This window comes from Rothia sp. HMSC067H10, assembly GCF_001810635.1.
Lineage (GTDB): Bacteria > Actinomycetota > Actinomycetes > Actinomycetales > Micrococcaceae > Rothia > Rothia dentocariosa.
Map to the genome: position 1 here is coordinate 1 of NZ_KV802290.1, position 57671 is coordinate 57671.

52 protein-coding genes, 1 tRNA gene and 1 pseudogene (1 of these 54 running past the window's edge) are annotated in these 57671 nt (G+C 56.1%); 39 read left to right on the plus strand and 15 right to left on the minus strand.

Features of this window, described 5'->3' with window-relative positions; translation table 11 throughout:
- The 3 genes and pseudogenes from HMPREF2756_RS03430 to dacB form a co-directional block, all read right to left on the minus strand.
- Positions 1–232, minus strand: a pseudogene (locus HMPREF2756_RS03430) (recombinase RecJ); the annotation flags it as partial.
- A gap of 160 nt (positions 233–392) precedes the next feature.
- Entirely contained in the window at positions 393–3146 is a 2754-nt protein-coding gene (locus tag HMPREF2756_RS03435; RefSeq protein ID WP_070618337.1) for a DEAD/DEAH box helicase, read from the minus strand.
- Between the two features lie 133 nt (positions 3147–3279).
- Positions 3280–4911, minus strand: coding sequence for a D-alanyl-D-alanine carboxypeptidase/D-alanyl-D-alanine endopeptidase (dacB, locus tag HMPREF2756_RS03440; protein WP_246825822.1), 1632 nt, complete (start codon positions 4909–4911; stop codon positions 3280–3282).
- A gap of 236 nt (positions 4912–5147) precedes the next feature.
- Here dacB and ppa point away from each other — a divergent pair, with 236 nt between their 5' ends.
- The 14 genes from ppa (at position 5148) to HMPREF2756_RS03510 (ending at position 17800) form a co-directional block, all read left to right on the plus strand.
- On the plus strand, positions 5148–5633 hold the full coding sequence (ppa, locus tag HMPREF2756_RS03445; protein ID WP_048753300.1) for an inorganic diphosphatase: 486 nt from the start codon (positions 5148–5150) through the stop codon (positions 5631–5633).
- A gap of 454 nt (positions 5634–6087) precedes the next feature.
- Positions 6088–7164: a hypothetical protein gene (locus tag HMPREF2756_RS03450; protein ID WP_246825823.1), complete on the plus strand. Its 1077-nt coding sequence runs from the start codon at positions 6088–6090 to the stop codon at positions 7162–7164.
- Positions 7165–7205: 41 nt separating this feature from the next.
- A complete protein-coding gene (locus HMPREF2756_RS03455) occupies positions 7206–7832 on the plus strand; it encodes a hypothetical protein (protein ID WP_070618342.1) in 627 nt (208 codons plus the stop codon).
- 263 nt (positions 7833–8095) lie between these two features.
- Positions 8096–8323, plus strand: coding sequence for a helix-turn-helix transcriptional regulator (locus HMPREF2756_RS03460; protein WP_004005772.1), 228 nt, complete (start codon positions 8096–8098; stop codon positions 8321–8323).
- A gap of 83 nt (positions 8324–8406) precedes the next feature.
- Complete coding sequence (locus HMPREF2756_RS03465; protein WP_070618345.1) at positions 8407–9534, plus strand: zinc-dependent metalloprotease; 1128 nt, start codon at positions 8407–8409, stop codon at positions 9532–9534.
- Positions 9535–9895: 361 nt separating this feature from the next.
- Positions 9896–11092, plus strand: coding sequence for a tRNA lysidine(34) synthetase TilS (gene tilS, locus HMPREF2756_RS03470; RefSeq protein ID WP_070618348.1), 1197 nt, complete (start codon positions 9896–9898; stop codon positions 11090–11092).
- A gap of 141 nt (positions 11093–11233) precedes the next feature.
- On the plus strand, positions 11234–11470 hold the full coding sequence (locus HMPREF2756_RS03475) for a hypothetical protein (protein WP_070618351.1): 237 nt from the start codon (positions 11234–11236) through the stop codon (positions 11468–11470).
- 177 nt (positions 11471–11647) lie between these two features.
- Positions 11648–12199, plus strand: coding sequence for a hypoxanthine phosphoribosyltransferase (gene hpt / locus HMPREF2756_RS03480; protein ID WP_004005768.1), 552 nt, complete (start codon positions 11648–11650; stop codon positions 12197–12199).
- Between the two features lie 177 nt (positions 12200–12376).
- Positions 12377–12583 carry a type II toxin-antitoxin system HicB family antitoxin gene (locus tag HMPREF2756_RS03485; RefSeq protein WP_070618354.1) on the plus strand — a complete coding sequence of 69 codons (207 nt, stop codon included), beginning with the start codon at positions 12377–12379 and terminating at the stop codon, positions 12581–12583.
- A gap of 181 nt (positions 12584–12764) precedes the next feature.
- Positions 12765–15032 (plus strand): ATP-dependent zinc metalloprotease FtsH, encoded by a 2268-nt coding sequence (gene ftsH, locus HMPREF2756_RS03490; protein WP_070618358.1) that lies wholly within the window; start codon positions 12765–12767, stop codon positions 15030–15032.
- A complete protein-coding gene (folE, locus tag HMPREF2756_RS03495) occupies positions 15019–15606 on the plus strand; it encodes a GTP cyclohydrolase I FolE (RefSeq protein WP_048778824.1) in 588 nt (195 codons plus the stop codon). The genes ftsH and folE overlap by 14 nt, the downstream gene beginning before the upstream one ends.
- Positions 15607–15754: 148 nt before the next feature.
- A complete protein-coding gene (locus tag HMPREF2756_RS03500) occupies positions 15755–15958 on the plus strand; it encodes a hypothetical protein (protein ID WP_070618361.1) in 204 nt (67 codons plus the stop codon).
- Complete coding sequence (locus tag HMPREF2756_RS03505; protein WP_070618365.1) at positions 15955–16605, plus strand: Fic/DOC family protein; 651 nt, start codon at positions 15955–15957, stop codon at positions 16603–16605. Before HMPREF2756_RS03500 ends, HMPREF2756_RS03505 begins: the two co-directional genes overlap by 4 nt.
- A gap of 58 nt (positions 16606–16663) precedes the next feature.
- Positions 16664–17800, plus strand: coding sequence for a hypothetical protein (locus tag HMPREF2756_RS03510; protein WP_141747813.1), 1137 nt, complete (start codon positions 16664–16666; stop codon positions 17798–17800).
- A 251-nt stretch (positions 17801–18051) separates the two neighbouring features.
- On the opposite strand, the gene HMPREF2756_RS03515 is transcribed toward HMPREF2756_RS03510, so the two are convergent.
- Both HMPREF2756_RS03515 and HMPREF2756_RS03520 read right to left on the minus strand, forming a co-directional pair.
- Positions 18052–18648, minus strand: coding sequence for a GNAT family N-acetyltransferase (locus HMPREF2756_RS03515; RefSeq protein WP_070618371.1), 597 nt, complete (start codon positions 18646–18648; stop codon positions 18052–18054).
- A gap of 38 nt (positions 18649–18686) precedes the next feature.
- Positions 18687–18890 (minus strand): hypothetical protein, encoded by a 204-nt coding sequence (locus HMPREF2756_RS03520; RefSeq protein WP_048778830.1) that lies wholly within the window; start codon positions 18888–18890, stop codon positions 18687–18689.
- Positions 18891–19151: 261 nt separating this feature from the next.
- Between HMPREF2756_RS03520 and folP the strand changes: the two genes are divergently transcribed.
- From folP to HMPREF2756_RS03585, 13 genes are all read left to right on the plus strand, one after another.
- Positions 19152–20102, plus strand: coding sequence for a dihydropteroate synthase (gene folP, locus HMPREF2756_RS03525; protein WP_070618374.1), 951 nt, complete (start codon positions 19152–19154; stop codon positions 20100–20102).
- Positions 20103–20139: 37 nt separating this feature from the next.
- Entirely contained in the window at positions 20140–20574 is a 435-nt protein-coding gene (folB, locus tag HMPREF2756_RS03530; protein WP_070618377.1) for a dihydroneopterin aldolase, read from the plus strand.
- Between the two features lie 37 nt (positions 20575–20611).
- Positions 20612–21214 carry a 2-amino-4-hydroxy-6-hydroxymethyldihydropteridine diphosphokinase gene (folK, locus tag HMPREF2756_RS03535; protein ID WP_070618466.1) on the plus strand — a complete coding sequence of 201 codons (603 nt, stop codon included), beginning with the start codon at positions 20612–20614 and terminating at the stop codon, positions 21212–21214.
- A complete protein-coding gene (locus HMPREF2756_RS03540) occupies positions 21211–21744 on the plus strand; it encodes a DUF3180 domain-containing protein (protein WP_070618379.1) in 534 nt (177 codons plus the stop codon). The genes folK and HMPREF2756_RS03540 overlap by 4 nt, the downstream gene beginning before the upstream one ends.
- A gap of 9 nt (positions 21745–21753) precedes the next feature.
- Positions 21754–22329: a PH domain-containing protein gene (locus HMPREF2756_RS03545; RefSeq protein ID WP_070618382.1), complete on the plus strand. Its 576-nt coding sequence runs from the start codon at positions 21754–21756 to the stop codon at positions 22327–22329.
- Positions 22329–24029 carry a PH domain-containing protein gene (locus HMPREF2756_RS03550; protein WP_070618385.1) on the plus strand — a complete coding sequence of 567 codons (1701 nt, stop codon included), beginning with the start codon at positions 22329–22331 and terminating at the stop codon, positions 24027–24029. Before HMPREF2756_RS03545 ends, HMPREF2756_RS03550 begins: the two co-directional genes overlap by 1 nt.
- A gap of 89 nt (positions 24030–24118) precedes the next feature.
- Positions 24119–25075: a Rossmann-like and DUF2520 domain-containing protein gene (locus tag HMPREF2756_RS03555; protein ID WP_070618468.1), complete on the plus strand. Its 957-nt coding sequence runs from the start codon at positions 24119–24121 to the stop codon at positions 25073–25075.
- A complete protein-coding gene (gene panC / locus HMPREF2756_RS03560; RefSeq protein WP_013397973.1) occupies positions 25072–26019 on the plus strand; it encodes a pantoate--beta-alanine ligase in 948 nt (315 codons plus the stop codon). The genes HMPREF2756_RS03555 and panC overlap by 4 nt, the downstream gene beginning before the upstream one ends.
- A 95-nt stretch (positions 26020–26114) precedes the next feature.
- A complete protein-coding gene (gene lysS / locus HMPREF2756_RS03565) occupies positions 26115–27647 on the plus strand; it encodes a lysine--tRNA ligase (protein WP_246825826.1) in 1533 nt (510 codons plus the stop codon).
- A gap of 148 nt (positions 27648–27795) precedes the next feature.
- The gene (locus HMPREF2756_RS03570) at positions 27796–28011 is read left to right on the plus strand and encodes a hypothetical protein (RefSeq protein ID WP_004005752.1); all 216 of its coding nucleotides are present in this window, start codon (positions 27796–27798) and stop codon (positions 28009–28011) included.
- A gap of 173 nt (positions 28012–28184) precedes the next feature.
- Positions 28185–28544, plus strand: a complete 360-nt coding sequence (locus HMPREF2756_RS03575; RefSeq protein WP_004005751.1) for a histone-like nucleoid-structuring protein Lsr2 — start codon at positions 28185–28187, stop codon at positions 28542–28544.
- Between the two features lie 548 nt (positions 28545–29092).
- On the plus strand, positions 29093–31645 hold the full coding sequence (locus HMPREF2756_RS03580; RefSeq protein ID WP_070618388.1) for an ATP-dependent Clp protease ATP-binding subunit: 2553 nt from the start codon (positions 29093–29095) through the stop codon (positions 31643–31645).
- A gap of 223 nt (positions 31646–31868) precedes the next feature.
- Positions 31869–32378, plus strand: coding sequence for a MarR family winged helix-turn-helix transcriptional regulator (locus HMPREF2756_RS03585; RefSeq protein WP_070450579.1), 510 nt, complete (start codon positions 31869–31871; stop codon positions 32376–32378).
- Positions 32379–32454: 76 nt separating this feature from the next.
- On the opposite strand, the gene HMPREF2756_RS03590 is transcribed toward HMPREF2756_RS03585, so the two are convergent.
- Together HMPREF2756_RS03590 and HMPREF2756_RS03595 are read right to left on the minus strand one after the other, a co-directional pair.
- The gene (locus tag HMPREF2756_RS03590) at positions 32455–33222 is read right to left on the minus strand and encodes an SDR family oxidoreductase (RefSeq protein ID WP_070618391.1); all 768 of its coding nucleotides are present in this window, start codon (positions 33220–33222) and stop codon (positions 32455–32457) included.
- Between the two features lie 128 nt (positions 33223–33350).
- Positions 33351–34286 (minus strand): HhH-GPD family protein, encoded by a 936-nt coding sequence (locus HMPREF2756_RS03595; protein ID WP_070618394.1) that lies wholly within the window; start codon positions 34284–34286, stop codon positions 33351–33353.
- A gap of 134 nt (positions 34287–34420) precedes the next feature.
- Between HMPREF2756_RS03595 and HMPREF2756_RS03600 the strand changes: the two genes are divergently transcribed.
- The gene (locus HMPREF2756_RS03600) at positions 34421–35200 is read left to right on the plus strand and encodes a hypothetical protein (protein ID WP_070618396.1); all 780 of its coding nucleotides are present in this window, start codon (positions 34421–34423) and stop codon (positions 35198–35200) included.
- A 143-nt stretch (positions 35201–35343) separates the two neighbouring features.
- On the opposite strand, the gene disA is transcribed toward HMPREF2756_RS03600, so the two are convergent.
- Positions 35344–36408, minus strand: coding sequence for a DNA integrity scanning diadenylate cyclase DisA (disA, locus tag HMPREF2756_RS03605; protein WP_070618399.1), 1065 nt, complete (start codon positions 36406–36408; stop codon positions 35344–35346).
- Positions 36409–36533: 125 nt separating this feature from the next.
- Between disA and radA the strand changes: the two genes are divergently transcribed.
- A complete protein-coding gene (gene radA / locus HMPREF2756_RS03610; protein WP_048778845.1) occupies positions 36534–37961 on the plus strand; it encodes a DNA repair protein RadA in 1428 nt (475 codons plus the stop codon).
- Between the two features lie 104 nt (positions 37962–38065).
- Here the strand turns inward: radA and HMPREF2756_RS03615 are convergent, their stop codons facing one another.
- Positions 38066–39478, minus strand: coding sequence for a DHA2 family efflux MFS transporter permease subunit (locus HMPREF2756_RS03615; protein ID WP_048778846.1), 1413 nt, complete (start codon positions 39476–39478; stop codon positions 38066–38068).
- Between the two features lie 77 nt (positions 39479–39555).
- Between HMPREF2756_RS03615 and HMPREF2756_RS03620 the strand changes: the two genes are divergently transcribed.
- Positions 39556–40203, plus strand: a complete 648-nt coding sequence (locus HMPREF2756_RS03620) for a TetR/AcrR family transcriptional regulator (protein WP_070618403.1) — start codon at positions 39556–39558, stop codon at positions 40201–40203.
- 167 nt (positions 40204–40370) lie between these two features.
- Here the strand turns inward: HMPREF2756_RS03620 and HMPREF2756_RS03625 are convergent, their stop codons facing one another.
- From HMPREF2756_RS03625 to HMPREF2756_RS03650, 6 genes are all read right to left on the minus strand, one after another.
- Entirely contained in the window at positions 40371–41633 is a 1263-nt protein-coding gene (locus tag HMPREF2756_RS03625) for an FUSC family protein (protein WP_070618406.1), read from the minus strand.
- 149 nt (positions 41634–41782) lie between these two features.
- On the minus strand, positions 41783–43321 hold the full coding sequence (locus HMPREF2756_RS03630) for a polysaccharide pyruvyl transferase family protein (protein WP_070618409.1): 1539 nt from the start codon (positions 43319–43321) through the stop codon (positions 41783–41785).
- 8 nt (positions 43322–43329) lie between these two features.
- Positions 43330–44298 (minus strand): glycosyltransferase family 2 protein, encoded by a 969-nt coding sequence (locus HMPREF2756_RS03635; protein WP_246825176.1) that lies wholly within the window; start codon positions 44296–44298, stop codon positions 43330–43332.
- A gap of 128 nt (positions 44299–44426) precedes the next feature.
- Positions 44427–45428 (minus strand): inorganic phosphate transporter, encoded by a 1002-nt coding sequence (locus HMPREF2756_RS03640; protein WP_070618415.1) that lies wholly within the window; start codon positions 45426–45428, stop codon positions 44427–44429.
- On the minus strand, positions 45428–46045 hold the full coding sequence (locus tag HMPREF2756_RS03645) for a DUF47 domain-containing protein (protein WP_070618418.1): 618 nt from the start codon (positions 46043–46045) through the stop codon (positions 45428–45430). Before HMPREF2756_RS03645 ends, HMPREF2756_RS03640 begins: the two co-directional genes overlap by 1 nt.
- 333 nt (positions 46046–46378) lie before the next feature.
- Complete coding sequence (locus HMPREF2756_RS03650) at positions 46379–47074, minus strand: hypothetical protein (RefSeq protein WP_048778856.1); 696 nt, start codon at positions 47072–47074, stop codon at positions 46379–46381.
- A gap of 133 nt (positions 47075–47207) precedes the next feature.
- On the opposite strand from HMPREF2756_RS03650, the gene HMPREF2756_RS03655 reads away from it, so the two are divergent.
- The 9 genes from HMPREF2756_RS03655 to HMPREF2756_RS03695 form a co-directional block, all read left to right on the plus strand.
- A tRNA-Lys gene (locus HMPREF2756_RS03655) sits at positions 47208–47280 on the plus strand.
- A gap of 689 nt (positions 47281–47969) precedes the next feature.
- Entirely contained in the window at positions 47970–48119 is a 150-nt protein-coding gene (locus tag HMPREF2756_RS11245) for a hypothetical protein (protein ID WP_168163743.1), read from the plus strand.
- Between the two features lie 1626 nt (positions 48120–49745).
- On the plus strand, positions 49746–52418 hold the full coding sequence (uvrA, locus tag HMPREF2756_RS03665) for an excinuclease ABC subunit UvrA (RefSeq protein WP_070618425.1): 2673 nt from the start codon (positions 49746–49748) through the stop codon (positions 52416–52418).
- Positions 52419–52862: 444 nt separating this feature from the next.
- Positions 52863–53369: an asparaginase domain-containing protein gene (locus tag HMPREF2756_RS03670; protein ID WP_048753148.1), complete on the plus strand. Its 507-nt coding sequence runs from the start codon at positions 52863–52865 to the stop codon at positions 53367–53369.
- A gap of 163 nt (positions 53370–53532) precedes the next feature.
- A complete protein-coding gene (locus HMPREF2756_RS03675) occupies positions 53533–54099 on the plus strand; it encodes a peptidase (protein WP_246825177.1) in 567 nt (188 codons plus the stop codon).
- 151 nt (positions 54100–54250) lie between these two features.
- Complete coding sequence (locus HMPREF2756_RS03680) at positions 54251–55201, plus strand: hypothetical protein (RefSeq protein WP_070618430.1); 951 nt, start codon at positions 54251–54253, stop codon at positions 55199–55201.
- A 58-nt stretch (positions 55202–55259) separates the two neighbouring features.
- The gene (locus tag HMPREF2756_RS03685; RefSeq protein WP_070618433.1) at positions 55260–56006 is read left to right on the plus strand and encodes a hypothetical protein; all 747 of its coding nucleotides are present in this window, start codon (positions 55260–55262) and stop codon (positions 56004–56006) included.
- A 104-nt stretch (positions 56007–56110) separates the two neighbouring features.
- The gene (locus HMPREF2756_RS03690; RefSeq protein ID WP_246825824.1) at positions 56111–57079 is read left to right on the plus strand and encodes a skin secretory protein xP2 (protein APEG); all 969 of its coding nucleotides are present in this window, start codon (positions 56111–56113) and stop codon (positions 57077–57079) included.
- Between the two features lie 238 nt (positions 57080–57317).
- On the plus strand, positions 57318–57671 hold the 5' portion of the coding sequence (locus tag HMPREF2756_RS03695; RefSeq protein ID WP_246825179.1) for a hypothetical protein. 150 nt of this gene lie beyond the right edge of the window; 354 of the gene's 504 nt are visible here — the first part of the coding sequence; it begins with the start codon at positions 57318–57320; the stop codon falls past the right edge of the window.

Genomic DNA, 57671 nt, shown 5'->3' on the forward strand with positions numbered 1-57671 from the left:
GTGCCCCGGCGAATCGGGGAATGCGCAGCTCGCCAATTCCGATGCCAACCCAGAATCCCTGCTCACGCGAAGCATACAGGGCCGCCTGCAGGGCGTCTGCGGAGCTCTCGAAAGCACCCTGAATTTCGTCCGGATAGGTTTGTGCGAATTCAACTCGGGGGTTGAGCTTGGAGAGCTTGTCGAGGAGCGCAGGCAATGAAACCTGTGGGGAACGTTGAATGAAGGTTAACACGAACACCCCTCCATTATGCCTGAGCGCCTCGGGTTTTGATAGGGTTTCGCGGTACGGGTTGGCAGGGGCAAGCACACCCGGGCGATGCTGTTTCTCACAATCGTGCCGGGTTTGGTGCTGATGAGTGTGCGCGCTGCATAGAACTGTCTAATATGCCTTGTCAGCACTCGAATGTGGGCGAGCCCCAGGGGGTGGCGGAGCGTACCAAACCCAGGTATCCGCCTAGCGCCAAGAGTTCGGGGATGCTCTGCGGTACGAACCGGTGCAGGCTGTCGGATGCGACCAGTACGGAACACCACTGCCCGCGTGAGAGCGCCACGTTCAGACGGTTAGGGGAGAGCAGAAACTCTGCGCCTCGCCCCGATGCCCCGGCATTTGAGGAGGCCATTGACACAATCGTCACCGGTGCCTGCTGACCCTGAAACTTATCAACGGTTCCCACGCGCACGCCGTGACCGTCCGCATCCAGAAGACCGGCGCGGCGCAGATGCTCCGCAATCGTATCGACCTGCGCGTTATAGGCGGCAACCACCACAATATCCTCGCCGGTGAGCTCGCGTGCGGGCTGATTCGCCCCGGGAGTCCAGGAAGCACCCACGAACTCGCCCGCTAGGCGCGCGACGGCTGCCGCTTCTACTTCGGAACGTACGGTGCAGTGCTCGTGATGAACGCCGTACATATACAGCCCAGGATCGGCGGGCAGAACGGATTCTTCACGCTCAGGAACCTTGAGGATGCGCTCGCTCGCCGCCGCTGCCGAGTGCAGCTTCCCGCCGTAGGATAGTGTGGAAACCGGCGCGCACAGCTGCGGATGCATACGCCAGGTGACTTGCAGAAAATAACCGAATGCAGCGGGCAGTACCGATTGCCCGCCGGACAGCCAACCCAGCGCCGAGGTATCCAGCGGGTACGGATGCTCACCCACCGCCACCTGCGGCAGCTGCTGCGGATCACCCAGCAGAAGCAGGTTCCGTGCGGCTCTTCCAACCGCCAGGGTGTTGGCGAGCGAAAACTGCCCGGCTTCGTCAATAACGAGCAGGTCGAGCGATCCCTCAGGAATTCGGTTCGGGTTCGCAAAATCCCAGGCGGTCCCGCCAAAAAGAATGCCGGGCGAAGTTCCGGTGCCGGGTTTTTCGCCGTCAGACCCACCGGAATTGTCTAATAAAGTGGTCAGATCTTTATCGCTGGCCTCAACCCAGGGGTAATCGGGGAGCTGAGATTTGCCCTTGGCGCGCATCACCCGGTCGGCGGGAAACAGGTTACGTTCCAGGCACGCGGTCAGCATATTCTCCACGACGGCGTGAGACTGCGCCACCACACCCACTTTCGCGCCCGCCGCAACCAACCTGGCGATCACCTGCGATCCCAAGAAAGTCTTACCTGACCCGGGCGGACCTTGAACCGCCACATAGGAACGGTCAAGGTCACGAACCGCCGCGAGTACCGCCTCAACAGTGGGCAGCTCGGCGTGAGAAAACTCCGTCTCTTGGGGCAGGCTCTCGCGGGTTTTGAGCCGCGGCGGGCGGCGTTCGATAAGGTCAAGCGTCCCGGTCGCGGCAACGTTGGGGATCGAGTCTTCAGCCTCGACCGCTACGCGCATAAGCGCCGCCTCTAGCTGTTTCGTCGTCACGGGTGCGCCCGGGGTGAGCCCCAGCGGGAAGGCCGCATGTTCTTCATCGTTCACGCGGATACGCTCGGCAACTACCATCACAACACGCTGCCCGCCACCTGTCGCCAAAGTAGCGTCCTCTGGGGGTTCGCCCGGTTCCTCATACGGTTCGAGAGACATAATTTTTGCCCCGAAAAAACCGAGTCTATGCAGTGTGTCTGGTACGCGAGCCTGCGGGTTGGTCGCGCGAAACGCCTCCACCTGGGAATCGATGCTTTCGTATGCCTTCGCGGGCGCATCGTCGGCACTATAAAGCAGATAATGCCCGGTATCGTCGGCCTTGAGAGTGTGCGAATCTGCCAGGGTAGCGACCGCGCGCAGAGTACGCATTTTCGCCCCGCGCACGCGCTCCCAATCGGTTGCGGTCTCAACATTCTCGAAAATCACGCAATTGCGCGTATTCGCCCAATTCTCGTAGGGTTCGTGCAGGCGGCGCAGATGATCCCGCCAAAACGGTGCCTTTTCGCGGCGATAGAAATCGACACCGGAGAGGAGCATCGCCAACCGGGTATTTTCGGCAGATAGCCCCCGATTCTTCTGATTCTGCTCTTCAAGCTTGGCAAGGCGTTCCCGCAGGCGCTCAAGCTGAGCGTATTCTTCATTATCGTCGGCGGGGGCGGCAGGACGCACCCGGTACGGATGCTGTGCCTTCGCGAGAATGCCCTCAAACGCCGATTCCGCCGCGGAGTCACCGGAATCCGCCCAGGATTCTTCGTCTGAATCATCGCTGCTATGAGGGACGAGCTCGGGTTCGTCAAGCGTTTCGGATGCGCCAGCTTCGGCCTCCACACGTGCCGCGCACGCTGGGCAGTCACCGCAGCTCAGCAGATCGGGAATATCGGTGAGTGCTACACCCGCCCGCCATGATGTGCGCAAAAATTCGTAGCGTTCCGTGAGGGTTTCCAGCACCGGGATCAGCCGCGCGAGCGGGTAGCGTTCCGTGCCCTGCGCGGTGCGTATTTCCACCTCGTCAGCCGCCGAATTCCCCGTACCCGCGCCGCATGAAGCCTGTGCCGCCTCCAGGAGTGCCACGACTTCTGGGTTTAACTGGGGCGCGCCGCTATCACTACGCACGACATGAGAGGGACCGCTCGCAGTAGTGTCGTGTTCGTTCTCCCGGGTGCCTGCCGTATGCCGCGAAAAATCGGCGTAGAGCGCCGTCTCGCAGTGGTGAACACTCAAAAGCTCCGTAACGGCGACTCTCGGCAGATCGTCGGGCACGGATGCGGCAGAGGGTGAAGACACGAAACTATCCTTCGGAACGGGGTGAGTGAATATGCGCGGATAACCGCAAAAGTGCTTGTGATGCGTGGCTGCTGTATGCCCTCGGATATACTCGGCAGTCAGATAAATATACAATACTTTGCATATTTGTGCTCTACTGCGAGCTGGGAACCTCGGCGGGGTTTTGTTCCGCCGCCTGGGAGGGCGCATCCTCCTGCGGCACGCTGCCACCAGCGGGCGAAGCGGAAGACGAACCATCCGGGGCCTGCGAGGAATTCGGGGCGGAACCCGAATCTGTAGCATCGGGAGCCGAGGATGAGCCCGGTACCTGTGAGCCCGAAGGTGCGGGCGTTCCCGTGGGGTTCGCGGGCGGTTCGGTACGTGCCGCCACGATCGCCGCGGCGCTATCGACCGTATCCTTCGCGCCGGGCAGAGCCTCCGCACCGCCGACGTCGTTGAGCAGGCTCACGAAAATCAGGCGTGTGCCGTCTGGGCGGGTCGCATACCCTGATAACGAAATGGCCGTGAACAGCGTGCCGGTCTTTGCCGCCACATGCCCGCGCGCATACTTATTCGCTTCTCCGCTAAAACGATCCTTGAGCGTACCCGAAACACCCGCAACCGGGAATCTGCGCTCAAGCTCGTCGTGCTTCGGATGCGCCGCCAACGCCCCCAAGGTCTGCGCCAGGGTGCGTGCCGTCACCCGGTTCTGCAGGGACATACCGCTCACATCCGCCTGCACCAGCCCGGTAACCGAAATCTTCGCCTCCTGCAGTTTCTCGCGCACAAGTTTCTGCGCCTCGGATGCGCTGCCCTCACGACCGGCGGCAATCGCCATATTACGCCCCAGCACCTCGGCGAGTACATTATCGGACTCTAACATCATCACAAAGGCCTGATCGAGCGCGGACGCCGACTGAATCTGGGCAATCTGCTCGGCATCGGCCTCACGGGGGCGGCGGTCGGCAACCGTAAACACGTACCCTGATTTGACCTCCGCATGCTCTTCACTCGCCTTATTGAGCACCTTCACGAACGCCTCCAGGGCGGCGATTCCGGCGTCTTGCGGGCGCGCCGGTTTATCGGGGGTGGACTGCCCGGGTACGGTGTGCGAGGCCAGCGCGATCGGGTTAATCGGGGTGATCTGCCCGGATTCGAGGTCGCCGGGCTCCCAGCCGGGGTTAGTCGCGGAACCCGTGTAGATCGTGGTGTCGAGGTAGACGGGGAAGGTGCCGTGCGCGACCTTGCGTTCGTTCATCTGCTGCACGGTATCCGCAGCGAGCGTGCTCAGCCCGGCGCGCATCGTCGGTGAACCCGCGGTGGCCGGTTCCGTAGCCCCTTCCACGAGCAGAGTATCGCCGCCTGCCACCAGAAACAGCCCATTTTTACCCTGCGCCACCGAGGTTGTGAAAGTGCGTTCCGGCGCGGTCTGCACGAGCGCAAAATAGGTTAGAATCTTCATGTTCGATGCGGGCAGGCGCGGGGTATCCGGGGCATCCGCATAGAGCTCACGTGTGCCGTCGAGGGCGGTCACAAGCATGGAATGGGCGGGGTAGGGGCGCTCCTGAAAGAGCTTATCGAGCTGGGTTTTCAGGTCTTGAAGCTGCTGAGTATTCAGTACCGGAGTGGGGGTTGGCGTGGGTGTGACCGACGGGGTTACGGATACGGTGCCGCTCTGCGACTGCCCGCCGCTTGGGTTTGAGCATGCGGCAAGGAATAGCGCGGGTGCTGCACCGAGCAGGGCGCGGCGAGTGAACGGGGTGTTTATCGGTTGGGGTGAACGCATCTTAAGAGCATAACGAATTCCGCCGCGAAACACCGAGCCGGTTACGCGCATCGCGAGGACTACAGGCTACCAGCTCGCCTGGAGATAGCGTGATGATGTTCGCGGCAACGTATTCGAAAGCACGATTTTTGTGGCATTGAATGGGTGTTGTGCACGCGTTCAGGGGGTACAATGGGGGAGTTGTTCGCCGCCTTGATGCGCGGTGCAGAGGCTTACATTCATAGAAAGAGGTTCCCATGGAACTCGACGTCACGATTGAAATCCCCCGCGGCTCCCGGGTGAAGTACGAGATAGACCACGAAACCGGTCGTTTGCATCTAGATCGCGTGCTGTTCACCTCAATGCAGTACCCCACCGCATACGGCTACTTTGAGAACACACTCGGCGAGGACGGCGATCCGCTGGACGCCATGTTGGTTCTAGACGTTGATATTGTTCCCGGTGTGATCGTGGAGGCTCGCCCGGTTGCTGTATTTAACATGACTGACGAGGCTGGTGGCGATGCGAAGGTACTGTGTGTGCCCACCGATAAGCGCTACGATCACATCAAGTCGCTGGCGGACGTGCCCGAGCAGCTCAAGGCTGAGATTCAGCACTTCTTCGAGCGCTACAAGGACCTGGAACCCGGCAAATGGGTGAAGGGCGAAGGCTGGGACGACATCGCCGCGGCAGAGAAGATGGTTCAGGAGGCGATCGACCGCTTCGCCGCTGAAGGTCACTAGGCCTTACTCGCGTTCCTGTTAACATCGGGAGCGGTTTCTTCATGCGGGAGCAAATAAAGTGCTCCCGCATGAAGAAACCGCTCCCGTTTGTATTAGGGGTGCAAGAGCGGTTCTCGCGGTTGCTATTATGGAGCCGCAGTTTTCCCGAGGAGCTTTATTAAAAATTAATTTTATTGTCGTTGCACTGCGCTACGTGAACGTATAGTGTGGGAAATAATACGCTGTTCATTAAATCTTCTATACATACAGAGACGGATAATTAGCCCATAATCTGGGTATCTGTACGCGATATAGCACTATGTATTTCTTAATTAAGAGTTTGTTGTGCACCAGGAAATTTGCAGCATATGACGTCCTTGAAATGGATATGTCGTGGTGAGGAGTATAAATGAAAGGCTTGATATGTGAATGTCGAAATGCCATTCGTTTAACTGCCACGGCAGGGGTTTCTGCGATGTTTTCGGGTGATGGTACTGCCTCGCGGGCTACTGCCCCGAACGTAATGCGCAAGGTTCTTGGTACTGAAAATGTAGATAATACGTCGCACGGTATTACCGGCAAAACTAAGTCCGTTGTCGCCCTGCGAACGCGCGTGTCAGCTCTGGCCGAGACAATAACGGAATATAGTAAAGCTATTGGGCGGAGCCGAAAAACGAAACAGCTTTGGAATAGTGTCTCTGGTCTGGGGAGCGCTGTCCGTCAGAGGACCTTGTCAATGAGGTTGGTGAAGGCGCCGCAAATCCTTGGGAAGCAATACTCACCCTTGAAGGAGTTACCTCAGCCTGTCTTCCAGAGGCTATCTTCGCAAATTTATGTGGCATCGCTCGTCTGGGGCAGCGTCTCTATGTTGCGTGGAGGGCGCACGAAGGAGCGTCAGTATACGCCGGATCATCCAGAGTATGTAGTGCTGACGAGTGCACTGAAGGGCGGCTATTTCATTGGTTTTTTCGAATCGTTCTGTGTCTTTCTCGTGATTCTCAGTGCTCGGGTCGTTGTGCCAGGTTCAAAGCTTTCTGCGCTGTCTCTTCCGCGGCTGCAGATAGCTGGTATCGTATGGATTTCCTACCTCATCTTTCCGCTAGTACTCGTATTGGTGCAGCGTCCGTTGGTGGTGCGTGCACAGCATCCCTCTCCGGGAGGACTGCTATTCGCTGCATGCGATATCTTAGTGCCGCCGCTGGTGTATCTGGTGGTAACACTAGGGATGTTTCAGGATGTAGGCAAGGCGGCAACAGTAGGTTCCTGTGCCTTAGTGTTCCATGTGGTCTATGCGGCATGGCTTAAACCCTGGAAGCCTGGTTTAACCCGTACCCAAGTGCGTCACAAAATTCAAGAGACTAAACGGATGACCCGCGAACTGGTGGGCGATATCGCGCAGGAATACGCCGGGATGATGCAGGAGCGTGCTGAGATTATGCAGAAATACGCTGATGTTGATGATCCGGCGATTAAGGATCTGTTCCTGCCGGGTAATCGCTACCGTATACCTCTCAAATATGAAAAACGAGGAGAACTTCCGCGTAAGCGGTGAAAACACTTCAACACGTGGATAATGCGGGAAGGAATACGTACATGAAGAGTAGTCAGTATACACCGGATCACCCAGAGTATGTACCGCTGGGCGCTGCGTTGATGGGCGGTTATTTCATCGGTTTTTTCGAATCGTTCTGTGTCTTTTTTGTGATTCTCGCTGCTGGGGCTGTTGTGTCCGCTTTGGGGTTCTCTGCTCTGTCTCTTTTTCAAGCGGTTAGGATCGTGCTGGTTTCTTATCTTATCTTCCCGCTACTACTCGCGTTAGCTCAGCGTCCGTTGGTGGTGCGTGCACAGCGCCCCTCTCCGGGAGGGGTGCTGTTTGCTACATACGAATTCTTAATTCCTCCACTGGTGTACTTAGTGGTCGCACTGGTAGTAACTCAAGATACAGATAAGACCGCGATAGTGGGGATCTGTGCCTTGGTCTTTTACCTAGCTTACGCGGCATGGCTTAAACCCTGGAAGCCTGGTTTCACCCGGGCGGAGATACGCAGCAAGATTGAGCAGACCAAGCAGATGACTCGTGAGATGTTTGGTGAGGCTGCGCAGGAGCGTGCTGAGACGATGCAGAAGAATGCTGAGGTTGATGACCCTGCGGTCAAGGATTTGTTCTTGCAGGGTAATCGTTATCGTATGCCTCTCGATCATGACGAGAGGCGTTCCTAGCTCGCTTCTTTCTTGTGCTGCACCTGTAAGTGTCTGCGTGTTCCGGGAGCGGTTTCTTTATTTGGGAGCACTTAAAGTGCTCCCAAATAAAGAAACCGCTCCCACTTGTGTATGTGTGTCTTCTCATCTAGAGAACCTTAAAATTTTTCCGAAAAATAGTTCGTATTTACTGTATTTTTAGTCTCCCTGCGGTGTAAAATTCTTAAAAACCGAACTATTATTCGTATTTTTAAGGGGGATGCGGCCATCATGCCGCACACACGATGGCTTTTCATGCAGAAGAGTTTGCTCAGAACTTCGGGCAGCGAGTGCGGCGCATCCGTAAGGAAGAACGGCTCACCCAGCTGGAACTTTCCTATATGGTGGGTGTAAGCGATAAAACGATTCGTGATATTGAACGTGGTAAGCCGGGACCATCTTTTGGGTCTGTGCTCAAAACCGCTGAAGTGCTGGGTATATACCTCGTTGTAGAAGGTGCAGATCATGCCTAATCCAGGACTCCTCAGGGCAGACATCTATAAAGCGGGACATCTAGCCGCGCGGCTCACACAGCACAGTTCGATACACTGTGCATATGAGCCATAACAACACACAGAACCTGCTAAATGTTGAGCGCATCGCCAAAATCGTGGGCAGCCTGGCGCCCGCCGGGCCGCGCATGAAGCCCCAGGAGATGGCTGGCGTGGTCGCATCCTTGCGCAAAGCGGCGGAAGAATCCGTAGACCATGTGCACCGCATTACCGGGCTTGATGCGGCACAAGACCTGCGCGACTCCGAGGTTTTGGTGGTTGATCGAAGTACCTGGGCGAAGGCGAACGCACAGGCGTTCTCTATCATGCTCGTGCCCTTCGTCAAGCCCGCATTCGAGAAGATCCAGCAGAAAAAACCGCATGCTGACCTGGACAAACTTAAAGAAGGGTTGGCCTTCGAGGTCGGTGCCGTGCTCTCGTTCCTCTCCACCAAAGTGCTTGGGCAATATGAACCCTATGCGGCGCTGGCCGGGTACGGGCAGCCGGGTGGGCGTCTGATGCTGCTCGCCCCGAACGTGGTCTCCGTCGAGCGTGAACTCAACGTTGAACCCGAAGATTTTCGCTTGTGGGTGTGCCTGCACGAGCAGACGCACCGGGTGCAGTTTGCCGCCGCGCCGTGGCTGCGCGACTATTTTCTCGCCAAGATTACGGAGCTGGGCGATAGCGCCGCCAGCACTTTCGACCTCAAAGATGCGTTCCGTGCCGCAGCCCAGGCCCGCGCCGAAGAACCCGGGCAGGGGCGGGCGCATCCTGTGAAAGAAGCCACCGCGAAGGCACGCAAAATCGCGAGCGAGCTGACAGCCATTATGAGCCTGCTTGAGGGGCACGCAAACGTGGTGATGGATGCCGTGGACGCCCAGATTGTGCCGACCGTCAAGACGATTCGCCGCAGGTTCAACCGCCGCAGCTCAACCCAAAAGTTCCTCACAAAGCTCATTTACCGGCTGCTGGGCATGAACAAAAAGATGGCGCAGTACCGCGACGGGCAGAAGTTCGTGCAGCATATTGTGGATGCGGTCGGCATGGAACGCTTCAACGTCGTGTGGGAGCGGCCCGAGAACCTGCCGACCGAGCGGGAGATTCACAACCCCGACGCCTGGATCAAGCGTGTGCTGGACGAGGACGCCAAGGTGGTCGTAGCTGGTGGTGGGGACGAAGAGAATACCGCGTAATCCCAGAACGGGTTATATGACAAAACCGCGCGTTTCGTGACAATTTTTGTCACATAAAATGTCACGAAACATGGGGTGTTTATATGGTATATATGCACGTAAATCCCCGGTATAAAGCGGGACTAATTGCCGTGAGTCTTATATTTATGTGACAAAATTACGCGACAAAACTCTAGATTTACATGACACTTTGTCACGTAAAACCCTTTTACATGACACTTTATGTGACAAAACCGAGCATTATTTCAATACGCCAGCGTACTTGATAATGCGTAATTCGCTGCTGCGTCTGCCGCGAGGATCAAAAGGATTTGCGAATAGATTTTGTCGTAGCGGCATATACAACAGAGAAGGACAACACATGCAACATGGACGGCAGGGGCGGCTGCATCCGGCGGTGGGGAAGGCTCGCCGGGAACTGGCTCGCGCGCTGACGAACCTGCTGGGTGAAGGCGCCATCAAGGGGACCGGGCGTGCGCGGCGAGGCTCGACCGTATCGCAGCAGGGCGCAGAAACCGAGAAGCCCCTCGTGCTGGTTGCGTGCAGCGGCGGGCCAGATTCACTCGCGCTTGCCTGTATTGCCGCGCACTTTGCGCGTCGTTCCGATGTGCGTGTGGGCGCCGTCGTGGTCGATCACGGACTGCAAGCCGACTCCGCCGAGGTTGCCGCATCCACCGCAGAAACCCTCACGAACCTGGGGCTGCACCCTGTACTCACGGAGCGCGTGCAGGTTCCGCAGGGCAGCATGGGCCCCGAAATGGCGGCGCGAACCGCCCGGTACGGCGCCTTTGAACGTGCGGTGCAACAGACCGGCGCACGGGCTGTTCTGCTGGGGCATACCCTTGACGACCAGGCGGAAACCGTGCTCCTGGGGCTTGGGCGCGGTTCGGGCACACGCTCCCTCGCAGGAATGCCGCCCGTGCGCATCGAAAACGGAGTCACCTACCTGCGGCCCTTCCTCGCGCTGCGCCGCGCCGACATGCTGAATATTTGCGAAGCCGAAGGGGTCGCCCCCTGGAACGACCCCACCAACACTGACCAGACGCTCATGCGCGCGCGCATTCGGCACACTATCCTACCGTTCCTGCAAGAGCATCTTGGCGGGGATGTGGCACTCTCCCTGGCGCGAACCGCCGCAGTCGCCGGGCCTGATGCCGAATATTTGGATGCGCTCGCCGCCGCTGAATACGCCCGCCTGAAGCTGCCCGCCGGGGTTCATCTACCGGACATCCCCGGGGCTGATACGGTGCCCGGCAACCACTCCACGGATGCTGTCCCCGAAGAACCCGCCCCCGTCATTATTGCCCTGAACCGCGCGGAAACGGCGGTACTGCACCCTGCCCTTCGGATGCGCGTGCTCGCCCTGGCGACCCGCGCCGCGCAGGGGGAGAATCCCGGGTTTGAGCGGCTACAGGCGCTTGACGAGTTCGTCGCCGAGTACGCCACCGCCGGGCCGGTACAGCTGCCCGGGCATGTGAGTGTCTACCGCCGCCGCAAGGTGCACGACCCCCGCACCGATACCCGCGTGGATGCGCTGGTACTTATTTCCCAGCGGTAAGAGAAGCCTTCGACTTCATAAGCCAGTTATTGTGTTGCATCTCTCAAAGTGGCTATAGTGCCGTGTTAAGATAGCAAGGTACTGAAAATCCTTGAATCTCGATATATCACAAGGATTCGGTGGTATACGGAAGGAAAAAGCATGGGACTTTTTGGCAGCGATAAGAACCCGAGGACGGAACTTGCCGTTCTCTTCGCGAAGGAAGACGAACCGATGGAAGCCGCCATCGATTGGGCTCGTTCCGTAGCGGATAAGGCGGGTCTTGACCCTGCGAAAGATGAGGTTCAGCTGATTCGCGAGCTGCGCCGCACAGAGCTGAATCTTGATCTGAAAACCGCAACTTACCTGGCTGAGCAGACGGCGAAGGCGGCGCGGTAGCGGTTTATTCGTGTTTTCGGGGTCATTCTTCCACAGCACCTCAGCAGACACCCGTGAAACGTAAGCCGCGCATCAGAATTTAAGTCATACTTAAAACGGACCAAGAAAATATACCCGACCCGATAAAATATTCGGGCGGGTTCGGCGTGAAGACGCCCCGGCAAGAAAGAAGAATCCGTGCAGGCTCAAGACGTGCAGGACGATCTGAAGAACGTACTCTTCACCAAGGAAGAGATCAATGCGAAAGTTGCCGAGCTGGCGGCGCGCATCGACGAAGATTACGAAGGCAAAGACGTGCTCCTCGTGGGGGTTCTCAAGGGCGCCATTATGGTGATGGCAGACCTGTCCCGCGCGCTCAAGGGGCATTACACGATGGACTGGATGGCGGTTTCTTCGTATGGATCCGGCACGAAATCCTCGGGTGTGGTTCGTATTCTCAAAGACCTTGATACCGATCTGACCGGTCGTAATGTGCTGATTGTTGAAGACATTATTGATTCCGGGCTGACTCTTGCGTGGCTGCAGCAGAACCTTAAATCGCGCGGCGCGGAATCTGTGGAAATCTGCACCCTGCTGCGTAAGCCGAAGGTCGTCAAGACCGACGTTCAGGTCAAATACGTGGGCTGGGATATCGAACCTGAGTTCGTGGTTGGTTACGGGCTCGATTTCGCTGAGAAGTACCGCAACCTCGACTGTGTGGCGACTCTGCACCCGCACGTATACTCCTAAAACCCGGTCGTGCGCAGCGTGCGCACAAGATTTTTGGTGCCCGCGCATCCTGAGAAAATTCTAGATGCGCGGGCACGCTTATGCCTGCGCGCAGAGTTTCTCGAAACCGTGCGTCACCGCTTAGCTAATCCGCAGCCAGGGGTAAAGGTTTCCCTTGACGAGCTGTAGAGTGAAACCATGAACAATGTGATGATGATCGATGGTCATAAGGCTGTCATTCAATACGATCCAGAGACAGAGATGCTGCGTGGCGAATTCATTGGTTTGAATGGTGGCGCAGATTTTTATGCAGATAACGTTGCTGACATGCACCGGGAAGGCACAGCAAGCCTGCAAACCTTTTTAGAGGTATGCAGGGAACAGAGTTGGGGATCGACCGCTTAGACATGCTTTTGCATGCCCGCACTGACTCCTTTTAGCCTTGAGGTGAAATGCCGCCGATGCAGGCGTAATCCGGCGGGGTTAGGGTACATTTAAAGTTGCATCTTTCTATCGTCACGGAGTGCTCCGGCACGCTGCGGCGCGTACCCGGCGTGTAGCCGTCGTAAACGTAAGGAATTAAGCATTGGCGCAAAAATCCAATAACTCGCCGAACGGCCCCGATAACTTTTTAGGCAGGCTGATCAATGGTCGCTGGCTGTGGGCTATCGTTATTGCAATTGTTGTCGTGGCGTTCTCGCTGAGCTCGCTTTTTGCGCAGGGCGCACGCCAGGTAGATACCAACGTTGGTTTGCAGCTGCTCAACGACCATCAGGTGAAGAGCGCGAAAATCTATGATGGCGACCAGCGTGTTGAGCTGCAGCTGAAGGAAGACTATAAGCAGGGCAGCAACAACTACGGTTCCTCTGTGAAGTTCTACTATGTGCAGCCGCGTGCCGAAGAAGTCGTGCGGACCATGAACGGCGCCCAGCTGGAGAGCTACACCGATCAGCCGGTGGAAAACAGCTTCTTGGGTTCGCTGATTTCTCTGTTGCTGCCGGTGCTTCTTTTTGGTGCAATTTTCTGGCTGCTCATGGGTCGCATGGGCGGTAACTCTTCGGTCATGAGCTTCGCGAAGTCGCGCGCGAAGAAGTTCAACAAAGATAACCCGACCGTGCGTTTCTCCGATGTCGCCGGTGTTGATGAGGCACTGGCTGAGCTTGAAGAGGTGCGCGAGTTCCTTGCGGAGCCCGAAAAGTTCACCCGACTAGGCGCTAAGATTCCTAAGGGTGTGCTGCTGTACGGCCCTCCCGGTACCGGTAAGACCCTGCTCGCGAAAGCTGTTGCGGGTGAGGCTGGCGCGCCTTTCTATTCGATTTCCGGTTCCGACTTTGTTGAGATGTTCGTGGGTGTGGGCGCATCCCGCGTGCGCGATCTGTTCAAGGAAGCAAAATCTAACCCCGCCGCAATCGTCTTCGTGGACGAGATCGATGCGGTCGGTCGCCGCCGCGGCGTCGGCATGGGCGGCGGTAACGATGAGCGCGAGCAGACCCTTAACCAGCTGCTTGTCGAAATGGACGGTTTCGACGGCAACTCCAACGTGATCGTGATTGCTGCGACCAACCGCCCGGATGTGCTCGACCCCGCCCTGCTGCGCCCGGGTCGTTTCGACCGCCAGATCGGTGTGGATGCGCCCGATATGAAGGGCCGCCAGCGCATCCTTGAGGTGCACGCCGCCGGTAAGCCGATCGACCGTCGCGTCGATTTGGGGCAGGTCGCTAAGCGTACCCCCGGTTTCACGGGTGCAGACCTGGCGAACGTGATGAACGAGGCAGCCTTGCTGACCGCCCGCGATAACGGCAACGTGATTGATGACCGCGCTATCGATGAGGCTATCGACCGTGTAATGGCGGGCCCGCAGCGTGCTTCGCGCATCATGAGTGAGCATGAGCGTAAGGTGACCGCGTACCATGAGGGCGGTCACGCTCTCGTGGCTGCCGCCCTGCGCAACTCTGCGCCGGTTACCAAGATTACGATTCTGCCGCGTGGCCGTGCACTGGGTTACACGATGGTCATGCCGCAGGACGATAAGTACTCGACCACGCGCCACGAGCTACTGGATCAGATGGCCTATGCGATGGGTGGCCGCGCAGCTGAGGAAATCGTATTCCACGATCCTTCCACGGGGGCTGCGAACGATATTCAGAAGGCGAGCGATACCGCACGCAAAATGGTAGCCGACTACGGTATGAGCGCCCTGCTGGGTTCGGTAAAACTTGGCAGCGACGACACCGAACCGTTCATGGGCGGCGATCCTTCGGCGGCACGTAACTACTCTGACAAGACCGCCTACAAGATCGATATCGAGGTGCGTAAACTTCTGGAAGAAGCTCATGATGAGGCTTTCCAGATTCTCGTGGAGAACCGCGATGTGCTTGACCGCCTGGCGTTCGCTCTGCTGGAGAAAGAGACTCTGCTGGAGAATGAGATCGCTGAGATCTTCAAGGATGTGCGTAAGCGCCCCGAACGCGAGCACTGGTATTCCAAGGAAGGCCGCGAACGCACCGATATTCCGCCGGTGAAGGCTCCGAGCGAACTTGCTGCAGAGAAGAATGGTCTGGAGGGCGATTCCGATCCAACCGTGGCGATGAAGGCTCCTACGACTGCGTCCATGCCGACTGCGCCCGAGCACACGGCGCCGGGTCAGAACCTGCCCGATCAGGGCGGTCAGCCTCAGCAGATGCCGCATCCAGGCACGCAGGATATTGAGGATACCGATCCGACCGTGGCGATGCCTCCGCAGCAATACCCTGAGCAGCTGTATCCGGGTCAGCAGAATGAGCAGCAGCAGAACCCGTACCCGTATAACAACCCGAACCAGAACCCCTATGGAGGGTCGGATGAGCGAGGATAACGGCTCGGGGGTAGATAAGCCGCGCATTGAGGCGGCGGTGCGGGAAATCCTGCTGGCAATCGGTGAAGACCCTGACCGTGACGGTTTACAGAACACCCCGGCGAGAGTGGCTCGCGCCTACGAGGAGTTTTTCTCAGGCTTGCACGCCGACCCCGCCGATGTGCTGGGCACGACCTTCGATATTGCCCATTCCGAGATGGTGCTGGTGAAGGATATCCCGTTCTATTCCACGTGCGAGCATCACCTGGTGCCTTTCCACGGGGTGGCACATGTTGGATACATTCCTGGGGCTGACGGCAAGGTGACAGGGCTGAGCAAGCTGGCGCGGGTGCTTGAGGTGTATGCGCGCCGCCCCCAGGTGCAGGAGCGGCTGACCACGCAGGTGGTGGAGGCACTGGAGGAGCATCTAAACCCGCGCGGCGCGATCGTTGTGATTGAGGCCGAGCATATGTGCATGTCGATGCGCGGCGTGCGCAAACCCGGCGCGAAAACCGTCACGAGTGCGGTGCGCGGGCAGCTCAAAAACGCGGCAACTCGCGCCGAGGCGATGAGCCTGATCTTCTCGAAGCAGTAGTTTCTTATTCCGTGAGCAGGTGGTTTTTGGCCCGAACAGGTAGGAAAATACTACCTTTTCGGCCAAAAACCACCTGCTCGCATTGAAGACAGAAGAGTCCCTTGGCGTTGAACCATTCTCACGTACAATAAAGGCTGTAGGGGGAAACATGACTCATATACTCTCTGGTACTCGCATTACCGCATCCGAGGCTGAGGAGAATCAGGCTTTTGCAGATACAGCTTTGGCATTAGCTGGTCATCATGTCACTGATCCTGTGCTGAAAGATATTGTGGATCAGGCAGCTCATCATGCCATCACTGCCGATGAGGCTATTGCAGAGATCCGCCGCCATGTGCAAAGGGCATCGTGAGAGACCACGTTATCTTTCACACCTGGGATGATTACTATATTCCTGGCACTAGGGTGCTGCGAAATAAATTCACCACGCCAAACAAGCCCTTTGGTGAGACTGACCCAGAAAAATTGCGGGTTATGGAAGAAGCAATTACCAGCCTGAGGATCCGGGAACTTCGTGAGAACCTTGTGCTAGGTAAATTTGACTATGAACATATGAAAGCAATCCATTACGCCATTTTCCATGATATATACGAGTGGGCAGGGCAGGAACGGGTTGCGCCAGTGGGGCAGTTTATGTCTAAAAACGGACATGCTTACTATGGGGCTGGCCCGCATCTGAGAGCAGCTGCAGAAGCCGAGTACGCAAAGCTTGCCCAGAAGAATTTTCTGCGAGATTTAGACCAAGATACTTTTGCAGCTGAGCTCGCTAAAAGCTGGGGCGAGATTAATGTAATCCATAGTTTTCGTGAGGGTAACACTCGTAGCCAGTTTGTGTTTTTCTCATACCTTACCGAATACGCAGGATACAGCATTGATACCAGCGCGTTCGCCCCCGATAGTCCCTTGTGTGAGGAATTCGTACAGGCGCGTTTTTATAGTCAGGATACCGGACGAAACGACAGGTTGGCTGCTGTTCTCAGGCAAGTAATCACGTTCTGAGGACAAGAGCGAGACTTAATAAAACTAAAAGCCCTATAACAGTCTTACAAGGATGTATATGAGACCCCCTAGAATCCTGCCCGAATTCCTTGCGTGGGCAGATGAGATTGATGATGCGGGCAGAATTTCCGATCAAAACCATCTAGAGGCCGCACTAGGCTCGCCGTGGTTACCCGGGAGGAGCGGGTACCGGAAGATCGAAGAGTTTTGTGCCGCAATGGGTGCGGGGGAGAAGCCGTGCGCAGCAGAGGAAGGTTTTGCGTGGGTGAGGCCTGAACGGCTGATACGACTTGTACAGTCGCTAGCCTACGCTATCCCGCAGCATGTGCATGGTCGTTGGGTGAACGCCCGGCTGATGCACTGCCTGTTCAACCCAAGCATTGACAGCTCTTTAGACCTGGCACAGAATGTTCGCGATTTTCACGAACAGAACAACAGACACCCGGATCGCACCCTCAACTTTTCTGCTTTTTATAACGCCAAGACACAGGGTTACAACCTGACGCCAGATGACGTACTAAATCACGTGATGTGCCCTGAAAATATTCTGTACCGCGAACTCAAAAACATTATTGGACCTGATATAACCGATCAAGAATCTTTTACCCGCACAGAGCGTTATTATCTGCGTAATTATGATTCAGCGCTTCTGGTCAATGACGTTGATAGCCAGTATTATGAGGCTTTTCGCAAGCTGCTCCTTAGACACTACCGTGCGGGAACTTTGGGCGATTATGTGCATCAGACTGTTAAGAATCTGCGTACCTGCAACGTGGAGTTGTATCCGTTTCGCTCATCGTGGGTGAGTGGGGTTGAAGATTTACAGAATGTCTATTCGGATTTTAGCGCCCGATTGGTGTTATACCGTCTGGCGCGTTATCTGCGCGATGAGCAGGAAAGCGAGCCCGGATTCTGGCTTGTGATGCGCAGCCGCGATGCTTGGTATCGGCACATTCAATCCGTGCTTACGAACTCTGAACCGCGTTATGGGCTAAGGTTTGACCCCCAAGATGCGCGCGAACTCGCAGACTGGATCTTCACGACCTATGCGTATGAGCATTCTAGCCGTTCGGCGATCATGACCCCGCAGAATCTCAGGCGCCTCACTCCCAAAGCTAACGGGTCCCTTCAGAAAGGCGAGCGCATGAGCGCTGACGAGCATACCCGCCTGAAGCGAGGCATCTTGCCGGGGTGAAGCTATGCTCTGTCCCCGCGTGTGTATGGGTGGTTTCTGCTGCAGATGCTGTTTTAGAGGGTGGAGCATGTGCGATATAGGGTAAGGTAGCAACGATACGGATGAGCACCCAGTCTGCTAAAACTATGAGTGCGCACCCTGTGAGGACGTTATATTAGCCAGCGGCTAATAGCGTCGACTAACTTAGCGACCGCCTCGATGAATCGTGAACCTGCCTCAACAAGCCGCACGATCATCCGGACGGTTTCGCGTTAAAACTGAACCGCCATTTCGTGCTCAACCAGACACAGTCCAAAGGAACGATCCACCTTTGTGGCGCCCGTGCGATGCCAGCCTTGCCGTTCGTAGAAGCTGATAGCGCGGGAATTTCCCTCCAAAACCCAGAGAGTCGCGCGCTCACATCCCCATGCGGCAAAAGTGCTGAGTGCATGGCTCATAAGGGCGTGCCCAATACTCTGCCCGAGGGCATCCGGGTCTATATAGAGTGAGTGGAGTCTTCCGTTTATCGTCTCGCCCGGAATAGCCCTTTCGGCGCGGTCAATCTTATCGGGGGTCGCGCTGAAACAGCAGAACCCCAGCACCGCATCGCCGCGTGCAGCGAGCATAAACGACCGTTTTTCATCATCACTCGAACCCTGCACGGACTTTGACCTGCTGGGCGGCGAATTCTGGGGAAACTGGCTGAGATACCCGCGCATCCGCTCGGTGTCTTCGGCGACGCTGAGCGAATCAAGGTAATCCTGAGATATTAAACCCTGATATGCAAACCGCCACCCCTGAACACGGATGCGCGCTATTGCCTGCGCATCGTAGGGGGTGGCGGGTCGAATCGTGAGGGTATCCGGCATGGCTTAATCATAGCGGAACGCCTCTGCACGAGATAAAACTAGTGAGATTCGGCTTTCTTTCCCGTGGGATCATCCCAGCCGAGGGCTAGGGTTACGACCATACCCAGGGAGAGGAACCCTGCGCAGGTTGCGACACCGAACGCGACCCAGCGCACGGCGGTAAGTCCATTCGCCAGAACAACCGTGATAAACGCCGCAAGAGCGATAAAGCCAAGAATCCAAGCGCCAACTTTCAGATTCATCTGAACCTCCAAAACCGTCAGTCTCTACGATGCGTCGTTACATTCCGTCCGGCACCGTAGCCGTACAGAACTCTATAGTCATAAATCCAGCATACCCCGCTACGCCCTGCATGAAAAAATGCGCATAAACCATGCAATATTAAAACCGGTCGCGAGAAGGTTGTTTTTCGCCGACAAGGTAGGATTTTCCGACCTGCTCGGGCCAAATACCACCTGCTCACGGCACGAAGGGGTCAGGCGCGCATCCGTTAGGATTAAATCATGCACGCAATGATGAGCCCGCAGCCCCCCGCACACCTGCCCTGCGACGCCGCAGCCGCCGAGCGAACCCTGGTGATGGGAATCCTGAACGTCACCCCCGATTCCTTCAGCGACGGCGGCGAACACTATACCGCGAACGACGCTCTCACCCACGCACAGCGCATGATCGCGCAGGGCGCAGACATTATTGATGTGGGCGGCGAATCCACCCGGCCCGGTGCGGTGCGCATCAGTGTTGAGGAGGAACTTCGGCGTATTCTGCCCGTGATCGAGGGGCTTGCCGAAACCGGTATCACCATCAGCGTAGACACCATGAACGCAGCGACTGCCCGCGCCGCCGTAGCTGCCGGGGCGCACATCATCAACGACGTTTCAGGCATGAGCGTGAGCGATGAGATGATACAGACCGTCGCCGAGCTGAGCGTACCCTATATTCTGATGCACGCGCGCGGCACCTCAACCACAATGGATGCGCTCGCCGCCTACCCACGCGGCACCGTCACCGAGGTGCTGGACGAGCTCGCCGCCCTGCGCGATCGCCTGGTTGCCGCCGGGGTTCATGCCGAGAACATTATTCTTGACCCCGGGCTGGGATTTGCGAAGGGTGGCATGCAGGATTGGGAACTGCTCGCCGCCCTTGGGCAGCTGCACACGCTGGGGCACCGAGTACTAATAGCCGGTTCACGTAAACGGTTTCTGGCGAATGCGCTGAACGCTGCGGATGCGACGCGCACCAAAACCCAGAATCCGGCCGCGGGCGCGAACACCGTGCCCGACCAAATGCTGCCAGTACGCGCTCCCGAAGACCGTGATGCCGCATCCGCCGCTCTCTCTGCGCTCGCGGCGGCCCAGGGAGTGTGGGGGGTTCGCGTGCACAATGTGCCCCCCACGGTGGATGCCGTGACCGTAGCGAATACTTTACGCACTATTACCCGCACCAAACAGACCTAAAATTATGTACCAGTATTCACATCAGCTAAGGAACACCATGCCAAACCCAGCACACGCCTACGCATCCTGCGACCGCATTACCCTGACCGGTGTTGCCGCCGTGGGTTTTCACGGAGCGCTTGATTTTGAGAAACGTGAAGGTCAGCCCTTCATAGTAGATACGGTTTTATACACCGACTTCACGCAGGCTGCTGCAACCGACAACCTCGCCCAAACCACGAACTATGCGGAAGTTGCCGAGATTATCCGCACGCATATTGTGGGGGAATCCCTCGATTTGATTGAGACTCTTGCCGTGCGTATCGCCCAGAACATTCTGGACGAATGCGCGTATGTGCATGCGCTTGAGGTGACCGTCAATAAACCGAAGGCCCCGATTGAGGTGACCTTCGGGAACGTGGCAGTGACCGTATTCCGGGAGCGTGAAGGCACGCAGATTCAGGGCGGAAAGGGTGCATGCGCGCGTGGGTAATGTACCGAACGCGAACCAATCGCACCCTGCGCCCGGCATGGACGCGTTAGCGCATACGGCGGTGCTGGCCCTGGGGTCAAACCTGGGTGAGAGCGAAACCACCCTAGAGCAGGCCGCCGCCGACCTCGTGCATCTTAGCGGGGGTGCAGTGCGGCTAGTGCGTGCCTCCGGGCTGTATGTGACGGAACCGGTAGGCGGCCCCGCCGACCAGCCGGACTATATCAACGCCGTCCTTGAAGTACACACGAGTCTTGACCCCTACGCGCTGTTAGCGCTGTGCCAGCAGGTGGAGGCGCATCATTACCGGGTGCGGCTTGTGCGATGGGGCCCGCGCACTCTCGATATTGACGTTATTACCTATGACGACCTTGTCAGCGACGATCCGGTTCTGACGCTGCCGCATCCGCGTGCGCATGAGCGTGCTTTCGTACTGGTTCCGTGGGAACAGGCAAACCCGCAGGCGGTAATACCCTCTCGTGATGCCGCTACGGGCGAACAGACGCGGCATCTCGTTGCCGATTTAGCTCGCAGGGTACGCGCAGCCGATGAACGGGCGGGGGTTAACGCGGTACGATTTATGCGAGACATGAATTTGCCCAAGAACCTATTTGATAGTGGTGCTGAAAGCGAGGGCGTATGAAGCCCATCCGAATATCCGTTATTGCGTGTGCCGTAGCGCTGGGGCTTATTGCTGCAACGATCCTGAATAATCTGGTGGTAAACGCTGGCGGCGGTGAGCTCGCGATGTCGCCTGTGGTGGCACTGATTTGCGTGGTGATAGCGGGTATTACGCTCTGGTTTGCGTTTCAGGTGGCGCGTTTTCGCAATGTTGAGACCCGGCGTAAAGCGAAGTCCATGAACTCTCTCATGGCTGCGCGTACTTTGGCGTGTGCGCAGGGCGCAATTTTGACCGGGGCGCTGCTGGCGGGCTGGATGCTCGGACTTATTGTCTACGATTTAGCGCTGGCGAGCGCTCGCGGTATCCCCGGGTTTTTCTGGTCTACTGTGGTGAATCTGATCGGTGCTGTGCTGCTGATGGCGGGCGGGCTGTGGGCGCAGTATCTGTGCCGTATTCCGCCGGATGATCCGGACGGTAATTCGTCGTCGGGCGGCTCGAATTCGGGTAAGCTTGCCGCCGATGGATATTCCCGCACGAGCGATCGACGATAGAGGGTATGTATGTCACAACTTTCACATGCTGAGGATGCTTCTTTCTCGCACGAGGGTGAGAGCTCGGTGACCGCGACTGAGGGCGAGTGGGTGCGCGCGCATCCTTCGTATACCAAGATTCGGCTGATACAGGTCGTAGGGTTTTTCGCCACACTGGTAGGCGTTTTTGCGGTGCTGACCGTGATGTTTGAGATGATGCGTTCCTCCGGCGTCCTGCCCAAAACCACGTGGCTGCCTGCTCTTACCGGGGCGATCGCCGCTGTCCTGGTGGTGTGGGGTATCTGGTGGGCGGCGCTGCTGCCGCGCCGCACCCGAGCGCTGGGTTATAGTCTGCGCCCCAACCATCTGATGGCGCGCCAGGGGTTGCTGTTTCGGCATGTGACGTCCATTCCGTATGGGCGCATCCAGTATGTAGATGTAGATTCCGGTCCCTTGGAGCGTGCTCATCACCTGGTGCGTCTGACGATCCGCACCGCCGGGGTGACCGCTTCTAAGGTGACGCTGTACGGTATTCCCGCAGAACGTGGGCAGCAGCTGCGCGAGCTTTTGATACGCCGCGCCGATGAACGCATGGCGGCGCTGTAATGACACAGGAACCCCGAAACTCGAATAACCAGGACGTGTCTTCTAACACTTCTGAACATCAGATAGTCCCGAGTGAAGCTGCGGAGACCCTCACGTGGTGGCGTACCGATGTGCGCACGTTCATCATGAACATATGGGTTTTCTTTGCTTTTATTATTTATCTCGCCTGGGATTATATTAAGAATTCCTTCAATAATAATGCCGAGAATGATTACTGGAATATTCTGCGGCAGCTGCCCGAATATCTGCTGAATCATGTGGGACATAACCCGGTAATGCTGTATGGCTACGGTGCTGCGGCGGTCCTTATTTTTGGCGGAAGTATTCTTTCGTGGGCGTTTACCCGCTACAGCGTGAGCGCGCATTCGGTATACCGCCACAGCGGAATATTTTTCAAGAAACAGCGGCAGATTCGCCTGGAAAGCGTGCAAAGCGTCGATATTTCACGCTCACTTGTCGCCCGTATTTTGGGGCTGTCCGAGCTTCGGCTTGAGGCTGCGGACGGTGCCGAAGAAGCCCTGCATATCAAATACCTCTCGTATGCGAAGGCGCAGAATTTGCAGGAACGCCTGCTGCAGCGGATGAGTACCCTGCGTGCCGCCAATACGCCAGAATCCGCCGATGCTGTGAGCGCTCCGGCTGAGAAGGATTACGAGGTAAACCTCGCGGGGGAGCAGCAGGCAGAGGGAGGCCACAAGCCGGAACGGTTTCTCCTCAAAGTCCCCAATCTGCGGGTTCTTGCCGCTATCGTGCTCAGTTCGCTCCTGTGGGCACTTCCGGTAGCGATTATCTGGGTGAGCGTTACGATCATGGGGTGGCTGATGAACCCCCAAAAGGAGTTGGGACAGATATCGCAGTTTATTTTTCCGTCCCTGATTCCAATTCTTGGTTTTCTTTGGCAGCTGTGGAGCAGCTTCGATCAGGGAGCAAATTTCACGGTGGAGCGCATCCGCCAGAACATTTCGGATGCGCGCGGCGACAGCCTGCGCATCACCTACGGATTCACGGGAACGCATACGCAAACCCTGTTCCCGCAGCGTATTCAAGCCCTCAAGATTGAACAGCCCCTGCTGTGGAAGCCCTTCGGGTGGTACCGGGTAGTGGTCAATATTGCGGGCGTGGCGGTAAATACGGAGGGTTCATCCGACGACTTATTTACCCGCAACACCGCCCTGCCCGTGGGCACCGCCCGCGAAATGCAGCGGCTTCTTCACCTGCTGCTGCCGAGTGCGTCACCGCACAGCCTCGAAATCGTGCAGGCGGTCATGGAATCGTCAAGGTATGACCCCGCCGACAGCCGCGAGTTAGGCGTAGTGACGGCGCCGCGCCGAACACGCTGGCTTAACCCGCTCACCTTCCGGCGTGACGGCTTCGCGCGGGTGAATGCCGAACGGGTGGAAGCTGAGGCCGACCCGCACCATTCGGAACACGCCCCCACCCGGGATCTTCTCTTGCTGCGTGGCGGCTGCCTGCTGCGGTTCCTCTCGATAGTCCCCGAACGGCAGGTGCTCGCGGTGCAATGGTCACAGGGGCCGCTCAATCGCATCCTCAAAACCGCATGCATACATTTGGGCAGCGTTCCGGGGCCGGTCAAACCAGCCGTCCAGAACCTAGAGGCGCACGATGCCGAACGCATTGCCGTCGAGATCATCACCCGCACTGACGGCACTCGGGCCTATTACACATCGCCTTCGGCATAATTCCGCGCTCAAGCCTGCCATGATATTCGACGCACCTGGTGAACGCTGAAAAACACGCGGATTTTGCGGTACCTAATATACTTAAGGGTGTGACCACGAATCATCTGAAACCCGCACGCCTCGGCATCGGCGTTATCAGCGCCGGTAAAGTTGGCGCTGTGCTCGGTGCCGCCCTGCGCGCTGCCGGGCATTCCCTGGTGGGCGTGCATGCGGTTTCTGAAGCTTCTCAAGAACGGGCGGATGTGCTCTTACCCGGCGTACCGCTCCTTGAGGTGGAACAGATTGCCGAACGCAGCGAGCTGCTGCTGTTGGCTGTCCCCGACGATGAATTGGCTGGTCTGATCGAGTATTTGGCATCTTCCGGGTCCTTAACCAGTGGGCAGTTGCTTGTGCACACCTCCGGGCGGCACGGCACCGATATTTTCGCTCCCGCAACCACCTTGGGCGCTATCGGCTTGGCGATTCACCCCGCCATGACTTTCACCGGTTTGTCCCTGGATTTACAACGACTCACCGGTACGAGCTTTGCTGTGACCGGACCCGCGCCTTTTATCCCTATAGCTCAGGCGCTCGTCGTTGAAATGGGCGGTGAGCCCGTCCACGTTGCCGAAGCCGATCGTGCGTTTTATCATGCCGCACTGGCGCATGCCTCGAACCATCTCGTCACACTTTTGGGACAGTCCCAGCAGATGCTTGCTAGTATCGGTATTGAAGACCCGGCGCGTTACCTCGGTCCGCTGGTTCGTGCGACCGTCGATAACGCGCTTGCGAGTGGCGAAGGCGCGCTGACCGGTCCCGTGGCACGCGGCGATGCAGGTACCCTGGATGCGCATCTTAATGCGCTGATAGAGTACACCGATCACGAAAAAACCCAGGATATCGCTGACTCATATGCCGCCATGGTGCGCGCAACCGCATCTAGGGCGCATAATAGAAACTCAATAAACGACGACCAGAAGGCTCGGATTGAATCTACCTTGCGAACCCACACCACGGGCACGCGTCAATCCGGTGCGATGCCTGACGATAAGGAGTTCTCGTCATGACTGAGACCTCGATGCCCCGCATCGTCACGACTATTACCGAGCTTCGCTCCGCTATTGCGGAGGCGCTTGCCGCCGCCCAGGAACGGCTGAATGAGCGCGCCCGTGCCGAAGCCGCCGAACAGGAAGGCGAGGTGCAGTACCGTAGCGCTACGCTCGGGTATGTACCTACGATGGGTGCTCTGCATGCAGGGCACGCCACGCTTTTGCGCCGCGCAAGTGAACAGAACGATGTTGTGGTGGCGTCGATCTTTGTTAACCCGCTTCAATTCGGCCCCAACGAAGACTATGACAAATACCCGCGCGCCCTGGAAACGGATGCGCAGGTCGCCGCCGATGCGGGCGTTGATATTATCTTCGCGCCCTCCGTGGATGAAATGTATCCCGAAGGCGAGCCGCTTATTCGCATTTCCAGCGGCGAACTGGGCAATAAATTTGAGGGAATCACCCGCCCCGGCCACTTCGACGGCGTGCTCACCGTCGTGAACAAGCTCTTCAATATTGTGCGCCCCGCCGCGGGCTCGCACGAGGTGAACGCTTACTTTGGGCAGAAAGATGCCCAGCAGGTTTTGCTCGTGCAGCGCATGATTCACGACTTCAACCACGACATTACCCTGCGTCCTATCGCTATTGTGCGTGACGACGACGGCTTGGCTCTCTCATCACGGAACGAATTCCTCAGCGAACAGGAACGCGAGGCTGCGCTGGTGATTTCCCGAACCCTTGCATTGATGCGCGAAAACTCGCTGAACCGCGGGTTTGAGAGCATTGATCTAGAGAGTGCACGGGCACGTATTAACTCAACCGAGGGTGTGCGCCTGGACTACCTGGAGCTTGTGGATCCGAGCAATTTCCAGCCGCCGACCGCTGATTCCGAGCGGGTGCTCGCACTAGTTGCGGCATATGTGGGTTCCACACGCTTGATCGACAACATGGATTTGCTGTAGCAAACCGTCACATTTGACCTCCTAAAACACGAGATAGGTACCTTTTGAGCAACGAGCAGAGCGCCACACCGGCCATTGCAGATATGTCCGAGCAAATGAAGATTCGCTTGGAGAAGCGCGCTAAGTTCCTGGAGACCGCGGGTGAAGCGTATCCCGTTGGGCTTCTGGATGCCGAAGGTAAGCGCATCGAACCGGATCATATCGCCGATATTCGCGCTCAATACGACCCGAAATTAGAGTCCGGTGAGCTCACCGCCGGGGATGAAACCGACCATGTGGTGCACGTGCCGGGCCGTGTTGTGTTCGTGCGCAATACCGGTAAACTCTGCTTTGCATCTCTGCAGGCGGGTACGAATGGCGACCGCATTCAGGCGATGCTCTCGCTCAATGAGGTTGGTGAACAGTCGCTTGCCGACTGGAAATCCCTGGTGGATTTGGGCGATCACGTGTATGTGACCGGCCGCGTGGTGGTCTCTCGCCGCGGCGAACTGTCGATTATGGTGCGTGAGTGGAGGATGGCCGCGAAGTCGATTCGCCCCATGCCCGTGCTGCACAAGGATTTGAACGAGGAAACTCGGGTGCGCCGTCGCTACCTGGACTTGATGGTTCGCCCTGAGGCTCGTGACCTGGTGAAAAAGCGCGCCCTGATTACCCGCACTGTGCGCCGCGTGCTGGAAGATCACGGCTATATTGAGCTGGAAACCCCGGTGCTGCAGCTGGTGCACGGCGGCGCGACGGCTCGCCCGTTCCGCACCCACCTGAATGCCTTCGACCAGCCTATGACGATGCGCATCGCCACCGAACTTCCGCTCAAGCGTGCCGTGGTGGGCGGTATTGAGCGCGTCTACGAAATTGGTCGCGTATTCCGCAACGAGGGCGTGGATTCGACTCACAGCCCCGAATTTACAACCCTGGAATGCTACGAAGCCTACGCCGATCAGTACGTAATGGCTGAGCGCATGCAGGAGATTATTGTTGCGTGCGCACAGGAGCTCGGGGTTACCGCGATTGAGACCGAGGACGGCACGATCGACCTGGGCGGTGAGTGGGCGTGGCTGAGCGTCTACCCCGGACTGTCTGAGGCCGTGGGCGTTGAAATAACCCCGGACACCCCCGCTGAGACGCTGCGCGAGATCGCCGCCAAGCATGAGGTTGAGGTGGATTCCGCCTGGGATGCTGAGAAACTTGTGATTGAGCTTTTCGGTGAAATTGTGGAGCCGACTCTGCTGAACCCGACCTTTGTGTATAACTACCCGCCAAGCGCTCAGCCTTTGGCGCGGCCGAACCGCGATGGTTCCCGCACGATTGAGGCGTGGGATCTGATTATTGGCGGTATGGAGCGCGGTACCGCGTTCTCTGAGCTGATCGACCCTGTGATTCAGCGCGAGCGTTTGACTGAGCAGTCCCATAAGGCCGCTGCGGGCGATGACGAGGCGATGGAACTTGATGAGGACTTCTTGCGCGCCTTGGAGCACGGTGCACCGCCGATGGGCGGTCTCGGGCTGGGCGTTGACCGTCTGATTATGCTTTTGGCGGGTGAACAGGACCCTGAACGCCCTGGAACCGTGGTGCGTCAGCCAGGTATTCGTGAAACTATTTTGTTCCCGCTGATGAAACCGGAGTCGTAATTTCGGGCTTGATCAAGGCTTTTCTTTCGTAAAGGTCTGTAAACTGCGTTAAACCGTAGATGCCGTTCGTAACGTGTATGCGTTATCGGGCGGCATTTTGCGCTATCGGGTATGCTGTCATCAGCACGAAAGGTTGTGAGGGATTTTCATGGAGATTTTGATTGCGCTGCTGCCTCCTATTTTTGCCGGGATTGCGTTATATTTCATTTTGCGTTGGATTAACCGGGCGGATCGCGCAGAACGTTCAGCACAGCGTGATGTCGAAAAAGACGCTCAACAGTGGTACGAGAAGGTAAAGGGTTCACAAGGAACGGTAAATCCTTTTGGTACTGATAAAACGGGTAATAAAACGGAGCGTCAATAAATATAACCGTTAAATGACAACACTATTCTGTGTCATTCCTTAGAATTCTCTATGTTGGTAGTCATTAGTCATTTATTTCTGTTATTATGAAGGAGATAAATTAGAGAGTGTGACAACGTGCAGTGTAAAAACTCATAGTTGGAGCAATAAACCAAACTAAGGAGAAAACCCCTATGGCACAGAAGGTGCGCATTATTCTTGAGGACGACCTTGATGGTGGTCCCGCAGAAGAGACTGTACGATTCGGCCTCGACGGAGCTCATTACGAGATTGACCTATCCAGTGCTAATGCCGCTCGTCTTCGTGATGCAATTCGTCCGTTCGCATCTAAGGGTCGTCGCGTTCAGGTAGGTGCCTCCCAGCGCGGTTCCCGCGGTGGTCGTGGCTCTTCCGCTCCGGTGAAGCGTAACCCTGAAACCGCTGCAATTCGTAAGTGGGCACGCGAAAACGGTCACGAAGTTTCTGACCGCGGCCGCATCCACCAGGAAATTCAGGATGCTTACTACGCAGCTATGAAGGCAGAAGGTAAGTAAATAGTATTGATACCATCGCTAATTCTGTGATGGTATTTCATCTGCCGACGGCGGGATGACACATCAAGTGTTATCCCGCCTTCTGCATAACGAGGTTTTTAGAAAAAGCCCTTCATGAGAAGAGCTATCATCTTCCGGCTTTTTTATTAGCCCCGTGATATGTATTTAGGTAATCACGTGGTGGGTATCGCCCCGGGCCTTTTCTTGGTGTTTATGGAATCCCCGTTATCTTATGAGAGCAATCCTCAAGAATGTCTCCTAAGAATCTAAATACCGAGGCAGAATTATAACGTTTTAGTAAAGGGCGCGGAGGTACATTAGTATTGCTATAAGCTAAAGCGATATTAGGTCTTCTGATAGAGCACGATAAAAGTTTCATGAAAATGTTTATGACCGTCGAGAAACGCCCGATGCGCATCCCGGTTTTGGCTCGGTAAAAGGCTCCCCGAAAAATAGCGACACAGACGTTCTCTTGATGGCGAACAGTGCACCGTAGCCGCGCTTTTCCACGTAATCTAGTATCAAGCAAAATTTCCAAGGAGTGCGCAATGTTTGAACGCTTTACCGACCGAGCTCGGCGCGTTGTGGTGCTTGCCCAAGAAGAAGCACGCATGCTCAACCACAATTACATCGGCACCGAGCATCTGCTGCTCGGGCTGATTCACGAGGGCGAGGGCATCGGTGCCCGTGCTCTTGAGTCCCTCGGGGTTACCCTGAATGCCGTGCGCGAACAGGTGCAGAGCATTGTGGGTCCCAGCCCCCAGGCGCCAAGCGGTCACATTCCCTTCACCCCGCGCGCCAAGAAGGTCCTCGAACTTTCCATGCGTGAGGCCATTCAGCTTAACCACGGTTATATCGGCACCGAACATATCCTGCTGGGCATGGTGCGCGCCTCCGAGGGCGTGGCAAACCAGGTTCTCTCCAAAGTAGGCGTGCAGGGTGCCGAGGTTCGCCAGGCCGTGATGGATCTTATTTCCGGGTACCCCGGCAACAACGAGAATAGGGAAACCGCCGGTGTTGGCGCGGGCAACTCCCGCGAGGGCACCCCGGCGGGTTCGACGATTCTCGATCAGTTCGGGCGTAACCTCACCGCCGCCGCACGCGAGGGTCAGCTTGACCCGGTGATTGGTCGTCACCACGAGATGGAACGCGTAATGCAGGTTCTCTCACGCCGCACCAAGAACAACCCCGTGCTTATCGGCGAACCCGGTGTCGGCAAAACCGCCGTTGTTGAGGGCTTGGCGCAGGCCATCGTACACGGCGATGTTCCCGAAACTCTCAAAGATAAGCACCTGTACACTCTAGATTTGGGTTCCTTGGTTGCGGGCTCCCGGTACCGCGGTGACTTTGAGGAACGCCTCAAGAAGGTGCTCAAGGAGATTCGCACCCGCGGCGACATTATCCTGTTCATCGACGAGATTCACACCCTTGTCGGTGCCGGTGCCGCAGAGGGCGCTATCGACGCTGCCTCCATCCTAAAGCCGATGCTGGCTCGCGGTGAGCTGCAGACCATCGGTGCCACCACCTTGGACGAGTACCGCAAGCACATTGAGAAGGACGCCGCACTGGAACGCCGCTTCCAGCCGATTCAGGTGGATGAGCCTTCCCAGGAGCTCGCCGTGCAGATTCTCAAGGGAGTGCGCGATAAGTACGAGGCTCACCACCGCGTAACCATTACCGACGAGTCGATCGAGGCTGCCGTGAACTTGGCGGCACGCTATATTTCCGACCGCTTCTTGCCGGATAAAGCCGTTGACCTGATTGATGAGGCGGGCGCCCGCCTGCGCATCAAGCGGATGACCGCCCCGCCCGAGATTAAGATTCTTGACGAGAAGGCGTCGAAGCTGCGCGCGCAGAAGGAAGACGCTATCAAGGGCCAGGATTACGAGAAGGCCGCCGCGCTGCGCGATCAGGAGCAAAAGGTACTCGCCGAGAAGGCTGAGGCTGAGAAGGCTTGGCGCGAAAACGGCGATGCTTTCGGCGAGGTGACCCCCGAGGTTATTTCTGAGGTGCTCGCATCCTCAACCGGCGTTCCGGTCTACAAGATCACCGAGGAAGAGTCCTCGCGTCTGATCAAGATGGAGGACGAGCTGCACAAGCGCGTGATCGGTCAAGACAACGCTATCAAGGCTCTCTCCCGTGCGATTCGCCGCACCCGTGCCGGTCTGAAGGATCCGCGCCGCCCCGGTGGCTCGTTTATCTTCGCTGGTCCAACCGGTGTTGGTAAGACCGAGCTTGCGAAAGCTTTGGCGGAATTCCTCTTCGGCGATGAAGACGCCCTGATTACCCTGGATATGTCCGAATACCAGGAGAAGCACACTGTGTCTCGACTCTTCGGTGCGCCTCCCGGGTACGTGGGTTACGACGAGGGCGGTCAGCTGACCGAGAAGGTGCGCCGCAAGCCGTTCTCGGTGGTGCTCTTCGATGAGGTCGAGAAGGCTCACACCGATCTCTTCAACTCGCTGCTGCAGATTCTCGAAGACGGCCGCCTGACCGACTCGCAGGGTCGCGTGGTGGACTTCAAGAACACCGTGATCATCATGACCACGAACCTCGGCTCGCGCGATGTGAACCGTCGCGTTCCCGTGGGCTTCCAGGCGATGGATCACGGCGACGCCGATTACGAGCGCATGCAGGCCCGCGTGATGGAGAACCTCAAGGAGCACTTCCGCCCCGAGTTCCTGAACCGCGTGGACGATATTATCGTGTTCCCGCAGCTCTCCGAGAACGAGATTCTGCAGATCGTGGATCTCTTTGTGGGCCGGTTGGCAAAGCGCTTGGCAGATCAGGAAATGTCGATCGAGCTTACGGATGCCGCGAAGGTTCTCATGGCCTCGAAGGGTTACGACCCGGCGATGGGCGCCCGCCCGCTGCGCCGCGAAATGCAGCGTAATATTGAGGATGCTCTCTCCGAGAAGATCCTCTTCGGCGAAATCAAGCCCGGCGAGAAGATTACCGTGGGTGTCGAGGGTGAAGGCGACGATGCGAAGTTCGTCTTCTCCTCGCAGCAGATGCGGGATTTACCCCTGGAGACCGTCAATAAGATGGCGGAATCTGCCGTGGAAGAAGCCGAGCAGATTACCGGAGGGGCATCTGACTAGCGGCTTTCCCCTGTAGGCGATCCTGCGGAAGGCACTAACTAAGGCTTGTCCCCGAATCCTTTGCGTGAGGATTCGGGGGACAAGCCTTAGTTGTTCAGGGTGTTTTTGCCGCGCTTCTGAATAATTATTGCTGTACCCCCGGCAATATCGCCGCGTTTCTGCTAAGTGTGTATGTCGGTGAATAACAAAGCGAGACGGAGTCGGGGGATAGTATGCTTAGTACATGCCCGCATCATCGGAAAAATCACAGCAGTCTGTAAAATACCCTCCGCAGCCGGGACAGGGGCAAGAAGCCTATCTTGCCGAAACCCGGTCGCGCATAGGGTCGTCGATTAAACGCGCCGAGCAGGCGATGATGGCGGTCAAATCTAAGGTTCTGCGTGAGTACGATCTGAGCGTCGCACAGTATGCCGCCATGACTTCGCTCTACTATGTGCCCGGGCAGTCTGCGGCGCAATTGGCGCGTGCCGCAGCGGTAACCCCGCAGACGATGGCCACCATTCTTGCCCGTCTGGATGCGAAAAGCCTAATTACCCGTGTGCCCTCCGAAGTTCACAGCCGCGTGAATATCGTGACCCTCACCGATGCGGGCGAAGAGCTGGTTGTTCAGGCCGACGAGAAGGTTCGCGCCGTCGAGCGTGCCATGAGCGCCGAATTCACCTCACAGGAACGTGAACAGCTGCAAGACCTGCTCGACAGGCTTATCGGTTTTCTTGAGCATAAGGGCGCATAGGCATACGAGCGCTTAACGCAATGATGCGGCCTTCGTACATACGAAGACCGCATCGGTTCGCGCAATATCGAAACCGCTACAGGCTTGCCAGCCACTCCTCAAGCGTGGTGGAGATGGTGTGATCTGCGGGATCGGGAATCAGCCCGCCCTTGGCAATAGCGGAACCGAAATACGGCAGCTGCCGCACCACCTTCGGCGTTTTGCCGCCGGCCTCGCCGCGTGCCGTGAGAAGCCGCTTCACGAACTCCGCCGTTGTTCCTTCTTCTTCGCCGCGGATCGAGACGATGCCCGTACCCGGTACCTTCTCGGAGCCGTCGGCAACATCGCATACCAGCTGTGCTGCCGCATCTGCGGGAATAGGCGCCATTTTCATGGTCGGTAGCACCGAGACGGGCCCCACCGTAACCTGCTGAACAATGGGGTCAAGAAGTTCAAACCACTGCGTCGAACGAATAATAACGGTGTCTACGGCGGAATCCTGATAGGTTTTCTCCTGTGCCGCCTTGCCCGCATAGTAGCCGTATCCGCGGCTAACCGCCGGGTTTTCTACTCCGGCGATCGAGACGCAGACGATGCGCTTCACATCGTTATCAGCCGCCGCCTGCGCGATATTGCTGGAGGTGCTGATAAAGGCTGTCTGCGCCTTTTTGCTGCTCATGATCATGTTGTTAATCGCATCGATCACAACATCCACTCCGGTCAGCGCCGCGCTTAAATCTGCGAGCGATGAAACATCTACCCCGTGTGATCGGCTGATCGGCACTACCTCGTGACCGCGTTTTTCCAGTTCGGCGGCAATTTTCGAGCCGATGGTGCCGGTTGCCCCTATGACCGCTATTTTCATGGAGTCCTCCTTCACGAAGAAATGAGCTTTCCAGAATGTTTTCTCCATTCTTCCAAAGATTTCAGGTGAAAACAATATTTTTTCGGGGTTTATCGTGAGTTGGGGAATAGTGCATAAAAGGCCAAAATCTAAAGCGAAACTCTGTCCTTACGCTCTTTCGCAAGTTTATCTTTCAGAAGCCCGCTGTAGCATCGATCGATTTGTTCTTGGGACGAGTCGAGTTTGCGTAAATCCTGCACCGGAACCTTCAGGGCATCGGGAACAGTAATATCGGTGGAGAAGTCCGTTAGAAGCTCCCGCGGCACCGGTGCGTGCGCGGCGCGCAGAACCGCCATCATGGCACCGCGCAGCTGCCGGTCGGTGCCGTGCCAGCTCTGCCCCGTAGGCGTATACTCGGCCTGTGGTTTGCCCTCCTTCACCCACGCGCAGATATCCTCAAGGGGGCACTGCTCGCAGCGGGGGTTCTTGGCGACGCACACGAGCGCGCCCAGCTCCATAACAGAGGCGTTCCACACGCAGGATACGGCGGTATTCTGCGGCATCAGCTCTTCGGCAAGGTTTGTTTCGGCGGCGTTCAAATGTTTGTGGGGCAGCGCCTTGCCCATGACGGCGCGGGCGTGCACCCGGCGGATATTAGTGTCGATAACGGTGGCACGTCTGCCGAAGGCGAAGACCGTAATCGCCGCCGCGGTGTATGCCCCCACACCGGGAAGCTCAAGAAGTTCGTCATAATCCGCCGGAACCTCGCCGTCATGATGCTTCGTCATAGCGACCGCCGCGCCGTGCAGTCGTTGGGCGCGGCGCGGGTAGCCCAGACGACCCCAGGCGCGCACCGCCTCCGCGCTGTCTTCGGCGGCAAGGGATGCGGGCGTGGGCCAGCGGCGCATCCACTCTTCCCACACGGGAAGCACGCGGTTCACGGGAGTCTGCTGCAGCATGAACTCGCTCACCATCACACCCCAGGCCGTGCAGTCGGCGCGGCGCCACGGCAGGTCGCGGGCATGATGCTGGTACCAGGTATTTATGCGGTGGTGTAGTTCGTGTGAGTTTTTTAAATTGAACATGGCAATAATTGCTTGCGTTGTAATGTATTACTGTTTCTAGGGTAGGTGATATTGGGTATCGGGTGCCAATTGACCCACAATATACAGGCAACGTATTTTTATCTATTCCATGTAGCTTATATATATGGTTTTGCATGCACGACACCCAAAAAACCGTTATTCTTAACGGTATGTCTGAACTTGGTCCCGAATTACCCCCCGAAGTATACCGCCGCCGTCGTATCGTTGCCGTGGTAGTGCTTATTCTTGTTTTGCTGGTTGGCATTGTTGGTATTACCACCCTAGTGAACCAGATCAATAAGGGGCCTCAAGACGATGCCGCAGCAGAGGCGACAGCCACCGGCGAACCTTTCCAGAATTTCAGCGCGCGCCCCACACCTTCTACGGTTGCACCTTCGGGATCGGTGAGCGGTTCAGCATCCGGCAGCCCGAACGCATCGGCAACCCCGTCCGTTTCTGGGACCCCAGCGGTATCCGGCAGCGCAACTCCGTCTGGGTCGGCGAGCGCATCCGCAACGCCAGCCGTGGCTCTGTGCAATGCCAAGGATCTAAAGGTGACGGTCGAGCCTTCAAAGAAGCAGTATGCGCCCGGTGAAATGCCGTCGTTCCACGTGGTGTACACAAATTCTTCGGGTAAGCCCTGCTTTATTGGCGGCGAGAAGGCTGCCGAGGGCGTGGAGATCAACATTACATCGGGCGACACCCAGGTGTATTCGTCTGCGAAGTGCACGCCCACTCCCACGAAGAAGACCGAGATTCCTGCGGGCAAGGAAGCCGCCAGCGATGTTGCGTGGGATCGTAAGCTCAATACCTCCGGGTGTAATGCGCTGAAGAATACGGCGAAGGGCACATACTGGGTGACGGCCACCGTGAATGGGGTGACCTCGCAGCGAGTGAACTTCCTATTGAAATAGCGCCCACGGTATTCCCCTGCGGGAATATATAAAAGACGTATAGAAAGAGCCTTTATTCAATAAAGAGAGTTTTTAACGCTTTATTGAAATAAAGGCTCTTTCTATCGGGTGGCTGGTGTTCTTCGGACCGTACCCGGCCAATGTTAGAGGTATTTTTCGAGGCTGCTTTCCGCCATGCGGGAGAGCGATTCGCGCACGGTGCGGGCACGATGCTCGCCTATACCATCAACATCACGCAGATCCTCTAAGGATGCGGCCATGAGCGCCTGCAAAGTGCCGAACCGTTCAACGAGGCGTTCGGCAATTGTGTTCGGAATAGTGGCGATGCCGTCAAGCAGGCGGTAGCCGCGCGGCTGCAGGGGAGTGTCGAGTTCGTAATCGCCGAACCCTGCGGCCTGGGCGATCATAGTGAGGTCCACAATATCCATGTCGGTAAGGTCGCGCAGAGCCCGAGTTGCGATGGAGATGCTCTGCGCGGTGGGCCGCGGCAGGTAGTCGTGCAGAATAACGTCGATACCCGCCATATCGGGGCTGCGGAGCTCTTCAAGCTGAAGCGCCACCAGGCGACCGTTCACACCGAGTTCAAGCACATAGTGACTGACTTCAGAGATAATGCGCCGCACCATCTCCATGCGCTGCAGGGTGATAGCGACATCGCTGAGCGTAACGTGTGATTCGATTTCGAGTGCGGACAGTGTGGAAAGCACCTTGTTGAGGCGTTTCTTATAGCTTTCAAGGGTTTGGATTGCCTGGTTGGCGCGCGCCATCAGGTATTGGGTGTCTTCGACCGTGTATCGGGTGCCGTCCACATACACCGAAATGACGGACATAGAGGCGCTGACCGAGATCACCGGGCAACCCGTCTGGATTGCCATGCGTTCGGCGGTGCGGTGGCGGGTTCCGGATTCGTTGGTGTCGATGGTTGCATCCGGCATGAGCTGTACCGCCGCCATGAGCAGGCGGGTGGCGTCGCGGTCACAGATGATCGCGCCATCCATCTTGGCGAGCTCACGCAGGCGGGTGGCAGAAAATTCGGTGTCGATGGTGAACCCACCGGAGGAGAGCCCCGTGACGGTGCGGTCTGAACCGAGCACGATGAGTGCGCCTGTGCGCCCGCGGAGGATGCGTTCTAACCCTTCACGCAGCTCGGTGCCGGGGGCGATCTGCGCAATGGTCTTCAGGAGGAGTTCACTGTAATCTGTCTGCACGGAATATATTGTATCGTTTTAGCCTGTGTTACAGCCTTTTTGCGCGCCCCGCCCCGATATTCTCTTCTTCGGCTTTTGACGACCTAGGTGTTTAAAACGTCAGGGTCGCCCGTACAATAAAAACCATGGCTGCACGCACAAAAACCACTAAAGGAACCCCCGCCTACCGCTGTACTGAATGCGGCTGGACCACCGCCAAATGGGTGGGCCGATGCGGTGAATGCCAAACCTGGGGCTCTGTTGAGGAAGCCGCCGGGGGTACCGTGGCGCGTACCCGTACCGCATCCAGCGTGCAGAAACCGGCGCAGGTGATCGGCGAGGTAGACTCGACCGTCGCCGCCTATATGAGCACCGGCAACCCCGAATTTGACCGGGTGCTCGGCGGGGGACTGGTGCCCGGTGCCGTGATTCTGATGGCAGGCGAACCCGGCGTGGGCAAATCCACCCTGCTGTTGGATGTTGCCGCCACCTTCGCGCGCGGATACACCCCGCGAACCCCCGCCGCCGAGCGTGCCCGAGCGAAAACCCGCGACGTGCTGTATGTGACCGGTGAGGAATCCGCCGCGCAGGTTAAGCTGCGTGCGGACCGCATCCACGCCGTCGCCGACACCCTGTACTTGACGAGTGAAACCGACCTGGGGACCGCGCTGGCGCATATTGAGCAGGTAGACCCGGCGATGCTGGTGATCGACTCGGTGCAGACCCTTGCGTCCGCAGATGTTGAGGGCAGCGCCGGGGGTGTTACGCAGGTGAGGGAGGTTGCCGCATCGCTGATTGCCGCCGCGAAAGCACGCAATATGTGTACCCTGTTGGTGGGGCATGTGACCAAGGAAGGCACGATCGCTGGGCCGCGTCTGTTGGAACACCTGGTCGATGTGGTGTGCCAGTTCGAGGGTGATAAACACTCCAATATTCGTATGCTGCGCGCTATCAAAAACCGGTACGGGCCCACCGATGAGGTCGGTTGTTTCGATATGCACGAGGATGGGATCGCACCCGTGCTCGACCCGTCCGGCATGTTCGTTTCGCGCACGCCGCATCCGGTGGCGGGAACCTGCGTGACCGTGACAATGGAGGGGCGCCGCCCGCTCCTTGCCGAAGTCCAGGCGCTGTTGGATCAAGCGGTGGCACCCGCGCCCAGGCGCACGGTGGCGGGGTTGGATTCGGCGCGCATCCAGATGCTTTTGGCGGTTTTGCAGCGCCGCGCCGGGCTGAACGTGGGCAAACTCGACTGCTATGTTTCCACGGTGGGAGGTGCCAAAATCTCTGAGCCTGCCGCCGATCTGGCGTGCGTGATGGCGCTGGCATCGGCCGCGCAGAATAAGCCGCTGCCGCGTAAACTCGCGGTGTTTGGCGAGGTTGGCCTGGCGGGGGAGGTGCGTGCTGTGCCGGGTATTCGCCAGCGTATTGCCGAGGTTGGCAGGCTGGGGTTCACGCATGTGCTGGTGCCCGCATCCCCAACGGGCGTGGGGCAGGTGCCCGATGGGGTGACCGTGCGAGAGGTCGCCACCTTAGGCGAGGCGCTGAACCTGCTCTTCCCGCAGGATAAATAACTGCCGCACATCGTGATGCGAACCGTGAGCAGAGTATTTCGGCGAGCAGATAACGAATTACTATCTGCTCGCCGAAATACTATCTGCTCGCGTAGGCTAGGAGGTTAGCTCTGCACTTTCTCTTCCGCACGCACATGCTTGGGGAGGAAAAAGGCAGCAAAAGTTCCCAGCATCATTACTGCCGCACCGGTCAAAATGGCTGGGGAAGCTGCATCCGTAAACCCTGTGGGACTGAGGACGCCGTCAAGGGCCGTAAAAATTGCGGTGAGAGTGGCAATCCCCAGCGCGATTCCTATTTGCCGCACGGTCATATTAGTTCCCGAGGCGGTTGCCCTGTCTTCAGGTGCCATACCTTGCAGGGTTGCGGTGGCGATGGGAGCAAAAACCATGCCCATACCCACACCGGCAGCCATGAAGGGAGGTACAAAGTGGATGTATTCAACACTGGGATCGAGGATTGCACCGCTCCAGAACAGCCCAATACTCATGAGCGCCATGCCGACCGCAATCACCAGGCGCGTGCCGATCCTAGATGTCAGCAGTCCTGTAAGCGGTGAAACAACGAGGGGCGCAAGAGTCCATGGCATGGTCATCAGCCCGGCTTCAAGTGGGCTTGCCCCTTGGACCACCTGCAAGAACTGAATCAAGATAAAAACAACCCCAAAGATACCGAAGAAAAAGAGGAACCCCACAATATTCGCCATACTGAAACTTCGGTTGCTAAAGAGACGCAGCGGAAGCAGCGGTGCGGCGGCGCGTGATTCCCACCAGATGAAAGAGACTAGGATGAGTACTCCACCGATTAGGGCGGTGAGAACTTCCATGCTAGTCCATCCAGCTTCGTTTCCACGCACGATGCCGTAAGTTATACCGAACAGCCCTATCCCCACGAGGGCCAGCCCAGGGAAATCAAGCGGTTCGGGGCGACCACGGGATTCCGGGATTGTGATCCATACCAGGGGGATACAGAGCAACCCGAATGGTACGTTAATCCAGAAAATTGCGTGCCAGTTCATGCCTTCTACTACAGCGCCGCCGATAAGGGGGCCGAGTGCTACACCGAGTCCAGCGACTCCTCCCCAAATACCAATAGCAGTAGCACGTAGCCGCTCGGGTACGGAAGTGCTCAGCAATGCAAGGGAAAGAGGCATAACGGCAGAGCCGCCGATTCCTTGAAGAGTACGGGCCGTGATGAGGGCGCCGATATTATCACTGATACCGCACCATGCAGAGGAGGCAGTAAATATAGAGACTCCAAGTAGGAAGACGCTGCGGCGTCCAAACCGGTCTGCCAGCGCTGAGGACATGAGAATGCAGGATGCAAAGGTCAGGGTGTAGGCGTTTACTGTCCAGGTGAGCTCTTCCAGCGTGGCTCCCAGATCTGCCCGAATGACTGGAAGGGCATTGGTGACGACGAGGTTATCGAGGGAAGCCATAAACATAGGAATGGACAGCGAGATGATGATGAGCCATGCGGGGTGAGTACGGGGTTTTTCTGCCTGTTGAGTCTGTTGCATGGGAAGGTCCGTTTCGTCTAGCTTTAAGTAATCAATTGATTACTTAAAGCTAGGTTATCGGGTGATAACATGTCAATATGGCTGAGAAAAAACCTGCACCTGGGCAACGACTCCCCGCCACCGAGCGTCGTGAACAGATGCTAAACGCCGCCAGCATCGTCTTTGGTGAGCGCGGCTACGCCGGAACTACTACGGACGCCGTTGCCAAAGCAGCTGGAGTAAGCCAAGCATATATTGTGCGTACCTTCGGTTCTAAAGAAAATCTTTTCGCAGAAACAGCCAGCCGTGCTGTTGATAAAACTATTGAAGTATTTCGCACAGCTGCTCAAGGCGTAGAAAACCCTCAGGAACTCTTGAGGGAGATGGGGCATGCCTACGTAAAACTTGTAGCTGACCGGGGAATTCTGCTGACCATGATGCATCTCTTCACGATGGGGCATCATGAGCGGTTTGGTCAGCTCGCTCGCGACGAATTTATGCGTATATACCGAGTACTGCACCACGAAATAGGGATGAGCCCTAAAGCAACCGAAAAGTTCTTGGCAAAAGGTATGCTCATCAACACGGTTTTAGGGATGCGATTAACCGATGTCATGAAGACCGACCCCGATATACAAGGATTCTTGGCATGCACATTCACGCAGGAGGAAGCCGAAAGCCTGGCGGAACTCGCCAAACACCACACACCGCTGCCTCCTGCAGCACGGGGACGCACATCATCATAAAACGTGTCTCATATGCGCGAGCAGATAGTATTTCGGCGAGCAGATAACGAATTGCTATCTGCTCGCCGAAATACTATCTGCTCACGGGTCTCATGGTCGGGTTTTATAGACGGATCTCATGGGGATTAGACGCACATCATCAGCCACACGATACGAGCAGGAAAGACCTACCCCAGCCCCTCTTCGAAGTCTTCATCGCGCAGCATGATATTAACGGTGCGGGTGCGCAAATCCTCCTCCTGAGCCCCCACAACATCAGCCTGCACAATCGGAATCTCGGAGGTACGCGGCGCATGTTCCATCACGGCCTCGCCCAGCGGCACCAGCATGGCGGACGCATCCTCATGATCCATACCGGTAGCCTCCAACATATCCACGGTTATAAGCCTCAGCATAAGCACCAGCGACTCGCCCTCAAAGGTTTCTACCCCCAGATGCTTCGGTTCCAGAGTCTCGGCGAGAGAAATCAGGCGCTCGCGGGCAACCTCCATATAGTGTTCACGCTCATGTTCGGTACTGGAATACATACCCAGTCCCGTGCTCTGGGCGGCAAGCGCCAGCTCTTCGAGCGCCGCCGAAAGCTTTTCAAGAGCCTTCGGGCGCAGATGCACATGCGCAATCGTGGATGCCATACGCCGGTTAAACACGCGGGTATTACGAATCGCCAAATCGATAGCCCCGAGAGTCTGCGCCAGTCGATCAAGCTCGATTCGGGTCTTCTTCCCCGCCCACGAAAGCTGCGCCATACCGCGCGCCGTCACCAAATCGTTCTTACTCGCCTCATACAGTGGCTGAAGTTTACGCGAATCCTGCAGGCTCTGATACGCCTGATCGTAGTTGTACCGGCGAATCGCCTTTGCCGCCAGAAAGAAGACATCCGAGAAAGCGCTCATAAGAGCCTCGGCACGCTGACGTGACCCATTTCGCGGGTCTTTAGGCATCAAAAACATCATGAGGAACGCCGCAACACCGCCGATCACGCCGTCAAGGCTGCGGGTAAACGGCAAATCCGAGGTTGGCGGCAACAGAATCACCAGGCAGGCCTGAAAACTGAGCTGAATCGTAAAAATAATACCGTTATCTAAGAACCTGGCCAGAAGTACCGAAATAAACAGAGCAAGTGCGGCCTGCCAGATGCCGCGCCCGAGCATCTGCAAAAACAGATCGCCAATCAGAATACCCAGGCTCACCCCGAACGAAACCTCCAGAATGCGCCGCGAATGGGTAGAGCCGCTCACGTATCCGAGTGACACCAGCGCCGCGACCGCTGCAAAAATAGGTTCCTCATGCCCCAGCACCCGCTCCGCAAAAAGATACGCCCCCATCGAAGCAATCGTGATCTGAATAGACTGAAAAAATCCCGCCCGAACGCGGTGAGCCCCGGCGCGGACATAGTTTAAGAATTGTTCCTTCATGGATGCGTGTGCCATAGTGTCTAGTCTACCCGCCCTGAAATTGTGCCGCTGCGGGTCCTTTGTGCCCTTGGATGATATGCATCAAAAGGCTCCTCATTCGAAATAAAGCGGGATCTCTGATGTTTGGCAAGGCGCTTTTTTAAAAGAGGTTAGGGACGGTAAGGCTACCGGAACCGGCTCCCAATATGCCGCATCGCCTGCACCTGCCGACTGGTGCGATGCGCCGCCCGCACCATCCGCGAACGCTTCAACGCCTGCAGCTCATCCTCGGCACGCTCAAACTCACCCCGCATATGCGCTTCCCACGAGTGCATGCGATCCGAAAGTGCCCACTCGGTGCCCTCGGCCAACGAAGTCTTCAGCAAAAGCTCACGCACCGCATTGTTAATCGCCTCTAGGGACGGTTCCATGGCGGGAATCGCCGCAGCCGCAGAAATACCCTCCGGCATATGCGCCTGCCTCTCCCCGCGCACAGAGGCCGCAATATACTCACGCCACGCGTGAAGCAGCGCGGTCACTGCCTCATGCTGCACCCGCAGCTCTTGGCGTTGCCCCCTGCTGAGCGAGAGCGCAGACGCAATGAGCTTCTCGGGAATGTCGGTGCCGAGCATATGAAGCGGAGTCATAAAATTCTGCATCCCGTAATGCCCCATGACCCCGCAAATCCGCATCTCAGTAAACGCATCGGGCACCAGCGCAACCGCAGGAATACCAGCGCTAAGGCTAAAGACCGCGGGATGGTACCGGTCGGTAATATTCAACGCGGCACCCTGATGGATGCGCACCGTCGCATTCGCGTGCAGAATCGGTATCACCGCCGCAGGGGATGTCATGGATGCGGCAACCAGTTCATGCGCCCGATAGTCACCGGTGCGCCCGCCCTCCGACGCTGGGTCGCCCATATGCCCCAGGAAGACCGCCGCCAGCCCATATTCGGCGTAAATCTTGTCTAATAAAGCGGCTAGTTCGTGTACTTTGCTCCCCGAAACCTCGTGCACCGTCACGCACACATAACGCTTGGGAAGCTCAGGAACCTCAACTCTCGCATCGGCATAGTCGAGCGTTATCTCGGGGGTATGCGCCCGGTAGTCGCTGGCATCATCCACACCCGCAAGCGCCTTAAGATCGTGCTCGCGGCACCACTCGTAGGAGCTGCGCTCGCGCACCGCCACCGAGGCTGCCGAACGCAGCATACGCAGCAGAACTTCCTCATCGCGCGGGGAAAGCACGGGACCAATCGACTGCCCGGACACAAAGACCGGAATCTTCGCATACTGTGCCACCAGTGCGATAGCGGCGCGCTCATACAGCAGCCAGCCGTAGCGCGAATTCAGGTTGCCGCCGCCGGAAATGACGACCGCATCCACCGATTGAATACCCTCTACAAAATCGCGGATCTGCTGCGCCGACGGGCAAAAATCGGGCAGATTCGGCATAACGCCGCTCACAAGAAACTCTTCGAGGCGTTCCAACGTGATCTCACGCTCGGCAGGCGCCCACGGGAACAGCAAAAACGGCATATATTCGTATGCAGACGAACCCCCGGCCCCCAGATAACGCTTGCTCTGCTCGGCATCACGGGTTGCTAAAATAACCTGCATTCCTGCATCCGCCAGGTATTCGGCGGTGCTGATCGTCATGGCCTCGTCCCCCACATGGTAAACGGGCTGGCCAATATCGCCGACAACAAGAACACGAGTCATATGCGTACCTATTTGCTTGATGAATCTTTAGGCGAAAAAACGGCACGCAAACGCGAAAGTTTGCCACTCCACGACATCGCCCGCTCCATGCGGTGCAGCCGCTCACACTGTTCCTGCTGCATAGTTTCGAGACGTTCCAAACGTTCCTGAACGTCTTGAAGCGCCTCTAGAGTTTCCAATAGACGGCCGTCAAGTTCGTTCGTCAGGTGCGCCTGGTAAAGGTAGGGCCCGATATGCGCCCCGGCGGCAAGGTCTTCACGGATCGCGTTGGCGCGCACCTGCGCATCAAAAATACGATGCTGCTGCTCGTGGCTCACGCTATTAGCGGCAGAACCCGTCGCATCGGGGCGTTTGCACCAGTACGCCAGCGGCTCGTCTAGAAGCTGAACTTCACCGGCCATGGCGGCGCGCATATTGAATTCCCAGTCGCCTACCACGGGAAGTTCCTCATCAAAATACCCCACCTTCTCGTGCAGGGTGCGGCGGTACAGCACGCCGATCGGAACCGCGCGGTTGGTGCGGAACAGGAACTGCAGCCCCATCGCGGGCAGATCTTCGTGGAAGGTGCGTTCGTTCAGAACAATAAAACCGTCCTCGGTTTGCTGCTCAAAACGCTCGATAATCCGTACCACGCACATATCGGCACCGGTCTCGTCAAGGGTTGCGACGGTACGTTCCAGGAATTGGGGATCCCACAGGTCATCGTCGTCGTGAATGGCGATATAGGTAGACTCACTGGAGCGCACGCCCACGTTAGAGGCCGCTTCCATATTGCCGCCCGCAGCATGAAGAAGAACGGTCTGCGCCGCAACCGGGCTGCGGTCAATAATCTGCTGAGATTCTTCCTGATTTCCGCCGTCATCGACCACGTACACGGTGTATTGCGTATACCGTTGCTCGGCGATGTTCTGCAGGGCACGTGCGAGAAAGACCGGGCGATCTTTCGTGCGTACAATGACGGCGACAGAGGAAAACAAAGCTCTCCAAAGAATATATAAGGCCTGCGCATAAGGCACGTAGGGCGGAAATATATAGGGTTGTCTAGAATTCTACGGAGTTGCGCGGGAATAAGCGAGCATTCCAGCCCACATTAGGGGTAAAAATTCTACCCAAATATGCCATCAAGAGCCATCATGAGGGCGATCGCACACAAAAAACATGCCGGAAGCGTGACAAACCAGGTTAGCATAATGTTCGCAACGATCTTCGGCTTCACCGAGTTAAACCGCTGATTCACCCCAGCTCCCAGGGCGGATGCGGTCGCCAGGTGCGAAGACGAGAACGGCAGCTGCAGCAGGAAGTACCCGAGCGCCTGCATAAGAGCCGTGGTGCCTTGAGCTACCGCGCCGCGCATCGGGTCTAAGCGCACCATACGGTAGGCGAAGGTGTAGCCGATGCGCCGCCCACCTGTGAGCGTGCCCGCCGCCAGAGCCAGCGCAATAGTGAGCACATGCCAGGGGAGAAGATCCCGCGTGGGAAGCGGAAAAACCGCACCCAGCACGTGCAGCACCAACAGGTACAGGTACCCGGTCTGCATACCGTGCAGAAGCGAAATTGCGGATGCCGACACTGCCAGCACCTCACGCGAATGCCGGTTCACGCTGCTTGGTGAAGAACGGATAGCTAGTCGGTAAAACGGGAGCACTAAAAGCCAGGAGAGGAGGAAAATCAGGGGCGGCAGGTAGAGGAGCGGCAGCAGGGTGGCATCGAAAATCGCGGGGATAAACCGTGAGCCTTCGCTATCAACCCGGGCATACCATGCCACCCCGGCAAGGGCGCCGATGAGGGCGTGCGTTGAGGAAGCTGGCATGCGTAAGGCCCAGGTCGCCACACCCCATAAGGCGGCGGTAATGAGCGCGGCGGTCAGCCCCGGCAGGCCCAAATGCCCGCTGGGAACGGCAATCCAGGGCACACTCATATCGGTGATCAGCAGATACGCCGCAAACACGCCGATCCCGTTGAACAGCGCGGCGGTAATCAGAGCCGCGGTATCGCCCATCGTGCGGGTGCGTACCGGCACCGCGATCGCATTGGAGGCATCGTGCATGCCGGTCACAAAAATCGCGGAAAGAAACGCGCCCACACACAGAATACTGAGCAGAACCACTAGGACTCCTGCACGATAATACGCCCGATCTCAGAGGACACGCCGCGCATCGCATTTGCCGCCTCAACCAGTTGGGCAATGAACTTGGTGTACCGGCGGTAGCGTTCCATCGGGAAGCGTTCGGCGAGTTCTGCATCGTATTCTTCGGCGGTACGAAAGGCTTGGCGCGAGATACGCAGCATATCCATCCAATAGTTATCCAGGCCCTTAATATCGGCGAGCTTGGGAATTACTGCCTCGGTCAGCACCGCCTGCCGCTGGATAATGTCGAGTATCGCGGTAATATGCGGGGCAAAACCGTCAATTTTGTGCAGATAAAGGATGTGCGCGGCACTCGTGAGCTTTTCGACCGCGTTCGTGAGTTTGCGGGCCAGCGTGTAGAGGTCTTCGCGGGGTACCGGGGTGGCAAATGAGCTTCGCACGGTGGTGAGGGTCATGAAGAACAGGTCGGTCGAGTTCGCCTCGTGCACCAGCATGCGGTCGAAGAGCTCGGGGTATTCGGAGGTAGATGAGCCAACCATTTCGGAGAGGAGCGCCGCCGCCTCCGCCACCTGCACCGAGATTTGTGCAAGCGAGGTGAGTGAGCTGTTGGCTTGTGGAAAGATGCGGTGCAACATAGTTACAGTCTAACGCGGGTGTGCTTAGGATGCGCGGGTCTGATACTTCCCGCGCGGCGGCTTGAGAATACAACAGCGGGAAGGCTGCATGATAGCCTTCCCGCTGTGAACGTTAGCGATGTCGGGCTGGGAGCGCCTCTCGGCGGAAGGCCGCTCGAAGCGGCAAATGATTTGGAGCCCGGGGCTACCTATTAGCAACCCGACATCTTGTCTTAAATTATCCGCCCGCGCCGAGCCTCCGTCAAGGTACATGAGCTCTAAGCAGAACACCCGGCATCAGTTCCGAATCCTGTATTTTCCCGGGATTTGATAGCGCGCGAGTACCGTGCGGGGCTACAATGCTTCGAGTCCGCCGCTTGCCCGCCAGTGCGCGGCGGTCGCCTCCAAATCCTCGGCGATTTTCACGAGCTTTCGGTATTGTTCGGGCACGCGGAACATGCGTTCAATGCCTTCGCGGCGAACCTCATGACTGGGCGGATGCACTCCCTGCGGGTTACCGGACAGTCGGCTAATATCTGCACGCTCATAGTTGAGGCGCAGTCCCATTGCCACCACACGCGCGAACGCCGCAAAACGTTCGAGAGCTATATCAATATCGCCGCTGTAGAGCCCGGCCAGAATTTTGTCCGCCGTTTTGACGACCTCGGAGGCGCCCGGTGGGTCTGGCACCCCCGCCAGCAGATGCGAACGGTAATCGGCACCCATACCGGTAGAGAACGCTTGTGCGGTGGCTTTTGGGTAGCGTCGTACCATGTCGCGCAGGGAATACATGCGCCATAGCGCTCCGGGGAGGGAACGCGCGGGTGAATGAGACCAGAGCTGCGCAAGCGCCTCAATACCGTATTCGTCAGTGAAGTCTATGAGTCGGGCGGCAACCTCCGGGTCAGAATTTTGGCGTCCGCGCTCCAGCAGAATGCGAGCAGACGTATGCGCCGCCTCATCACGGGCGGCGGGATCTTCACCGCCAACGCGACGCTCAAACTTTTCGCTGGGCTGAGATACTGGGCGATGATGTGCACGATGAGCCATAGGTGTTTAGTGTAACGGGAAGGGCACGAGTTTTTCGAAGGATTCAGCCGGACGAAAATCATATCTGCGAAGGCGACTCGTGACGGATTTGTAGTGTATAGTAGATGATGTCTTCGCGTTCACGCGGGACGGCGCGCCTTTAGCTCAGTTGGTAGAGCTACGGACTTTTAATCCGCAGGTCGTGGGTTCGAGCCCCACAGGGCGCACTCTTCACCAGAAAGAATCTGGTATGTCGCCCCTTTCGGTATGAAGCCGAGCGGGGCGACTTTTCGTTTAATCCGTCCTTGGCCTTCTTCTATATACGAAGGAGCGGGAACATGTGCGGAGACAATGCTGTTTCCAAGGAGATCACCAACAGTTAGATCAAGCGCACCAGCAAGTGTAAATAACTCATCCAAGCTGAAGTTTTGTTTTCCTCGAAGCCGGTCTGACACGCCTGCCTGTGTAGGAGAACCCGAGCAGATTTTGCAAGCACGCATGTATCGGTATGTAATCCTTTTTGCAGGATTGGGGATTACAGATCGCACCGGATGAGCTGACACACGCGGCTACGTGGACAGCTCTAGGAGCGGCTTAGAAACATCGGTTTTAGAAGACCTTTAGAGGATATATAGATTCAATGTCTTTTCGGATGGTTAATTGGGCATACGAACAGGATTTACCGCCTAGCCCAAAGTTTTTGTTGGTCACGATTGCTGATAGAGCTGATTACGCGGATGCTGTCGATCGTTCGGTCTGTGGTAGAGACCGGGACTATCACTACTGCTTAAGGGGAAGCATAAGTCACGTTAGATGATTTTATTGGAACGACTTTTGAAATTCTGGTCATTTTCTTCGGCCTAGTCTTGTCAATATTTTCTTGATATTAAAAATATCGGAAGAAAGGAAAATAACCATGACCAATAAAAGTAATTTGCGGGATGATGAAAAGCTAAACACTGGTGAAAAGATTTTCGGTATTTTTATCATCCTCATTGTATTATTCGTTGTCTTTGTAGTTGTTTTTGGGCTTTGGAATGTTTGGAACGATCTTTCCAGTGAATGACTTCATACTAGACAAGCGAAACAGAAAACAACTCGAACTATTGATATTCTTTCACTTTAGTTATCTAAAGAAAAAGTACAAACTGGCAGCTTTGAAGGTCGCACAGGCGGAAGCATTATTGGAAATGTTGGTTATGCGCAGGGAAACAGTGAGGGGAAACCTGTTATCTATATTTATACTCGTTACCGTGCCGCCAATATGAACGACGATGCGGCATCGGCTCAGGATTCCTTCATGGATGTGACTCCGCAGAACCCGTTCTACCGCGAAATCGCATGGTTTAAGGTTCAGAAGGCGAGGAAATAATGTTTCATAAGGTTTACGAATGTTGAAGCATAAGTAATTTTGTTCCTTTCCATGTCATATCATATGGGTTCAATATGATATGAGCTTTGAGGCGGTTGCTCCTACGGTTTCCCTGGGGTGACTACCTTTTTTTGTGTCTTGGAACCGCTTGCTGGTGTGATGTTGCAAGTTTTTTGTCGGGCGGTGCCGTGTTTTTACTTGCCACATGCGTAATACATTATTGAGCGCCTCGTTTCGTGGTGGGTGCCGTTGTTCGAGAATTTTTTGGGGTCAGAGAAGGGTTTTGGTGTTCTCCATTGCCGTTGTAGCACCCCACGAACAGAGTACTCACAAGCACCCTAACCTGTGGGGTGTGGAGCGTAGACGGTTCAAGGGATGTATCAGTAGATACTCTACGGGTTGAGGTCGGGAAAGTTCTTCACTCTACTTGTTGCGTTTTTCCTGTTCATCCCCGACTTACTTATGAAAGTTATTCATGTTGTCGTGGTCTGGGCGTGCGTTGTTGTGTTCGAGAAAATTTTTTTTGATGTCGATGGTGGCGGGGAGGATTTAGAGACTCATGAAAGGTTTTGAAGTTTTATGTGAGCATCCTGTTGTGTGCTGGTTGCTTTTTGCGGTTGCTGTTTTCTGGAAACTACTCCTTCCTATTGCCAGTGTTGTGTGTGAGGTGGGTATGTCCTGGGCGAAGAGGTTCGTGGAGGCTTTTATGCGGACGGTTTTGCCTGGTCCGGAGAAGGTTGGGGTACGTCTTGGGGTATGGGTGCGTTCTGTGTTCCGGCGGTAGGTGGGTGACTCATTGGGACGCTCACGCGAAGGCTTTGTTTGACCCTCAGACGGGATTATTTCGGAATTGTTCGGCGATGCACCGGCCGGAGGAGACTTTTACGGATGCGTGATGTGGCTCAGATCAAGTCTGAAGTGTGGGCTGATGCCAAATTTATTGAAGCCACTCAAACTAATACCTCGTATTGGTAAGACTTAAAAAATAGAGGGAATTAAGCGAAATCTTAATCCCCTCTACCTATTCCTTTTTTTCAAGAATTAATTACTGAGCGGCAGGAATGCTACCGTGCGGATCAATAACATACTTCACAGGAGAGCGAGTGTTTTATCAACCTCAAGGGACGTTTAGTTCCTCAGCAAACTTACCATAGCATAGAGGTGGTAGAACAAGATCTTCACCCCCCCCCATGTGAAAGAGAATAAAAAATCGTTGTCTACGAATCGCCGGGATAGGGAGTAAAATGGCAAACGACAAAAGATCACAACGATTTTGAGGCTACCGGTGCCTCACACAGAAGCGATTGGTCAAATTCATCTATGAGCGATTTACCCGAATCCACCACAAATAAAGAAACTCACATCCAGCCAAATGTTCAAGTATTGGGCGCACGTCAAAATAACCTGCGCAATGTTGATCTTTCTGTGCCCCGTGATGCTCTCGTGGTCTTTACCGGCATGTCAGGATCAGGTAAATCTTCCCTCGCGTTCGGAACCCTCTATGCAGAATCGCAGCGCCGTTATCTAGAGTCGGTGGCCCCCTATGCCCGCCGTCTTATCGATCAAGCGGGAGTGCCCGACGTCGATTCCATTACAGGGATGCCCCCCGCTGTAGCCCTGCAACAACAGCGAGGTGGACAAAACTCCCGGTCGACCGTTGGTAGCATCACGACCATCTCAAGCCTGGTTCGTATGTTGTATTCACGCGCCGGCCAATATCCAGAGCACCAGAGCATGCTCTATGCCGAGGATTTCTCTGCCAACACCCCGCAGGGGGCATGCCCTCAATGTTATGGAATTGGCAGAGTCTATGAAGTACCCGAAGATCACATGGTTCCCGATCCCACCAAAACCATCCGTGAACGAGCCATAGCTTCTTGGCCTACCGCCTGGCACGGTCATCAGCTTCGAGATGTATTGGTGGCACTTGGCTACGATGTGGATATCCCCTGGAAAGATCTTCCCAAAAAAGATCGAGACTGGATTCTTTATACGGACGAAACACCACATGTACCGGTCTACTCGCGTATGACACTTGCTGAGGCTCAAGCGGCTAAACAAGCACATGTTGAACCTTCTTATAGCGGCACCTACGTGGGTGCAAAACGCTATGTACTGGATACTTTTGCTAATACTAAAAGTGCCTCCATGAAACGCAAGGTAGCGCAGTTTCTCACATCAATCCCTTGCCCAGCCTGCCACGGCAAACGCATCAAACCAGAGGCTCTCTCAGTAACCTTTGCAGGGTTAGATATTGCTGATTTCTCCCAGCTCCCTCTCTATGAGCTAACCAATCTTCTTGAAAAAGCTGTTGAAGATGCTTCCCACACAATCACTATGAAGGCAGATGAGAAAGAAACGCTCGGGCAGAGCTTACACCAAAAAAGGGGAGAAGAAGCTACAGAGTCAGGCAGTCACACAAGTGAACTTGTTGCTGAGACAGAACCGGAAGCTCATAAAAATCCCCCTCAGCCTGTTGAAAAACTTGCCGCTACCTCTCGGCTGGCCGCTGGCCTCATTGAGCGTCTTCGCCCCATTATCGACCTCGGCTTAGGCTATCTTTCTCTTGATCGAATGACTCCTACCCTTTCCGGTGGTGAACTGCAACGTTTGCGCTTAGCTACTCAGCTGACGTCTGAACTTTTTGGTGTGGTCTATGTATTAGATGAACCTTCTGCTGGTCTACATCCTCAAGACACCCGTGCGCTTCTTGACGTTCTTGACGGACTCAAAGCACGGGGAAATAGTCTGTTTGTGGTGGAACATTCTATTGAAGTAATGCAACATGCTGACTGGATTGTGGATGTAGGGCCGGGAGCTGGAGAACATGGTGGTCGAGTCCTTTACAGCGGTGAAGTTGATGGTTTAGCCCACGTCCAGGAATCTCTTACACGCGGTTATCTCTTTGGAGGCAGTGGGCTCCCACCGCATACTCCTCGGAAACCCGAGCAGTGGATAAAACTTTCTGGAGTTAGCCGAAATAATCTTCATAACGTGGATGTACAAATCCCACTAGGGGTTCTCACTGCCGTCACAGGTGTTTCAGGCTCGGGGAAATCTAGCTTAGTCAGCCAGTGCCTACCTCAACTGATAGGTCATCGACTAGGTAAAACGGTGCAGGTAGATGAAACACCCGTAGAGGGAGATGAAATTTTAAGGGCCGAACAGGCCCCTGAAACGAGGGGAACTGTTGAAGGTGATTTCAGCGGTATACGCCGCGTGGTTGCCATCGATCAGAAACCTATTGGGCGAACACCTCGTTCCAATATTGCCACCTATACAGGGCTCTTTGACCATGTGCGCCGTCGTTTTGCCGATACCACAGAAGCCAAACGCCGGGGATACAAACCAGGCAGATTCTCCTTTAACGTAGCGGGCGGGCGCTGTCCCACCTGCGAAGGTGAGGGGTCGGTGATGGTAGAGCTACTCTTCTTACCCTCGGTGTACACAAAGTGCCCGGACTGCCAAGGTACCCGCTACCAGTCAAGCACCTTAGAAATACTCTGGCGTGGTAAGAATGTGTCCCAAATTTTAGAAATGAGTGTAGAGGAAGCTCTGGGGTTTTTCGACGGCGAAGTGGAGGTTACGCGTTCACTGGCTGCGTTGAGAGATGTCGGCTTGGGTTACCTGCGTTTGGGGCAGCCTGCGACTGAGTTATCTGGTGGTGAGGCACAGCGCGTCAAACTAGCCACGGAGTTGCAACGGGCACAACGCGGCGACACTCTGTATGTACTTGATGAACCCACTACCGGTCTGCACTGTTCAGATGCTGACCGTTTGATATCGCATCTTCAGACTTTGGTTGATGCTGGTAATACGGTAGTGATGGTCGAGTTGGATATGCGAATTATCGCAACGGCTGATTATGTGATTGATATGGGCCCTGGCGCGGGAGAGGGAGGCGGTCAGATCGTTGCCACGGGAACACCTGAGCAGGTGGCCACGGTGGAAGATAGTGCTTCAGCGCCGTTTTTGGCTACGGTTTTAAAATAATTAAACTAATATTCCTATGTTCTTTTTCTGGCTATGTAGTTGGTAAATGATGCTAGAAAGGATCTCTCGAAGTATTGATTTGGGTAACTGATATTCTCTAATGATTCTTGAGGCTGCCCTGAAGAATATACTGATAGAGACTGTTATCTTCTACGGGCAGAGCGGTAGGATACGTTTTCCTGTTGACGACCAGCTGATGACACTAGAAAACCCGCCGTTGATGGTATCCCGGAGATATCTAGGCAATGCTTCTGTATGCTTTATCTGATAATAAAAGCAGATGCATTCCCCGGCATTAAAATTTAGACGGATAGTGGGTGAAGCGTAGCTGTCTAATTCTTGCCACAGAACGTAAAGAAAATCGCTCCAATGCCCTAGAATATATGCGGTACCGGGGCAAAGATATACCCCGGCGATGTTTCAGCCCCTAAGGAGCCCGCGCCCATGAGCACCATCAAAAACCCGGACGTTATCACTATCCTGGCAACCGGCGGAACTATCGATAAGTTCTACTCGGTGGCGGGTACCCTCGATATTGGCAAGCCTGCCGCGCACGGTGTGCTGTCGAGAGTGCTCACCGACATTCGCTTTGATATTCGTGCGCTCATCGGCAAAGACAGCCTGGATATGACCGACGAAGACCGCGCCGAACTCGTTGCCGCCCTCGACGCGGTCGAACACGACCAGGTTCTCATCACCCACGGGACCGACACGATGAGCGAATCCGCCCGATACATCGCCGAGCATGCCGAGCTGGGGTCAAAGGTTGTGGTGCTGACCGGTGCCATGCAGCCGGCGGTCATGGCGCATTCGGATGCGGGGTTCAACCTGGGGGCTGCGATTTCCGCGCTTAACCTGCTGGAACCGGGCGTTTACATCAGTATGAGCGGCCGAATTTTCCCGGCGCACACCGTGCGTAAGGATCGTGCCCGAGGGATTTTTGAGGGATAAACTACTGAAATTTTTGCTGCGTTCTGCAGGCTCTTGGTGACGCTTCAGTAAACAGTGCGTAAATCTAGCGTTATCTCAGTTTCATCTCGTACCGTAGTATTGAGTGCTTTCTCGATGGCGCCTCCGGCAGTGTTTCACAACGCCAGCGGCAGACAGGGTACCTATGAGTGAACAATATAACCCGGGTTTTTGGGATCAGGCTTGTTCCACGCCGCCACCCGTGCGGCGCCTGTACCTTGTCCGCATGCTTTTCCTCGTGGTGCCTGCACTGACGCTGGTGTATTTTTTCGAGGCTATCGGGCTTGACCCTATCGGCTCGGTTCCCCTCATGTACCTGTCTCTGCACGGCTGGTTTGCGGTCGCGTATGCGCGCAATAAATCTATGGGGCTCGTCATGGTGGGAAACCTGCTCAGCGCCTTGGCGGCATCCGTCATCACCGGATTTTTCGCCTATATTTTGGTTTTTATTCACGGGCCAAGAACACTATGGAAACTCCTGGGAGGCTCGTACCCCATTCTGACCATTTGGATTATGGCGTCCTTCGTGATCGAGATTTTATGCTCCCTCATATTCGTCTTCCTGATCTTCCGCAGGTTCCCCTCCCGTGCCGAACGTGAAGCTCAAGAGACTCGCGAACTGTCAGAAGATGAAGACCAGGCAGTCAACGACCATACGCTGACTAAGACCGAAGCACAGAGTACACACCGCTCAGACTCAGATACGCCATAATGAGTTCCTGAGCTTATCCGTTCCCCAACATGCCATGATTGCAGCCGTTACTCCCTGCAAGCGTGGTAGTGTATGACATAACCCAACGTTGGTGTAGCGAGGCACCCGCGCGCCGGGCTACACAAAAATTACCGGTAACGAGGATGTACATATGAGCACAGACCCCATGAAAAACGATGATTCTTCCCGTCAGCCTGAGGAATCTAGAACTGCGCCGCAGGAATCTTCGGCGACGTCGCCTGTAGACGAGCATTCGGGGTACAGCACCGCACATAAGACCGACGGAACCGGCAGCGCATCACAGCACGAATATAGCGGGCACACCGCAAAGTCGAATCCCTTACCCGAGGATAAACAAAACCCCAACAATTCCGGCAACACCCAGAACCAACAGACTCCTCCGTCAGCGCCAGGGTATGTCGGGTTACAACCGGGCTATCCTGCGCCGAGTCCATCGACGCCTCCAAACCCCTATGCGAATCCGCATGTCGTACCCGGATATTCGGGATATGCAGTGCCGAGCCCAACCGCATACCCGTACACTGCATATCCGGCAAACCCGCACGATGAGATTGTCCGCAAACGTTCGCTGATGTACCTGCTGCGCCTGTGTATTGTGGGTGCTCTTATTGCGATCGGTATTGTTGCGACGACTTTCAACCTTATCGGTGCGATCATCGAACTTAGCGACTGCGGAACCGGCAGCTACTCATGGAGTGAATACTCGCAGCGAGTATGCCGTGAGGATAACACCTCAGCAATCACGGGGGCGTCGATTTTCCTTATCATTTTAATCGCGTACCCGATATGTCATATTTTTGGGCTGCTTGCCGTTAGGAAAAATCAGCACCACGTGAGGGTGCTTGTCATTAACATTATTGGCATTGTGCTTTCGTCTTTGGGGATTGTGCTTGCTGGTTTAATGCTCTTGGGCGGTATAGCGATGATAACGGCGTTTGGATCCTCGGGATTACTTGCCATTTTTATCATATTCCTCGTGGCTGGGGCAGTACCCGTGGCAGAGCTTATTTTCTCGATTATTTTCGTCCGGCATGCCTCGTGGATGAACCATAAGGACTACTTCACGAAACCCGGTGTATAACCACTGCGGGGTGCCGCACCGTGCCCCATTCGAGTGCTCTTGGTGTGAAAGGTAAAATGTGGCTCACGAGCCGGTAGAAAACGTATCTGGCAATAATTCCGATGTACAGTTGACGGGTCGGGGTGCGGAACACCATGTAGCGCACCCTGCCTTGTCGGCGGGTTATCCAATGCAGGGTCAGCCTGGTGTGCCCGCTTATGCAGAACCCCAGAACCCCTATGCTGCCGGAGCCGCAGCGTACGGTATGCCTGGTACCTTCGGGTACTCTGGTGCATTATCAACGGGTCCTGATAACTCCGAAATCAGAAAATATGCATCGATATATCTGGTGCGTCTAGGTGGCGTAGGCGCGCTTCTTGCCCTGTATGCGATGGGTATTATTTCAGGTATTAATGACACGTTTGATTCGTGCAGAGGGGCGTTGAATCAGGATGAATGCCTTGCACGTGAACGTATAGTCGTTGCACCTGGGTATATTTTAGTAATATTTATCGCGGCCTTTATGATCTGCAATATTTTTGGCTGGTTAGCCGTTAAAAATAACCGCCATTATCTGATGGTGCGCGTTATCAACATTATTGGGATTGTACTTTCAGCCTTGGGAACTATGGGAGGAGCCCTAGTTTTACTCATAGCAGTTGGAAGTATGGCGACCTGGGGACATAACGGGGGTAGAGGGGCATTAGTCGCCCTCCTGGCGACAGTTGCACCTGCGGTTGATTTAGCTTTCTCGATCGTATTTGTTGTGTATGCATCGCGCATGAAACGAGGTATATATTCCCCGAAGAATACCTACCAACCGTGATAGGGTATGCGTAGATAAAAAACTCATGCGGCTTCGGGAATTTATACGTCGGAAAATCCGTATAAATCCTTAGGATTAGGATATATGGGGAGGAGGAAACTGCTGTGGATCACGAATCTCGCGTGCATGATGCCGATGCGTTTCCTTCTGCCCGCATGAACGCCGAAGATGCTTCGCCTCGGGACGAAGCCCCGCCGGCCGGTCAGGATGCGGCGCCCACCCGCTACACGGCACCGATTCGCCACGCGGTTCCGGCAGCGCCGCCCGCATACGCCCTTGAGCATGCACGACAGAATTCGGGGGAGCCGGAACCAGCTCCACAGTCGCCGCAGCCCAAGAAACAGGGTGCGGTTCGTCAGGCGCTTCGGGCAGCCACGAAATCGAAAACTGCCGAGCCTCAGGCACCTCAGGATGCGCCTGCCCCACGTTTTATTCCCGCCCCCACGCCGACGCCGCCAGCGCCTAGTTCTTCGGAAGTATCCGCTGCATCAGAACCTGCCCCATCACAAACCTCGCAAGAGGTTGAGCAGGATGTATCGCCGCGACGGAATAGTATTCCACATCAGGCATATACGCCGAAGAACCTGAGCCGCGCATTCTCTCAAATGCAGGTAGGCCTTGAAACAATAAATGCACGACGACGTTCCCTGAACATCACCATCGGTATCCGGTTAGCAGTGCTCGCTCTCTTGGGGATTTTTGAAGGCGCTATTATTGCACGCTACACCACAAATATGGGGTGGGGATTCTGGCTGATTATCACAATCTACGCCGTTGTTCAGGTATGGCCGTTAGCGCGTCCGCCTAAAGATGCTTCGGACGCATCCGTATATTCCGTGTGGGGAATATTTTCACTGATCTGCTTTATCGGTGTTGGACTGGTACTTTCACCCATCACATTCTTGCTTCTCGTCTTGAACTGGGATGGTATTTCGCTGGGCCTTGATCCCATGATTGTGCTCTGCACACTGGGCGCTTTATGGCTTCTTGAAATCGCATTGCTGAGTGTAACCCTGTATAAGTTCAATACTCTGCGCGCGATACTTGCTCGACCAACATTGAGTATTCGCTAGGGTGTATATAAAGGACTCACTGCGCCGCTGCGCGACGCGATATGACATGCGTGGCGGTGTTGTTTCTGTCTCTTGCTGGCAAACCTTGCTAATCTAACACTAGAAACCAGTACGAGAGGGGAAAACCCGGGTGGAAAACCAGCCAGAGCATCCGCATGACGATCGGGCCACGGTATTAGTGTCGAAAATATCGGGCAAGCCTATAAGGCCCCTTCAAGTGTCTCTGGCAGCCCTCATCATGACGATATTTATAGGGATGTGGGCGTACATTCTGATCTCGTATATCGTCTGGGTTGTTACGGTGCCGCTGCAGGGCGTGTCGCTCTGGGAATCAGAAACTTTTCTGACGCTCAAAGACCAGCTTCCCCTCGTATTTTTCATGATGGCTACCTTCGTGCTGATGGCGCTTCATGTGGTGGTGTTATTTGCGTATTTACGCGGGCATAGGTGGGCTGCGTATGTGCTGACTGCCTCCTTGCTGTTGGGAATGCTCTGCACCTTTATTGTGCTCTTGCTGGTGGGCGTTATCATGGCCGGTCTTAATGGGGCTCCTATGGAGGAAGTAGAGTTCCTCTTGGATTCCAACTCGTCG

Bases quoted from the DNA above. Each gene is read 5' to 3' on its own strand.
- panC (WP_013397973.1), top strand. From the start codon at position 25,072: ATGACTGAGACCTCGATGCCCCGCATCGTCACGACTATTACCGAGCTT.
- folB (WP_070618377.1), top strand. From the start codon at position 20,140: ATGCCAAACCCAGCACACGCCTACGCATCCTGCGACCGCATTACCCTG.
- HMPREF2756_RS03625 (WP_070618406.1), bottom strand. From the start codon at position 41,633: ATGGCACACGCATCCATGAAGGAACAATTCTTAAACTATGTCCGCGCC.
- HMPREF2756_RS03510 (WP_141747813.1), top strand. From the start codon at position 16,664: ATGAGACCCCCTAGAATCCTGCCCGAATTCCTTGCGTGGGCAGATGAG.
- HMPREF2756_RS03675 (WP_246825177.1), top strand. From the start codon at position 53,533: ATGAGTGAACAATATAACCCGGGTTTTTGGGATCAGGCTTGTTCCACG.
- ppa (WP_048753300.1), top strand. From the start codon at position 5,148: ATGGAACTCGACGTCACGATTGAAATCCCCCGCGGCTCCCGGGTGAAG.
- HMPREF2756_RS03585 (WP_070450579.1), top strand. From the start codon at position 31,869: ATGCCCGCATCATCGGAAAAATCACAGCAGTCTGTAAAATACCCTCCG.
- HMPREF2756_RS03515 (WP_070618371.1), bottom strand. From the start codon at position 18,648: ATGCCGGATACCCTCACGATTCGACCCGCCACCCCCTACGATGCGCAG.
- HMPREF2756_RS03630 (WP_070618409.1), bottom strand. From the start codon at position 43,321: ATGACTCGTGTTCTTGTTGTCGGCGATATTGGCCAGCCCGTTTACCAT.
- tilS (WP_070618348.1), top strand. From the start codon at position 9,896: ATGCAACATGGACGGCAGGGGCGGCTGCATCCGGCGGTGGGGAAGGCT.
- HMPREF2756_RS03570 (WP_004005752.1), top strand. From the start codon at position 27,796: ATGGAGATTTTGATTGCGCTGCTGCCTCCTATTTTTGCCGGGATTGCG.
- HMPREF2756_RS03540 (WP_070618379.1), top strand. From the start codon at position 21,211: ATGAAGCCCATCCGAATATCCGTTATTGCGTGTGCCGTAGCGCTGGGG.
- HMPREF2756_RS03460 (WP_004005772.1), top strand. From the start codon at position 8,096: ATGGCTTTTCATGCAGAAGAGTTTGCTCAGAACTTCGGGCAGCGAGTG.
- HMPREF2756_RS03580 (WP_070618388.1), top strand. From the start codon at position 29,093: ATGTTTGAACGCTTTACCGACCGAGCTCGGCGCGTTGTGGTGCTTGCC.
- folK (WP_070618466.1), top strand. From the start codon at position 20,612: ATGGACGCGTTAGCGCATACGGCGGTGCTGGCCCTGGGGTCAAACCTG.
- HMPREF2756_RS03670 (WP_048753148.1), top strand. From the start codon at position 52,863: ATGAGCACCATCAAAAACCCGGACGTTATCACTATCCTGGCAACCGGC.
- folP (WP_070618374.1), top strand. From the start codon at position 19,152: ATGCACGCAATGATGAGCCCGCAGCCCCCCGCACACCTGCCCTGCGAC.
- uvrA (WP_070618425.1), top strand. From the start codon at position 49,746: ATGAGCGATTTACCCGAATCCACCACAAATAAAGAAACTCACATCCAG.
- HMPREF2756_RS03650 (WP_048778856.1), bottom strand. From the start codon at position 47,074: ATGGCTCATCGTGCACATCATCGCCCAGTATCTCAGCCCAGCGAAAAG.
- HMPREF2756_RS03680 (WP_070618430.1), top strand. From the start codon at position 54,251: ATGAGCACAGACCCCATGAAAAACGATGATTCTTCCCGTCAGCCTGAG.
- HMPREF2756_RS03645 (WP_070618418.1), bottom strand. From the start codon at position 46,045: ATGTTGCACCGCATCTTTCCACAAGCCAACAGCTCACTCACCTCGCTT.
- HMPREF2756_RS03590 (WP_070618391.1), bottom strand. From the start codon at position 33,222: ATGAAAATAGCGGTCATAGGGGCAACCGGCACCATCGGCTCGAAAATT.
- HMPREF2756_RS03600 (WP_070618396.1), top strand. From the start codon at position 34,421: ATGCACGACACCCAAAAAACCGTTATTCTTAACGGTATGTCTGAACTT.
- HMPREF2756_RS03575 (WP_004005751.1), top strand. From the start codon at position 28,185: ATGGCACAGAAGGTGCGCATTATTCTTGAGGACGACCTTGATGGTGGT.
- HMPREF2756_RS03485 (WP_070618354.1), top strand. From the start codon at position 12,377: ATGAACAATGTGATGATGATCGATGGTCATAAGGCTGTCATTCAATAC.
- dacB (WP_246825822.1), bottom strand. From the start codon at position 4,911: ATGCGTTCACCCCAACCGATAAACACCCCGTTCACTCGCCGCGCCCTG.
- folE (WP_048778824.1), top strand. From the start codon at position 15,019: ATGAGCGAGGATAACGGCTCGGGGGTAGATAAGCCGCGCATTGAGGCG.
- HMPREF2756_RS03465 (WP_070618345.1), top strand. From the start codon at position 8,407: ATGAGCCATAACAACACACAGAACCTGCTAAATGTTGAGCGCATCGCC.
- HMPREF2756_RS03545 (WP_070618382.1), top strand. From the start codon at position 21,754: ATGTCACAACTTTCACATGCTGAGGATGCTTCTTTCTCGCACGAGGGT.
- HMPREF2756_RS03615 (WP_048778846.1), bottom strand. From the start codon at position 39,478: ATGCAACAGACTCAACAGGCAGAAAAACCCCGTACTCACCCCGCATGG.
- HMPREF2756_RS11245 (WP_168163743.1), top strand. From the start codon at position 47,970: ATGACCAATAAAAGTAATTTGCGGGATGATGAAAAGCTAAACACTGGT.
- HMPREF2756_RS03475 (WP_070618351.1), top strand. From the start codon at position 11,234: ATGGGACTTTTTGGCAGCGATAAGAACCCGAGGACGGAACTTGCCGTT.
- lysS (WP_246825826.1), top strand. From the start codon at position 26,115: ATGAAGATTCGCTTGGAGAAGCGCGCTAAGTTCCTGGAGACCGCGGGT.
- radA (WP_048778845.1), top strand. From the start codon at position 36,534: ATGGCTGCACGCACAAAAACCACTAAAGGAACCCCCGCCTACCGCTGT.
- HMPREF2756_RS03520 (WP_048778830.1), bottom strand. From the start codon at position 18,890: ATGAATCTGAAAGTTGGCGCTTGGATTCTTGGCTTTATCGCTCTTGCG.
- HMPREF2756_RS03595 (WP_070618394.1), bottom strand. From the start codon at position 34,286: ATGTTCAATTTAAAAAACTCACACGAACTACACCACCGCATAAATACC.
- HMPREF2756_RS03550 (WP_070618385.1), top strand. From the start codon at position 22,329: ATGACACAGGAACCCCGAAACTCGAATAACCAGGACGTGTCTTCTAAC.
- HMPREF2756_RS03455 (WP_070618342.1), top strand. From the start codon at position 7,206: ATGAAGAGTAGTCAGTATACACCGGATCACCCAGAGTATGTACCGCTG.
- HMPREF2756_RS03620 (WP_070618403.1), top strand. From the start codon at position 39,556: ATGGCTGAGAAAAAACCTGCACCTGGGCAACGACTCCCCGCCACCGAG.
- HMPREF2756_RS03450 (WP_246825823.1), top strand. From the start codon at position 6,088: ATGTTTTCGGGTGATGGTACTGCCTCGCGGGCTACTGCCCCGAACGTA.
- HMPREF2756_RS03500 (WP_070618361.1), top strand. From the start codon at position 15,755: ATGACTCATATACTCTCTGGTACTCGCATTACCGCATCCGAGGCTGAG.